This window comes from Pseudomonas sp. P4_B4, assembly GCF_056402255.1.
In genome coordinates this window covers 113,664-159,436 of record NZ_JBFUHS010000021.1, presented here as the reverse complement: position 1 = coordinate 159,436, position 45,773 = coordinate 113,664, and the positions used below count along the sequence as shown (strand labels likewise).

General features: G+C 62.0%; 41 protein-coding genes and 1 tRNA gene (1 of these 42 only partly in view). 17 read left to right on the top strand and 25 right to left on the bottom strand.

Features of this window, described 5'->3' with window-relative positions; all coding sequences use genetic code 11:
- The 3 genes from AC1DVE_RS21280 to AC1DVE_RS21270 form a co-directional block, all read right to left on the bottom strand.
- Window positions 1-899 (bottom strand): type VI secretion system Vgr family protein (locus AC1DVE_RS21280; protein ID WP_477784166.1); only part of this gene is annotated, 899 nt, incomplete at its 3' end.
- A gap of 233 nt (window positions 900-1,132) precedes the next feature.
- Window positions 1,133-1,957: a response regulator transcription factor gene (locus AC1DVE_RS21275; RefSeq protein ID WP_223456018.1), complete on the bottom strand. Its 825-nt coding sequence runs from the start codon at window positions 1,955-1,957 to the stop codon at window positions 1,133-1,135.
- A 171-nt stretch (window positions 1,958-2,128) separates the two neighbouring features.
- A complete protein-coding gene (locus AC1DVE_RS21270; protein ID WP_223456017.1) occupies window positions 2,129-3,349 on the bottom strand; it encodes an MFS transporter in 1,221 nt (406 codons plus the stop codon).
- Between the two features lie 134 nt (window positions 3,350-3,483).
- On the opposite strand from AC1DVE_RS21270, the gene AC1DVE_RS21265 reads away from it, so the two are divergent.
- Window positions 3,484-4,257 (top strand): AraC family transcriptional regulator, encoded by a 774-nt coding sequence (locus AC1DVE_RS21265; protein ID WP_223456016.1) that lies wholly within the window; start codon window positions 3,484-3,486, stop codon window positions 4,255-4,257.
- Between the two features lie 130 nt (window positions 4,258-4,387).
- Window positions 4,388-5,011 (top strand): NIPSNAP family protein, encoded by a 624-nt coding sequence (locus tag AC1DVE_RS21260; protein ID WP_223533866.1) that lies wholly within the window; start codon window positions 4,388-4,390, stop codon window positions 5,009-5,011.
- A gap of 24 nt (window positions 5,012-5,035) precedes the next feature.
- Here the strand turns inward: AC1DVE_RS21260 and AC1DVE_RS21255 are convergent, their stop codons facing one another.
- From AC1DVE_RS21255 to AC1DVE_RS21235, 5 genes are all read right to left on the bottom strand, one after another.
- On the bottom strand, window positions 5,036-6,322 hold the full coding sequence (locus AC1DVE_RS21255; RefSeq protein WP_223456014.1) for an NAD(P)/FAD-dependent oxidoreductase: 1,287 nt from the start codon (window positions 6,320-6,322) through the stop codon (window positions 5,036-5,038).
- A gap of 3 nt (window positions 6,323-6,325) precedes the next feature.
- A complete protein-coding gene (locus AC1DVE_RS21250; RefSeq protein WP_223533865.1) occupies window positions 6,326-7,903 on the bottom strand; it encodes an aldehyde dehydrogenase (NADP(+)) in 1,578 nt (525 codons plus the stop codon).
- A gap of 107 nt (window positions 7,904-8,010) precedes the next feature.
- The gene (locus AC1DVE_RS21245) at window positions 8,011-8,958 is read right to left on the bottom strand and encodes a dihydrodipicolinate synthase family protein (RefSeq protein ID WP_223456012.1); all 948 of its coding nucleotides are present in this window, start codon (window positions 8,956-8,958) and stop codon (window positions 8,011-8,013) included.
- Window positions 8,959-9,015: 57 nt separating this feature from the next.
- Window positions 9,016-9,942, bottom strand: a complete 927-nt coding sequence (locus AC1DVE_RS21240) for a 4-hydroxyproline epimerase (protein ID WP_223456011.1) — start codon at window positions 9,940-9,942, stop codon at window positions 9,016-9,018.
- 45 nt (window positions 9,943-9,987) lie between these two features.
- Window positions 9,988-11,634 carry an APC family permease gene (locus tag AC1DVE_RS21235; RefSeq protein WP_223456010.1) on the bottom strand — a complete coding sequence of 549 codons (1,647 nt, stop codon included), beginning with the start codon at window positions 11,632-11,634 and terminating at the stop codon, window positions 9,988-9,990.
- 187 nt (window positions 11,635-11,821) lie between these two features.
- On the opposite strand from AC1DVE_RS21235, the gene AC1DVE_RS21230 reads away from it, so the two are divergent.
- The 3 genes from AC1DVE_RS21230 to AC1DVE_RS21220 all read left to right on the top strand — a co-directional run bounded on the left by AC1DVE_RS21230 (window position 11,822) and on the right by AC1DVE_RS21220 (window position 15,338).
- Window positions 11,822-12,616 carry an AraC family transcriptional regulator gene (locus tag AC1DVE_RS21230; protein ID WP_223456009.1) on the top strand — a complete coding sequence of 265 codons (795 nt, stop codon included), beginning with the start codon at window positions 11,822-11,824 and terminating at the stop codon, window positions 12,614-12,616.
- Window positions 12,617-12,692: 76 nt separating this feature from the next.
- The gene (locus tag AC1DVE_RS21225) at window positions 12,693-13,073 is read left to right on the top strand and encodes a RidA family protein (protein WP_223456008.1); all 381 of its coding nucleotides are present in this window, start codon (window positions 12,693-12,695) and stop codon (window positions 13,071-13,073) included.
- Window positions 13,074-13,349: 276 nt separating this feature from the next.
- The gene (locus AC1DVE_RS21220; protein WP_223535996.1) at window positions 13,350-15,338 is read left to right on the top strand and encodes a peptidase U32 family protein; all 1,989 of its coding nucleotides are present in this window, start codon (window positions 13,350-13,352) and stop codon (window positions 15,336-15,338) included.
- A 105-nt stretch (window positions 15,339-15,443) separates the two neighbouring features.
- On the opposite strand, the gene AC1DVE_RS21215 is transcribed toward AC1DVE_RS21220, so the two are convergent.
- Window positions 15,444-15,872: a hypothetical protein gene (locus tag AC1DVE_RS21215; RefSeq protein ID WP_223456020.1), complete on the bottom strand. Its 429-nt coding sequence runs from the start codon at window positions 15,870-15,872 to the stop codon at window positions 15,444-15,446.
- Window positions 15,873-16,193: 321 nt separating this feature from the next.
- On the opposite strand from AC1DVE_RS21215, the gene AC1DVE_RS21210 reads away from it, so the two are divergent.
- Window positions 16,194-16,268 (top strand) — tRNA-Gln (locus tag AC1DVE_RS21210).
- A gap of 91 nt (window positions 16,269-16,359) precedes the next feature.
- Here AC1DVE_RS21210 and AC1DVE_RS21205 read toward each other — a convergent pair.
- Window positions 16,360-17,022, bottom strand: coding sequence for a glutathione S-transferase family protein (locus AC1DVE_RS21205; protein WP_223456006.1), 663 nt, complete (start codon window positions 17,020-17,022; stop codon window positions 16,360-16,362).
- Between the two features lie 157 nt (window positions 17,023-17,179).
- On the opposite strand from AC1DVE_RS21205, the gene AC1DVE_RS21200 reads away from it, so the two are divergent.
- Together AC1DVE_RS21200 and AC1DVE_RS21195 are read left to right on the top strand one after the other, a co-directional pair.
- A complete protein-coding gene (locus tag AC1DVE_RS21200; RefSeq protein ID WP_223456005.1) occupies window positions 17,180-18,112 on the top strand; it encodes a GlxA family transcriptional regulator in 933 nt (310 codons plus the stop codon).
- Window positions 18,113-18,213: 101 nt separating this feature from the next.
- Complete coding sequence (locus AC1DVE_RS21195) at window positions 18,214-19,188, top strand: nitrilase-related carbon-nitrogen hydrolase (RefSeq protein ID WP_223456004.1); 975 nt, start codon at window positions 18,214-18,216, stop codon at window positions 19,186-19,188.
- 68 nt (window positions 19,189-19,256) lie between these two features.
- Here AC1DVE_RS21195 and AC1DVE_RS21190 read toward each other — a convergent pair whose 3' ends face one another.
- Window positions 19,257-19,763 carry an HvfX family Cu-binding RiPP maturation protein gene (locus tag AC1DVE_RS21190; protein ID WP_223456003.1) on the bottom strand — a complete coding sequence of 169 codons (507 nt, stop codon included), beginning with the start codon at window positions 19,761-19,763 and terminating at the stop codon, window positions 19,257-19,259.
- Between the two features lie 365 nt (window positions 19,764-20,128).
- Between AC1DVE_RS21190 and AC1DVE_RS21185 the strand changes: the two genes are divergently transcribed.
- The gene (locus tag AC1DVE_RS21185; protein ID WP_223456002.1) at window positions 20,129-21,631 is read left to right on the top strand and encodes an aldehyde dehydrogenase family protein; all 1,503 of its coding nucleotides are present in this window, start codon (window positions 20,129-20,131) and stop codon (window positions 21,629-21,631) included.
- 114 nt (window positions 21,632-21,745) lie between these two features.
- On the opposite strand, the gene AC1DVE_RS21180 is transcribed toward AC1DVE_RS21185, so the two are convergent.
- The 3 genes from AC1DVE_RS21180 to AC1DVE_RS21170 form a co-directional block, all read right to left on the bottom strand.
- Window positions 21,746-22,075 carry a hypothetical protein gene (locus tag AC1DVE_RS21180; protein WP_032829393.1) on the bottom strand — a complete coding sequence of 110 codons (330 nt, stop codon included), beginning with the start codon at window positions 22,073-22,075 and terminating at the stop codon, window positions 21,746-21,748.
- 523 nt (window positions 22,076-22,598) lie between these two features.
- Window positions 22,599-23,102: a GNAT family N-acetyltransferase gene (locus AC1DVE_RS21175; protein WP_223456001.1), complete on the bottom strand. Its 504-nt coding sequence runs from the start codon at window positions 23,100-23,102 to the stop codon at window positions 22,599-22,601.
- 105 nt (window positions 23,103-23,207) lie between these two features.
- On the bottom strand, window positions 23,208-25,154 hold the full coding sequence (locus AC1DVE_RS21170) for a DNA topoisomerase III (RefSeq protein WP_263287412.1): 1,947 nt from the start codon (window positions 25,152-25,154) through the stop codon (window positions 23,208-23,210).
- A 349-nt stretch (window positions 25,155-25,503) separates the two neighbouring features.
- On the opposite strand from AC1DVE_RS21170, the gene AC1DVE_RS21165 reads away from it, so the two are divergent.
- On the top strand, window positions 25,504-25,872 hold the full coding sequence (locus AC1DVE_RS21165) for a DUF427 domain-containing protein (RefSeq protein ID WP_008046975.1): 369 nt from the start codon (window positions 25,504-25,506) through the stop codon (window positions 25,870-25,872).
- Window positions 25,873-25,925: 53 nt separating this feature from the next.
- On the opposite strand, the gene AC1DVE_RS21160 is transcribed toward AC1DVE_RS21165, so the two are convergent.
- Window positions 25,926-27,548: an MFS transporter gene (locus tag AC1DVE_RS21160; RefSeq protein WP_223455999.1), complete on the bottom strand. Its 1,623-nt coding sequence runs from the start codon at window positions 27,546-27,548 to the stop codon at window positions 25,926-25,928.
- A 140-nt stretch (window positions 27,549-27,688) separates the two neighbouring features.
- Window positions 27,689-29,350, bottom strand: coding sequence for a GMC family oxidoreductase (locus AC1DVE_RS21155; RefSeq protein WP_223455998.1), 1,662 nt, complete (start codon window positions 29,348-29,350; stop codon window positions 27,689-27,691).
- A gap of 132 nt (window positions 29,351-29,482) precedes the next feature.
- Here AC1DVE_RS21155 and AC1DVE_RS21150 point away from each other — a divergent pair, with 132 nt between their 5' ends.
- Window positions 29,483-30,385: a LysR family transcriptional regulator gene (locus AC1DVE_RS21150; protein WP_223455997.1), complete on the top strand. Its 903-nt coding sequence runs from the start codon at window positions 29,483-29,485 to the stop codon at window positions 30,383-30,385.
- A gap of 133 nt (window positions 30,386-30,518) precedes the next feature.
- Here AC1DVE_RS21150 and AC1DVE_RS21145 read toward each other — a convergent pair whose 3' ends face one another.
- Together AC1DVE_RS21145 and AC1DVE_RS21140 are read right to left on the bottom strand one after the other, a co-directional pair.
- A complete protein-coding gene (locus tag AC1DVE_RS21145) occupies window positions 30,519-31,616 on the bottom strand; it encodes a DNA alkylation repair protein (RefSeq protein ID WP_223535987.1) in 1,098 nt (365 codons plus the stop codon).
- A 75-nt stretch (window positions 31,617-31,691) separates the two neighbouring features.
- Window positions 31,692-33,500: a monovalent cation:proton antiporter-2 (CPA2) family protein gene (locus AC1DVE_RS21140; RefSeq protein ID WP_477784165.1), complete on the bottom strand. Its 1,809-nt coding sequence runs from the start codon at window positions 33,498-33,500 to the stop codon at window positions 31,692-31,694.
- Between the two features lie 158 nt (window positions 33,501-33,658).
- Here AC1DVE_RS21140 and AC1DVE_RS21135 point away from each other — a divergent pair, with 158 nt between their 5' ends.
- Window positions 33,659-34,573, top strand: a complete 915-nt coding sequence (locus tag AC1DVE_RS21135; protein ID WP_477784164.1) for a LysR family transcriptional regulator — start codon at window positions 33,659-33,661, stop codon at window positions 34,571-34,573.
- Here the strand turns inward: AC1DVE_RS21135 and AC1DVE_RS21130 are convergent.
- The 3 genes from AC1DVE_RS21130 to AC1DVE_RS21120 form a co-directional block, all read right to left on the bottom strand.
- Window positions 34,563-35,339: a substrate-binding domain-containing protein gene (locus tag AC1DVE_RS21130; protein ID WP_223456019.1), complete on the bottom strand. Its 777-nt coding sequence runs from the start codon at window positions 35,337-35,339 to the stop codon at window positions 34,563-34,565. The genes AC1DVE_RS21135 and AC1DVE_RS21130 overlap by 11 nt on opposite strands.
- Window positions 35,340-35,365: 26 nt before the next feature.
- Window positions 35,366-36,658 (bottom strand): MFS transporter, encoded by a 1,293-nt coding sequence (gene tcuC, locus AC1DVE_RS21125; RefSeq protein WP_223455994.1) that lies wholly within the window; start codon window positions 36,656-36,658, stop codon window positions 35,366-35,368.
- Window positions 36,659-36,849: 191 nt separating this feature from the next.
- A complete protein-coding gene (locus AC1DVE_RS21120) occupies window positions 36,850-37,923 on the bottom strand; it encodes a sensor domain-containing diguanylate cyclase (RefSeq protein WP_223533807.1) in 1,074 nt (357 codons plus the stop codon).
- 172 nt (window positions 37,924-38,095) lie between these two features.
- On the opposite strand from AC1DVE_RS21120, the gene AC1DVE_RS21115 reads away from it, so the two are divergent.
- Window positions 38,096-38,434 carry an FKBP-type peptidyl-prolyl cis-trans isomerase gene (locus tag AC1DVE_RS21115; protein WP_223533808.1) on the top strand — a complete coding sequence of 113 codons (339 nt, stop codon included), beginning with the start codon at window positions 38,096-38,098 and terminating at the stop codon, window positions 38,432-38,434.
- Between the two features lie 3 nt (window positions 38,435-38,437).
- Here the strand turns inward: AC1DVE_RS21115 and AC1DVE_RS21110 are convergent, their stop codons facing one another.
- Window positions 38,438-39,469, bottom strand: a complete 1,032-nt coding sequence (locus tag AC1DVE_RS21110; protein ID WP_477784168.1) for a D-cysteine desulfhydrase family protein — start codon at window positions 39,467-39,469, stop codon at window positions 38,438-38,440.
- Between the two features lie 186 nt (window positions 39,470-39,655).
- On the opposite strand from AC1DVE_RS21110, the gene AC1DVE_RS21105 reads away from it, so the two are divergent.
- The 3 genes from AC1DVE_RS21105 (at window position 39,656) to dmeF (ending at window position 41,483) form a co-directional block, all read left to right on the top strand.
- The gene (locus AC1DVE_RS21105; protein ID WP_223533809.1) at window positions 39,656-40,147 is read left to right on the top strand and encodes an MEKHLA domain-containing protein; all 492 of its coding nucleotides are present in this window, start codon (window positions 39,656-39,658) and stop codon (window positions 40,145-40,147) included.
- 114 nt (window positions 40,148-40,261) lie between these two features.
- Complete coding sequence (locus AC1DVE_RS21100; protein WP_046037323.1) at window positions 40,262-40,537, top strand: metal/formaldehyde-sensitive transcriptional repressor; 276 nt, start codon at window positions 40,262-40,264, stop codon at window positions 40,535-40,537.
- A 13-nt stretch (window positions 40,538-40,550) separates the two neighbouring features.
- The gene (gene dmeF, locus AC1DVE_RS21095) at window positions 40,551-41,483 is read left to right on the top strand and encodes a CDF family Co(II)/Ni(II) efflux transporter DmeF (protein WP_223455989.1); all 933 of its coding nucleotides are present in this window, start codon (window positions 40,551-40,553) and stop codon (window positions 41,481-41,483) included.
- Window positions 41,484-41,494: 11 nt separating this feature from the next.
- Here the strand turns inward: dmeF and AC1DVE_RS21090 are convergent, their stop codons facing one another.
- On the bottom strand, window positions 41,495-42,604 hold the full coding sequence (locus AC1DVE_RS21090) for a cytochrome P450 (protein WP_223533810.1): 1,110 nt from the start codon (window positions 42,602-42,604) through the stop codon (window positions 41,495-41,497).
- Window positions 42,605-42,682: 78 nt separating this feature from the next.
- Here AC1DVE_RS21090 and AC1DVE_RS21085 point away from each other — a divergent pair, with 78 nt between their 5' ends.
- On the top strand, window positions 42,683-43,444 hold the full coding sequence (locus AC1DVE_RS21085; RefSeq protein WP_223533811.1) for an ArsR/SmtB family transcription factor: 762 nt from the start codon (window positions 42,683-42,685) through the stop codon (window positions 43,442-43,444).
- A gap of 165 nt (window positions 43,445-43,609) precedes the next feature.
- Here the strand turns inward: AC1DVE_RS21085 and AC1DVE_RS21080 are convergent, their stop codons facing one another.
- Complete coding sequence (locus AC1DVE_RS21080) at window positions 43,610-44,629, bottom strand: branched-chain amino acid aminotransferase (RefSeq protein WP_046037319.1); 1,020 nt, start codon at window positions 44,627-44,629, stop codon at window positions 43,610-43,612.
- Between the two features lie 327 nt (window positions 44,630-44,956).
- Window positions 44,957-45,773, bottom strand: partial view of a dihydrolipoyl dehydrogenase gene (lpdA, locus tag AC1DVE_RS21075; protein WP_223455985.1) — the 3' portion only. Its footprint extends 566 nt past the window's final position; 817 of the gene's 1,383 nt are visible here — the last part of the coding sequence; its start codon lies beyond the right edge, outside the window; it ends in the stop codon at window positions 44,957-44,959.

The window sequence follows — 45,773 nt, the reverse complement described above, 5'->3', positions numbered from 1 at the left end:
CGGTAGGGTTCGGCGTAGTGGTAGGCGTCGCCGTAGGTGTTGTCGGCGACGCCGCGGGTCGTGGCCACGCCGTGGGTGGTGGGCTCGCCGAGGGTCTGGTCGACTTCGCCGTCGAGGAAGGCGCGGCTGTCGTCGGGGTGATAGGCGCGTACGCTGACCTGCTGTTCCACCACCCGGTGGCGGGTTTGCAGATCCCAGACGCTGTCCTGCCCGCTGTTGCTGAAGCCCGACGGCGAGCGCAGCGGCAGTTCGACGTCGAACTGGTAGCAGCGCTGGTCGTCGCAGAACTCGACGACGTCGAAGGCGAGCTCTTCGTGCTGGATGCAGCGGTACCAGATGCCGACCTCGGCCAGGATCCGGCTGATGAAAGCCAGGTCGCTTTCCTGGTACTGCATGACCTGCTCGCGCTGCGGGTACTCGCGCTTGAGGTTGAAGCGAAAGTGCCCGGTGTCGAGACTATGGCGGTCGCGCAGAATGCTTTTGACGATGTCTGGCACGGACTGGTGCTGATAGATCCGCGTTTGCTGGCCGCGATCGAGCAGGGCCAGGCGCGGTTGCAGGGTGACTTCGTAGCGGGCTTCGTCGATTGAGCCGGACAGGCGTTGGCAGGCGGTGATGCGGCCGTACAGCGTGCGCAGCGGCATTATCGGCCTGGGTACTTCCCAGTCGAACACGGGCACGTTGGACGGTGCGTCGTACAGGCTGAACTCGGCGTACTGGCCGATGAATTTTTCCGCGCCGATGTCGAGGTCGCTGGCGGTGAATTCGATGCGGTAAAGGTACGGTTGGCTCAGGTACTCATGGCCCTCGAAGGTGAGGACGTCGAGGTGGGTGTCGAGCTGGTCGATCTTGAGAGTGTGGCGGTTGTGGTCGATGAAGGTGCGCGATACGTTGGACAAAGTCAGACCTCCCTGGCCTATCGAAGCGGATGGGGGGGCTTTCGTTAGCCCCCTCGTTCAAGCGCTCGACAGCTTTCAGGAAGGCAAAAAAGGTTGATATAGGATGTTTCTGGTGGTGACGTAGGAAGCGTCTTGGTGTCGATCCGCCTGGTCTGTGGGACATTTCGCAGCCTCAACTTGCGCAAATTACCAAGGGTTGAAGTTGGAGATTGCAGGGTGCCAGGTGGATCGTTTCACGCCTGTAGCTTGAGGCCGGGCACCTGCAACGGATCCTCCGTCAACTCCCGAATAAACAACCCCAGCAACTCCGACTGGCTGCCAATCCCCAGCTTGGCGTATATGTTCTTGCGGTGAATCTTCACCGTGCCGGGGCTGATGTTCAGCTGTTCGGCCACCGAGGCGCTGGAGTGGCCGCGCAGCAACAGTTGCACGATTTCCTGCTCGCGCCCGGTGAGGATGTGCGCGCCGAAGTGGTCGAAGGCTTCGCGGATCTTGAAGTCCAGGTCCTGCGCCGGTCGCGGCTCCTGAGCCTGACGCAAGCGCCAGGCCTCATTGATGACCTGCTCGACCACCGCTTGCGCGCACTCGACCAGTTGCATTTCATCCCGGCTGAACGCACAGCTGGCGCTCGATCGCATCAACGACAACACCGCCGTGGCGCCACCGCCGAGGTCGACGAAAAACGCCACTTCCTCGGCGAGGCCGGTCTGCTGGTAATAGGTCAGGAAGTATTCGCCAAGGTAGAAATGGTCGGGGGCGAATTGGCGCAAACGCCACAGCCCCGGTGCCTGCCCGCGTGTACACGCCAGGTAGAACGGGTCGAGCAGGTAAGGGGCGCACTGATAGTCGTCGACATACACCGCACGCTTGTCCGCCGAGAAGGTATCGAACAACGCCAATGGCCGGTGATTGCCTTCGTAGACAAACAATACGAAATGATCGACCGGGCAGATTTGCCGGATCCAGTGGCTCAACCCCGACAGTCGCGCATGCCCGGCAGGCAGGTCGAGCAGGTGGGCGACTCCGGTGGTCCAGAGTTTCAGTTCCTTGGGGCGCATGGCGGCTACAGGCAGAAGAGGATGGCCTTTGGATGCACAAAGTACGCCATTGCGGGTTTGCCCATGTGGAGCAGGCGGGGTGGCGGTGCGTCGCCAACAAGACGCACCGCAACAGGGCCGGGTGTTACCGAGTGCTACAAGGTTGGTAGCAAAAGTGATCGGCTGAATCCTTCAGCGAGCACTCCGGGTCGAAGGCAGCAGGATCGTCAGAATCCCCAGCAGTGGCAGGTACGAACACAACCTGTACACGTACTCGATGCCTTGGATATCCGCCAGGTGCCCCAGCAGCGCGGCACCGATCCCGCCGAATCCGAACATCAGGCCGAAGAACACCCCGGCGATCATGCCGACGTTGCCGGGCACCAGTTCCTGGGCGAAGACCACGATGGCGGAGAACGCCGAGGCGAGGATGAAGCCGATGATCATGCTCAACACGCCCGTCCAGAACAGGTCGACGTAGGGCAGGGCGAGGGTGAAGGGCGCGGCGCCGAGAATGGAAAACCAGATCACCCGCTTGCGGCCGATCCGGTCGCCGATCGGGCCGCCAAAGAATGTGCCCGCTGCGACGGCACCGAGGAACAGGAACAGGTACAGCTGCGAACTGGCCACCGACAGGTCGAATTTCTCGATCAGGTAGAAGGTGAAGTAGCTGGTGAAGCTGGCCATGTAGAAGTATTTGGAAAACACCAGCAGCGCCAGCACCACCAGGGCGAAGGTCACCCGCCGTTTCGACAGGCCGTGGGTAGCCTTGCTGCCTTGCTTGAGCTTGAACAGGTTCAGGTGATTGCGGTACCAGCGGCTCAGGCCGTACTGCACGAGGATGGCAAACACCGCGAACAGGCCGAACCAGGCGACGTTGCCCTGGCCATAGGGAATGATGATCGCGGCGGCCAGCAAGGGGCCGAAGGCGCTGCCGGCATTGCCACCGACCTGAAAGGTCGACTGCGCCAGGCCGTAGCGACCGCCCGAAGCCAGGCGCGCCACCCGCGAGGTCTCCGGGTGGAAGGTCGACGAACCGACGCCCACCAGCGCCGAGGCCACGAGAATCGCCGGGAAGCTGCCGACCATCGACAGCATCAGAATACCGATCAGGGTGCAGACCATGCCGGCCGGCAACAGCCAGGGCTTGGGATGCCGGTCGGTGTAGAAACCGATCCACGGTTGCAGCAGTGAGGCCGTGAGCTGGAAGGTCAGGGTGATCAGGCCGACCTGGGTGAAGCTCAGGCCATAACTGGCCTTGAGCATCGGGTAGATCGACGGCAGCACGGCCTGGATCAGGTCGTTGATCAGGTGCGCCAGCGCGCAGGCGCCGATGACGCGCATGACCAGGGGGCTGGCCTGGCTGGCCACCGAAGCGGTGGATGAGGGTGAACTGAGGGTGGTGGTCGACATGGGCGATCTTCCGGATAAATAACGCGAATTGCGAAAGCAAGGCGCAGCCAATTTCAGGGTTCGGCGTTATCCTAGGGGCCTCAAAGGCGCCCGTCTCGCGCAACTCGGGTATGGACCATCGAAAAAAGGGCGTCATGATCAAACCATTGCAGGCATTTCTTGCGGAAATCGACCAGGGCGGCTGGAGCGTACGCAGCAGTGCGACCGACTACCCGGAAAACTGGTTCATCGCGCCGCACTCCCATGAAAAGCATCAACTGATCTATGCCATCGAAGGCGTGATGGTGGTGCACACCGCCATCAGCCAATGGACGGTGCCGCCGAGCCGTGGCATCTGGATGCCCAGTGGTGAGGTGCACTCGATTCGCTGTGTGGGGGCGATCAAGATGCGCAGCGTTTTCGTGCGCCCTGACCCGAGCCTGGATCTGCCCGCTGAAACCCGGGCGGTGAGTGTTTCCGCGTTGTTGAGCGAGCTGATCAAGGTCTCGGTCGATTTCGACTTTTCCGGAGGTCCGGACTCACGGGAAGCCCGGGTGCTGCAGCTGATCCTGGACGAACTGACGATCCTGCCGACCTTGCCGTTGAACCTGCCGCAGCCCGCCGATCAACGTATCAACCTGATCTGCAGCGCGTTGCAGCGTGATCCCGGGGATGGCTCGACCTTGTCGGACTGGAGCGCCCGCTTGAGCCTCGACGCCAAAACCATCCAGCGCAGGTTCCGCAAGGAAACCGGCATGACCTTCGGCCAATGGCGCCAGCAAGCGCGACTGCTGCTGGCGCTGGAACGAATAGCCGTCGGGGAGAAGATCATCGACATCGCCGGGGAGCTGGGATACGACAGCCCGAGCGCGTTCACGACCATGTTCAAGAAGCAGTTCGGCAAGACGCCGAGTGATTTTTTCAAGTGATGGCCCAGCGTAAAGAAACTACCTAGAACACTGCGGCAAATGCCGTTGCCGATGGGGTTCGTCTCAATATCCCGCCTGCGGGGGCTGCCTTAGGCTGTGTGCTTTTGGCAAACCGGTGGGCGGAGTCGTTATGCGTTTATTTGAACTGATCACTTTCACTGTGCGGGTGCGCACGGTGGCCGATGCGCTGGCACGCATCGAGAATGAGTTGGCGAAGCCGGAAGTCGGCGGGGTGTTGATGGACTGCTGGGCCTCGGAGTTCGGCCAGTTGAACCAGATTGCCGTGCTGCGTGGCTACGCCGACGAACACCTGAGGCAAGCGGAGCGCGAGCGTTTCCTGCTGGAGGGCGCGGCGTTTGGCGTCAACGAATTCATCACCGATCTGCGCATCGAAAACTACACGCTGTTTCCTTTCCTCGAACCCTTGAGTGCGGGCCAGCACGGTCCGTTCTATGAGCTGCGCGTCTACGACCTGATCAGCAGCGGGTTGCAGCCCACCCTCGACGGCTGGAGCAAAGCCATCGAAGCGCGAACCACCGAACAGTATTCGCCGGTGTACGCGGCGTTCTACGCAACCGATGGCGTGCTGCCGCGCTATCTGCACATCTGGCCGTGGACCACGTTGGAGCAGCGCCTGCAGGTGCGCACCCAGGCGGTCGCCGACGGCGTCTGGCCGCCGGAAAACTCCGGCCCGCAACTGCGCGACATGCGCTCGACGATCTACCTGCCCGCGAAGTTCTCGCCCTTGCAATGACCCGGGCTCGGCTCGACCGGGGCCTCAGAAACGATCCAGCCTGTACGGCGCGGTCGCCGGCAGGCCGTGAGGCTGGGTGCCGGTCAGAGGCGAGGCCATCTGCGCGATCATTTCCGCTGTGACCGCCGCCTGGGTCAATCCCAGATGCTGATGGCCGAAGGCGAGCAGCACCTTGCCGTCGCACACCCGGTCGATAATCGGCAGGGAGTCGGGCAGGGACGGGCGGAAACCCATCCACGGTGTGGCGGCTTCGGTACTCAGTTCGCGTTTGAACAGGCCTTTGCTCAGGCGGTGCAACTGCCAGGCACGCTCCATGGTCGGTGGGCATTCGAGTCCGGCGAATTCGACGGTGCCGGCCAGGCGCAGCCCGTCTGCCATCGGCGTCATGATGAACTTGCGCTCCAGCGAGGTGACGGCAAACGGCAAGCGCTCGTGTTCGTGGGGCAGCATCAGGTGATAGCCGCGCTCGGTGTCCAGCGGCACCTTCTTGCCGGTCAGCGCGGCGGTGAGCCTGGCGGAGTGCGCGCCACAGGCAATCAGCACTTGTCGACTGCTGACGCGGCCTTGATCGGTGAGCAACGACACGCCGTTTTCATTCAATTGTCCGCCCTCGACTCGTTGCTTGAGGAACTGCACGCCGCTGCTTTTGGCCGCGTGCACCAGTTCACCAACCACCCGGAAAGGATCGAGAAAATGCCCGGTGCGCGGGAAGAACAACCCGCCCTGGATCTGCTCGCTGAGTTGCGGCGCCGCGTCGCGTACCGCCTTGGCCTGCCAGAAATCCACCGGCACTTGTTGCTGGCGCATGCGCGCCTGTAGCGCTTCGATGGCCTGTTGCGAGTCGGCGCGTTCGAACACCAGCAACGAGCCGTCTTCCTTGAGCAACCCGGGGCGGTCGATGGTCTCCAGCAAGCGGTGCCAGGCACCCAGGCTGCCTTCATTGAGCGCGCGGATGCCGGCCACGGTGCGCTGGAACGGCGCCGGGCGCAGGTTAAACAACAGGCGCATGAACCAGGGCAGGGCCCGGGGCATGTATTTCCAGTCCAGGCGCAGCGGGCCCATCGGGTCCATGAGCATGGCGGGCAGGCGTTTGAGGATCGACAGGTCGGCGATGGGGAACACCTGCTCGGTGGCCAGGTGCCCGGCATTGCCGAACGAGGCGCCACGGCCGGGCTCCTGCTGATCGATGACCACCACCCGCCGCCCCTGGCGCGCCAGGCGCAGGGCGCAGGCGACACCGATGATCCCGGCGCCGATCACGGCAACGTCCGCCACTGCGTTGGGGTTGTTGAAAAGGGAGTCGTTGGACATGGCCTAGGCTTCTCTCTGGCCGTCGAACAGGCGGCGCAACTGCAACGGGTTGCCGTGCTTGAGCGCGGCCGGCAACAAGGCGTCCGGGAAGTCCTGATAGCAGACCGGGCGCAGGAACCGCAGGATGGCGGCGGTGCCGACCGAGGTGGTGCGCGCATCGGACGTCGCCGGGAACGGGCCACCATGAACCATGGCGTCGCACACCTCGACCCCGGTCGGCCAGCCATTGACCAGCAGGCGCCCGGCCTTGCGCTCCAGGGTTGGCAGCAAGGCCCTGGCGCTCTCCACGTCGACATCGTCCAGGTGCAGGGTGGCGGTCAACTGGCCTTCCAGGTGTTCAATGACCTGGCGGATTTCCTCGTCGCTGGCACATTGCACGATCAGCGACGCGGCGCCGAACATTTCTGCCTGCAACGCCGGGTCGGCGAGAAACTCACTGGCCCGGGTGACGAACAGGTGAGCCTGGCACTGGTTCGGGGCTTCGCCCTGCAGGCCGACGGCCACAGTGTCAGCGTGGGCATGCTCGGCCAGCGCACCGACACCGGCCTCGTAGGCCTTGAAAATGCCGGGGGTGAGCATGGTCTGCGCCGGGCTGCGCTGTAGCAGTTGCGCAGCCGTTTGGATGAAGTGCTCAAGGGCTGGGCCTTGGCGGGCAATCACCAGACCCGGGTTGGTGCAGAATTGGCCGGCGCCCTGGGTGAGGGACGCGACGAAGCCTTGCGCCAGGGCTACGGCTCGCGATTGCAACGCTGCCGGGAACAGCAAGACCGGGTTGATCGAGCTCATTTCCGCGTACACCGGAATCGGCTCTGGCCGCGCCTGGGCCGCGTTGCACAAGGCGATGCCGCCGCTGCGCGAGCCGGTGAAACCCACGGCCTTGATGCGCGGGTCGGTGACCAGGGCGATGCCCACTTCGCGGCCGGAGCCGTACAACAGCGAAAACACGCCTTCGTGCAGCCCGCACAGTTTGACCGCGCGGGCCACGGCTCGGCCTACCAGTTCACTGGTGCCCGGGTGTGCGCCATGGGCCTTGACGATCACCGGGCAACCGGCGGCCAGCGCCGACGCGGTGTCACCGCCGGCGACGGAGAAGGCCAGGGGAAAATTGCTGGCGCCAAACACCGCCACCGGGCCGAGCGGCACCTGACGCTGACGCAGGTCCGGGCGGGGCAGGGGCTGGCGTTCCGGTTGCGCGGAGTCGACCCGTACATCCAGCCATTCGCCTGCACGTACGGTGCGGGCAAAGGTGCGCAGTTGCTGGCAAGTGCGGCCCCGTTCACCCTGGATACGCGGGCGCGGCAGGCCGGTCTCGGCCACGGCGCGGTCGATCAACTCATCGCCGAGGGCTTCGATTTCGCTGGTGATGGTTTCGAGGAATTCGGCGCGGGCCTCCAGGGACGTTGCGCGGTAGCTGTCCAGGGCAAGCCAGGCCAGGGCGCAGGCCTGTTCGACGTGTTCGCCGCTGCCACCGTGATAGGCCGGTTCAAGGGGGAGATCAGTGGCGGGATCGATGCCGCGAATCGCTTCGCGGTTACCGGCGATGGCCTGCTGGCCGATCAACATATTGCCTGTCAGAGTCATGGTCGTTCCTGAAAAAAAGAGGGGAGGCGTTTGTGAAAAAAACGCCGTACCGCCGCGGGCGAAAATAAAGGCGGCGCGCATTGGCACGCCGCTGTACCGGCTGATTGTCAGGCGAAGTTCTGCTCGGCCGACCACTGCTCGTACCACTGGCGGAACAGCGTGTACTGGTTCTCGGCGTAACGACGCTGGGCATCGCTGAGCACATCGGTCTCGTTGAAGTGCAAGGTGTATTCCTTGTCGCCATTGAGCACCATCAGGTGCTTGTAGTAGAGCACCAGGTCGCAGCCCTCATCGAAGGACGACAGCACCGCCAGCGCGGATTCCAGTTCCCGGGCCTGACGACGCGCCTTGGCATCGCCCTTGGCCGCTTGTTTGCTCAAGGCCACCAGGCGCAACACTTCACGCGGCAGTGCGTTGCCGATGCCGGTGATGGCGCCGGTGGCGTTGCAGTTGACGAAACCGTGGACCACCTGGGTGTCGACACCGACCATCAGGGTCACGTCATCGTCCTTGGAGGTGATGTGTTCGGCGGCGTAGCGCAGGTCGGCGGCACCGCCGAACTCCTTGAAGCCGATGAGGTTCGGGTACTCGCGGCGCAGTTCGAAGAACAGGTCGGCGCGGGTGGCGAAGCCGTAGTAAGGGCTGTTGTAGATCACCGCCGGCAGGCCTGGAGCGGCCTGGAGGATCGCGGCGAAGTGGGCTTTTTGTGCGGTGGCCGAAGCGCCGCGAGACAGTACGCGAGGGATGACCATCAAGCCATGGGCGCCGACTTTGGCCGCGTGTGCCGCATGGGACACCGCTTCGCGGCTGTTGACGGCACCGGTGCCGACGATGGTCGGAACGCCGGCGGCCACCAGGCGCGCCACGCCTTCCTGACGCTCGGCTTCGGTCAGCAGCGGCCAGTCACCCATGGAACCGCAATACACCACCGCGCTCATGCCAATGTCGATCAGCTCGCGACCCTTGGCCACCAGTGCGTCGAAGTCCGGCTTGCGCTCGGCGGTGCATGGGGTCATCAGTGCAGGGATGCAGCCAGTGAAAATGTTGTCGCTCATTTTGTTGTCACTCCTTGAAGCGTTCATTCAGATCGGGTTAGGGAAAAGGCGTGGGTCTCAGATGCCCCACGCAAAGGTGTCCTGTTCGTCGATCAGCAAGGTGCTGTCGGCGGTCATGTAGGCACGGCCGGTGATGAAAGGGATGATGCGTTCGCCTTCCCATTCATAGCGGCCGACGAATTGGCTGGCGGTGATGCTGGCCTGGACCCAGCGTTCACCGGCGGCCAGTTTTCCGTCGGCTGCCAGGCACGCCAGTTTCGCGCTGGTGCCGGTCCCGCAGGGCGAGCGGTCGTAGGCCTTGCCGGGGCACATGACGAAGTTGCGGCTGTCGGCCAGCTCGTCGTCGGCAAACAGTTCGATGTGGTCGATCAGCGCGCCGTCCTCGCCGTGGATACCCTGGGCCTCCAGGGCCTTGAGCATTGCCCAGGTGTACTCGGTGAGGAATTCGACGTTGTCCATCTGCAACGCCTGGGCGTGATCGGACACCAGGAAAAACCAGTTGCCGCCCCAGGCGATGTCGCCGTACACGCGGCCATGTCCCGGCACTTCGACCGGCACCTGCTGGCGGTAGCGGTAGGCGGGCACGTTGCGCAGGGTGACGTTGCCGTCCTCATGCAGCGTGGCGCTGACCGGGCCGACCGGCGTATCGATCTTGTGCTCGCCGGGCTGGATGTGCCCCAGGTAATGCAGCGAGTTGACCAGGCCGATGGTGCCGTGGCCGCACATGCCGAGGTAGCCGGCGTTGTTGAAGAAGATCACGCCGCAGGTGGCATCCGGCGACACCGGTTCGCAGTACAGCGCACCCACCAGCACATCGTTGCCACGGGGCTCCAGCAGGCAGGCGCGACGCCATTGGTCATGCTGCTCGCGCAGGACATCGCGCTTCTCGGCCATGGTCCGGCCGGACAACTGGGGCAGGCCCGACATCACCAGGCGAGTCGGTTCGCCGCCGGTGTGGGAATCAATGACATGTACTTTTTTCATAAACCTTTCCATTGGAAGAACTCAGAGGTTTTGCTGGCCTGAATCTCAGCGTGAAGTCTGGACAGAGGCACCAATCGGGCGCTGGCCTGTGGCCGTGCCGCTGTAAACGGGATCGGCTTCGTCTTCACCGTCCTCGTCTTCCAGGCGAACCAGATGCGCCGGCACGCCGGTGGCTGCGCCCCAGTAGTAGATGCCCATCGCGCAGGCCGCCACGACCAGGGTGTCGAAAGGATGGGTGAGTACGCCCATGCCGCCGAAGCTGCCGAGCCAGGACAGCACGATGGTCACGGCATAGAAGCCGATCAGCCATGCCGAAGAGCGCACTTGCTGGGCCAGGCTCAGGTGTTGGGTCGGCACGAAACGTCCGCACAGCAGGTACACCACGAACATCAGGATCTGCAGGCCGAGCAGCCAGGACACGGTGCTCCAGCCGGACCAGTAGACGATCAGCGCGGCGATGATGAACGACACCGGGCCCAGGACACCCATGCGCTTGACCTTGAACGGGCGCGGCATGTCCGGCGCATTGCGACGCAGTGCGGCCACCGACACCGGGGCCACGGCGTAGCTCAGTACCAGCGCGGCGGAGACCACGTTGATCAGGGCTTCCCACGAAGGGAAGGGCAGGGTCCAGAACACCGACAGGGCAAAGGTCAGCCATAGCGCCGGACGCGGGATGCCGGACTTTTCATCGATACGGGTGAAAACCTTGAAGAAGGTGCCGGTCTGCGCCCAGCCGTAGATCACCCGCGGGGTCGCGTTCATGTAGATGTTGCCGCAACCGCTGGGGGAGATCACCGCGTCGGCCACCACCAGATAAGCCAACCAGCCCACACCCAACGCCAGGGCGATGTCGCGGTATGGCAGGGCCAGTTCCTTGGCGACGCCAGCCCAACCGTTGGCGAGCATTTCGGTGGGCACGCCGCCGAGGAACGCCACTTGCAACAACACATAGATGGCGGTGGAGAGCAGTACGGAGAGGATCAGTGCAATCGGGATGGTGCGTTGCGGATTCTTCACTTCGCTGGCCACCGAGATGATCGGCGTCAGCCCCAGGTAGGCGAAGATGATGCCGCCGGCGGACACCGCCATCTCGACACCGGACAGCCCGAACGGCATGAAGCCCTGGGACTGGAAATTCTCCGGTTTGAAGAAGGTGAACAGCACGCCGATCACTAGCAACGGCACGATGAACTTGAACATGCTGATCAGGTTGTTGGCCTTGGCGAACGTTTTCACGCTGTAGTAGTTGAGCATGAAGAACAGGCACAACAGGCCGAACTGAAGCAGCCAGCCAAGCGCCGTTGGATTGCTGGAACCGGCCTGGGTCAATGCGGGAAACCACGCAGCGGCATACTGGCGCGCGGCGACCACCTCGATGGCCACCAGGCTGGAAAACGCAATCAGCGTGATGAAGCCCATCAGGTAACCCAGCAGCGGGCCGTGGGAGTAAACCGGGTAGCGAATCACACCGCCGGCACGGGGCAGCGCAGCGCCAAGCTCACAGTAGACGATGCCCAGCAGCAGCACCGCAAAACCGCCCAGCAGCCAGGAAAAGATCCCCGCCGGCCCCGCGATGGCGGACACGTGACTGGCTGCGAACAACCAGCCGGAGCCGAAGATGGCCCCCAGTCCGATAAACGTAAGGTCTATCAACGAAAGTTGTTTTTTGAACTTGCCTTGGCCTGACATGGCATCGCCTTCTTGTGAGTTATTGGATAGGCAGGTGTGCACTTCAAGACGCCCCGGTCGGTTTTGCCGAGGAGGGCGGTGGCCATAGAGTGAACTCGGCGGCGTGCTCGCGATTGATGTTTTGCTTGGGTGTCGATGACGAAATCAGCACAATGGGCAGATGCCGATCATTGGGAGATACAGGTAGATGACTCAGGATGCGTTTGCGCTGTTGTGCCAGGGCGACGACTCGAACCGCCCCGAATCCATCGAGCAATTGCTGGCAGGCGTTGCGCTGTTATTGCCCATGCTGGATGTCATTCCGAATGCGGCGATCTTCATCAAGGATGTGCAGGCGCGCTATGTCATGGCCAACCGCACGCTGGTGCAGCGCTGTGGTTTGAAGCAGCTGAAACCGCTGCTGGGGAAAACCAGCGCCGAGGTATTTCCAGAGCAATTGGGGCCCGGATATACCGAGCAGGACCGGCGTGTGCTGGAGCAAGGTCTGGTGCTGGAAGACCAGCTGGAACTGCATCTGTACGGCAGCCGCGAACCTGGCTGGTGCCTGACCCATAAGCGACCCTTGTATAATCGCCGCAATGAAATCATCGGCTTGGTGGGCATCTCGGTCGACCTGCAATCGGCCAGTGACACGCACCCGGCGTACCAGCGCCTGGCGGCGGTGGACGAGCACATTCGCGCGCATTTCAACCAGCGCGTCACCCTGGGCGAGTTGACGCGCATCGCCGGCATTTCCGTGGCGCAACTGGAACGCTACTGCAAGCGCGTGTTCCATCTGACGCCACGGCAAATGATCCAGAAGGTGCGCCTGGAGCACGCGCATCGACTGCTCCACACCGACCTGCCGATCACCGAGGTCGCCCTGCAATGCGGCTATACCGACCACAGTGCGTTCACCCGGCAGTTCAAGGCATTGACCGGTTTCACCCCGCGCCAGTACCGCCAGGCCACCGGTCACGAGCAGCCGTCCGGGCTGGATTAGCGACGGGCCGTCAATGGCCCTGTAAACTGGCCGCGCAAAAGGCGCCAGCCTCATCACTTCAAGCAAGAGAGTCCTCATGGCAAACCACGACCTGACCTTTACCCCCGATCCCGATGCGGATTCGATTTCCTCCGACGTCGTCGGTTTCGGCGGTGTGCTGGTCTCCACCCAGATCCCCTCCCGCGCCGACGGCAGCCTGGAACTGGGCGACATCACCCTGCAAAGCGAATGCACCCTGCAAGCGCTGAAGGTCGCGCTGGAGCGTGCTGGCAGTTCCATGGACCGCGTGATGCACCTGACCATCTACCTCACCGACATGGCCGACCGCGCCGCGTTCAACGAAGTCTACAAGCGCTACTTCGCCAAGCCATGGCCGGTGCGCGCCGCTGTCGGGGTTGCCGCGTTGGCGGTTGAAGGCATGCGCGTGGAAGTGACTGCGATGGCCGCCAAGGCCTGATCTCAGCGACACACAAAACCCTGTGGGAGCGGGCTTGCTCGCGAAGACGGCGTGTCAGCTTGCACAAGTGTTGACTGACCCAGCGCTTTCGCGAGCAAGCCCGCTCCCACAGTTGAATGTTGTTGTGCACAAATTCTGCGTACGACGTAAAGCTCCCACAGTGATTCAGGCACGCCAGGCCTGCCCGAAACGCCACCCGGCAGCATACGGGTGCCGGTCAGGCGTTTCGCCGCTACAATGCACGCCTCGACCGTGACAAGCCTGACTAAAAAAATTATGTCTTTGCCCAAACATCACCTGGAATTGCTCAGCCCTGCCCGCGATGTCGCCATCGCCCGCGAGGCCATCCTGCATGGCGCCGATGCCATCTACATCGGTGGCCCGAGCTTCGGCGCCCGCCACAATGCCTGCAACGAAGTGAGCGATATCGCCCAATTGGTGGAGTTCGCCCGTCGCTACCACGCCCGGGTGTTCACCACCATCAATACCATCCTGCACGACAACGAACTGGAACCGGCCCGCAAGCTGATCCACCAGTTGTACGACGCCGGCGTCGATGCGCTGATCGTCCAGGACTTGGGGGTGATGGAACTGGACATTCCGCCGATCGAACTGCACGCCAGTACCCAGACTGACATCCGCACCCTGGAGCGGGCGAAGTTCCTCGATCAGGCCGGTTTCTCACAACTGGTGCTGGCCCGCGAGCTGAATCTCCAGGAGATCCGCGCCATCGCCGACGAAACCGACGCGGCCATCGAGTTCTTTATCCATGGTGCGTTGTGCGTGGCGTTTTCCGGTCAGTGCAACATTTCCCACGCGCAAACCGGGCGCAGCGCCAACCGTGGCGACTGCTCCCAGGCCTGCCGTCTGCCGTACACCCTCAAGGACGAAAAGGGTGGAGTGATCGCTTACGAAAAGCACCTACTGTCGATGAAGGACAACAACCAGAGCGCCAACATCCGCGCCCTGGTCGAGGCCGGTGTGCGTTCGTTCAAGATCGAGGGCCGCTACAAGGACATGGGCTATGTGAAAAACATCACCGCCTATTACCGCCAGCGCCTCGATGCTGTGCTCGAAGACCGCCCGGACCTGGCCCGTGCCTCCAGCGGCCGCACCGCGCACTTCTTCCTGCCTGACCCGGAAAAAACCTTCCACCGTGGCAGCACCGATTACTTCGTCACTGACCGCAAGATTGATATCGGCGCCTTTGACTCGCCGACCTTCACCGGTCTGCCGGTGGGTGTGGTCGAGAAAGTCGCCAAGCGTGACATGCAGGTCGTGACGCACGAGCCGCTGTCCAACGGCGACGGCCTCAACGTGCTGGTCAAGCGTGAAGTGGTGGGTTTCCGCGCCAACATCGCCGAACCCAAAGGCGAGTTCGAGGAGGATGGGGAGAAGCGCTATCGCTATCGCGTCGAGCCCAACGAGATGCCGGAGGGCATGTACAAGCTGCGCCCCAACCATCCGCTGAATCGCAATCTCGATCACAACTGGCAACAGGCGCTGCAAAAGACCTCCGCCGAGCGTCGAATCGCCCTGAACTGGGTCGCTCGCCTGCGTGAAGAGCAGCTGGAACTGATCGCTACCAGTGAAGAGGGCATCAGCGCCAGCGTCACCCTGGCTGGCCCGTTCGGCGCCGCCAACAAGCCGGAACAGGCGTTGGAGCAATTGCAGGATCTGCTCGGCCAACTGGGTACCACGCAGTACCACGCTATCGACATCAAGCTGGACGCGCCGCAGGCGTACTTCATCCCCAACTCGCAGCTCAAGGCCTTGCGCCGTGAAGTGATTGAAGCCTTGACCGAAGCGCGGATCGCCGCCCACCCGCGTGGCAGCCGCAAGGCCGAAACCACGCCGCCGCCGGTGTACCCGGATTCGCACCTGTCGTTCCTGGCCAACGTCTACAACCAGAAGGCCCGGGACTTCTATCACCGCCACGGCGTCAAGCTGATCGACGCGGCCTACGAGGCCCACGAGGAAACCGGCGAGGTGCCGGTGATGATCACCAAGCACTGCCTGCGTTTCTCCTTCAACCTGTGCCCGAAACAGGCCAAGGGCGTGACTGGCGTGCGCACCAAGGTTGCGCCGATGCAGCTGATCCACGGCGATGAAGTGCTGACGTTGAAGTTCGACTGCAAGCCTTGCGAGATGCACATCATCGGCAAGATGAAAGGCCACATCCTCAACCTGCCGCAACCGGGCAGCGTGGTCGGTCACATCAGCCCCGAAGACCTGCTCAAGACCATCCCGCGCGCGCCGCACTGAGTGACCGGTGAGTGCGTCGCAACGGCGCGCTCACCTGTTCCTGCTTGAAACCTGCTTTTGCTGAAGTCCAGGCGCTGGCGACAAACCTGGAGCTGGCGGTCGACACTATCCACAGGTGTCGGCGACAGCCTTTTCAGCGCGTTTGAATTCCTGTTTGACGTCGGTGGGGATGCGTTGCTTTTTCAGTTCCTGACCGAGGAAGGGTTGTTCGCCTCGGGACTGGACCTCAGCGTTCTCGGCCGTTATCTGCGCCTCGATGGCAGCGGCGTGCTTGTCGATGACGGCATCGACCTCGGCTTCATTCTTGGCGGTATCGAGTGCCAGGACCAACTGACCAGCCTCGGCTTTTTCGGCTTCGGCATAGGCTTCAACCGTCAACCCGGAGGCCAGGGCTCGCGCCTGGGTTTCCAGGCCATTGAGGTGCTCCCGGGCGGTCTTGCAGACCGCTTCCTGTCGCTGGTCCTGGATGTGTTCCCAGGTGTTCAACCCATAAATCGCGGCCCCGAGTACCAGAAGGGTTGCAGCGGCCCCCATTAATTTGGCTTTCACTTTTGGCGCCCTCAAATGGCAAGGGAAGGGTGTTGCGTAAACGATTCCCGATTCAATTCGAGTTAGGAAAAGCGTAGCAGAGCTGTTCGGGGTGAAAGTGCGCCGATAGCACCCCGAGATTCGGCTCGACACTAAGCGTCTGTTTTAATGAACAATTTTTTTTGTTTGGGCTTCCCATATGAGGAAAATGTTGGTAAATTTGCGCCCACTCTTGCAGCGGCCCTCAGGGAGCCAGTCGCGAGAGCAGGCAACAGGTCTTGTTGCCACTCAAGAAAGCGAGTGCCAGGCACTCATCGCAACAGATACAGGGGCGTCGCCAAGCGGTAAGGCAGCAGGTTTTGATCCTGCCATGCGTTGGTTCGAATCCAGCCGCCCCTGCCATTTTTTATTCCCACATAATCAGATAACACTCGACCGACGGTTATTATTCGTCGATTCGTTGTTTTTTTGCCTCCCGTTCGCCCATCTACCGCTACCGAAAGCGCTCCGGGATAGCCTCGGCAAACGGATACAAGGAAAAATACGGTCTTGCCTCGTCGATCACCCGCTTGACCGAGGGCCTTTGGATCAACCTGTCGAAATAAGCACTCAAGTGGCGATGATCGTCAGGAAAGGGTACGAGGGTGCTGGCGTAGAACAGCGCCGGAGCAGCGGCGCAATCGGCCATGCTGAAGGCGGGGCTGGCTGCCCAGGTGTTTGCGGCCAACTGGCGTTCAAGCATGCCGTACGCCGTCATCAGCGCAGCACGTTCGCGGGTCAGGTCGCCGTTTGCGGCATAGATTCGGTCAGCGACGATCTTCTGCATCGGCACCTGGACATGCAGGTCGAAAAAACGGTCCCACAGGCGCACCTCCAACGCGGCTTGCCAATCATCCGGAATCAGGCGTGCCAGGCCGGGATGAAGCCGGTCCAGGTACTCAATGATCACGCTCGACTCGGGTACGTCCCGTTGGCGGTCGTGATCGCGGATCACCGGGAATTTGCAGAGTGGCCAAAGTGCTTGTAGCTCGGCCCGGTCAGCCTCGTTGCCCAGGTCGATGATCCTTTTTTCAAACTCGATTTCCAGTTCATACAGAGCGATCAGCGCTTTGTGGCAGAACGACGAGAGCGGATGGAAATAAAGAGTCAGTGACATCCTTCAATTCCTCGGTGGGATGGAAACCAGTTGATTATCCGTCGCCATCCGCCAATGCGCGAGGTGCTCCAGCCTGATGTCCGGCGCCTGCTGTTCGGGTTAGAGTACAAGTCTCTGGCCTGAACTTCAGGCATGCCACGTTTAGGGTCATATCGCCATGCACCAGATCGGACTCATTGTTTACCCCGGTTTCCAGGTTTTGGGCCTGGCCATGTGTGCCGCCTTCGAGTTGGCCAACAGTGCCGGTGACGAGCCGTTGTACCGCATTGCCTTGCTGTCCGAGCCGGGTGGCCTGGTGCAAACGTCCGCCGGTTTTGCTGTGCAGACCGAAGCGTTCGACCAGCGCGCGTTCGATACGCTGCTGGTCCTGGGCGACAACCTGATCCGCCCGACCACGCCGGGCATGCTGGAGTTTCTGCGCCGCGCCAGTCTCGGCACCCGGCGTCTGGGCTCGATTTGCACGGGGGCGATAGCCCTGGCGGAGGCGGGCTTGCTCGACGGGCGGCGGGCGACAACCCACTGGGCGCATGTGCCGGCCTTTCGCAAGGCGTACCCGAACGTGAAGGTCGAGGAAGACCGGATCTTCATCAACGACGGCCACCTGTGGACCGCGGCGGGTATGAGCGCTTGCGTCGATCTGGCGCTGGCCCTGGTGGAGAGCGATCTGGGCGTCGACATTGCACGCAAGGTAGCGCGGCAATTGGTGGTGTACCACCGGCGTTCGGGCGGGCAGTCGCAGTTTTCGGTGATGCTGGAACTGGCCCCCAAAACCGACCGGATACAGGCCGCGCTGAACTACGCCAAGCAGAATCTCAAGTCGGCGCTGTCGGTCGAGGAGCTGGCCAGCGCGGCCAATCTCAGCCCTCGGCAATTCAGCCGGGTGTTTCATGCCGAAACCGGCCAGTCTCCGGCCAAGGCCATCGAAAACCTGCGGGTCGAGTCGGCCCGGTTGATGATGGAAACCGGACGACACTCCATCGATGTGGTGGCGACGGACACCGGCTTTGGGGACCGGGAACGTATGCGCCGCGCTTTTATTCGGGCGTTCGGGCAGCCGCCGCAGGTGATCCAGCGTGCCAGTCGGGGCTGAATCATGATGTCCTGAAAGGTGGTGTATACGACATTCAGGTCTTTATATTATCGGCGTAATCTTGATCTCGTTGAAACTTTTCCCTCAATGAGATCACCGCCATGACCCTCGTCAAAGCCGCCGCCGTACAAATCAGCCCTGTTCTTTACAGCCGTGAAGGCACCGTCGACAAAGTGGTGCAGAAGATTCTCGAACTCGGCGAACAGGGTGTGCAATTCGCCGTGTTCCCGGAAACCGTCGTGCCGTACTACCCGTACTTTTCCTACGTGCAGTCACCGTTCGAAATGGCCGCCGAACACCTCAAGCTGCTGGACCAGGCGGTCACGGTGCCTTCGGCCGCCACCGATGCCATCGGCGCTGCGGCCAGGCAATCCGGGATGGTCGTGTCCATCGGCGTCAACGAACGCGATGGCGGCACGCTGTACAACACGCAGTTGCTGTTCGATGCCGACGGCTCGCTGATCCAGCGTCGCCGCAAGATTTCCCCGACCTACCACGAGCGCATGATCTGGGGCATGGGCGACGGCTCCGGTCTGCGTGCCGTCGACAGCGCGGTAGGGCGCATCGGGCAACTGGCCTGCTGGGAGCATTTCAACCCGCTGGCCCGTTATGCCTTGATGGCCGATGGCGAACAGATCCATGCGGCGATGTACCCGGGGTCGTTTGCAGGTCCGTTGTTCGCCTCGCAAATGGAAGTCAGCATTCGCCAGCATGCCCTGGAGGCCGCGTGCTTTGTGGTCAACTCCACGGCGTGGCTGTACCCCGAACAGCAGGCGCAGATCATGGCCGACACCGGTTGTGCTATCGGCCCGATCTCGGGTGGCTGTTACACGGCGATCGTCGGCCCGGACGGTGTGGTGCTGGGTTCGTTGCAGGAAGGTGAGGGCGAGGTGATTGTTGATCTCGACATGAGCCAGATCGACAAGCGCAAACGCATGATGGATTCCCGCGGCCACTACAGCCGCCCGGAATTGCTGAGCCTGTTGATTGACCGCACCCCTCAAACCCATGTGCATGAACGCAGCGCGCATCCGAAGCTGGCCGAGCAGACCGGGCTGGAAGAAGTGATGGGTTAGTTCCGGACAAACAAAAAGGGGACTTCATGGAAGTCCCCTTTTTGTTTGTCCGCGTTGCAGCTTTCGTTTCAGCGACGCCAGATGAAACGCGCCAGCAGCGCATCGATGCTGAGCTTGCCGGCACCCGACAGCAGCAGCGGCGTAAGCGCAACAAGGTAGATCAAAGGCAGCTTGAAGTTGCCGTAACCCTTGTTGCTGATGGCATAGCCTTGGGCAAGTTCGCTGAGGCTGTGCCAGTCGGCGGGCCAATGCACGGCGGCAGTTGCGACGAGGGTCACCACCATCAGGCTCAGCGCCGAAAAACGTGTGCCCAGGCCCACCAGCAAGGTCAAGGCGAAGATCAGTTCGGCCCACATCGACAGTTCCCAGTTCAGCGTCGCTGGAAGGTGGTCGAACGGAAACGGGAAGCGCGCCTGGATATCGGTGAACCAGTTCTGGCCGTTGAATTTTTCCAGGCCGGACTCGAGGAACTCCCAGGCGAGAAACACCCGCAGCGCCAGGGGGGCAACCCAGTCGCCGGCACGGTCGAGGTTCAGGTACAGGCCTTTGACGGCCGAAGAAATGGAGGTGCTCATGGACGTTGCTCTCTTTCAGGTCAGGGCGGCGGGGCAACGGCATGCCCCGTGAGTTGAGCGCTTTGATTGGCGTGGCCAATCGACAGGTGTATTTCATCAACGGGGTGTATCTGCGGTGTGTCGTTGCGGCGGGGTTTTGCGTGCGGGGTGTGTCTGGGGCGGGGCTGTATACATTGAGATACGTAACCGGTCACCACATATCCCTTACCCCTGTGGGAGCGAGCCTGCTCCGGGCGGCGATCCGACGATGGCGGAGTGTCGGGCGGCAGCTATGTTGGATGTGCCGGCCTCTTCGAGAGCAGGCTCGCTCCCACAGGGAAATTGCTATACATTTTCCGGCCGCCCACTGCATGGTGAACCGCTTCATGTCCCTCGCGCTCGAACGTCTAGTCGCTGGCACGCCAATCCCTTTCGCCGGTAATCGTGTCACTGTCGTCAGCCCCGAACTGGCGCAACGCTTCCAGCCCGGTGACCACCTGCTGGTGGAGCAGGTCAGCGGCGAGTTGCTACTGATCCCCGTGGCGGACCAGCAAGCGGCCAACGTCGCGATCGAGCGCGCCCAGGCGGCATTCACCGCGCTGTCGGCGGTGTCTGACCAGGCGATCAGCGCCTTCTTCGACCTGTTTGCTCAACGCCTGGAAACCCCGGAATGCTGGGCCTTGATCGAAGCCGCCAACCTGGCTGACATCGAACGGGCCAAGGCGCGCGGTCGCTCGACCACCCGGTTGCTGGCCGATGAGCGCATGCGTCGTGACATGATCGCCGGCCTGCGCGCCTGGCGTGATGCCGCGGCCAGTCGTGGCAAGGTGATCAGTTGCGTCGAGCACGATGGCTGGAAAGTCGAGCAAGTGGTCTCGCCGCTGGGCATCGTCGCGTTCGTCTTCGAAGGTCGGCCGAATGTGTTTGCTGACGCGGCCGGTGTATTGCGCACCGGCAACACCGCCGTGCTGCGCATCGGCAGTGATGCGTTGGGCACGGCCCAGGCGATCGTCACCCATGCACTGAACCCTGCGCTGAGCGACGCCGGCTTGCCGGCCGGTGCCGTGTCGCTGGTGGAAAGTGTCAACCACGCCGCCGGTTGGGCGATGTTCGCCGACCGGCGCCTGTCATTGGCGGTGGCCCGTGGTTCGGGTCGCGCCGTCAGCCAGTTGGGCAGCATTGCGCAGCAGGCCGGCACGGCGGTCAGCCTGCACGGCACCGGTGGCGCGTGGCTGATCGCCAATGCCGATGCCGACGCCAAGCGTTTTGCCGCCGTGGTGCGCAACTCCCTGGACCGCAAGGTCTGCAACACCCTGAACGTCTGCCTGATTCACCGCGACCGCGCCGCTGAACTGGTGCCGCTGTTCCTCGACGCACTCAAGCAGGCCGGCACCGCACGGGGCCAGGGTTGCAAGCTGCACATCGTCGAAGGCAGCGAGTCGCATCTGCCACAAGATTGGCTGGCGGCAACGGTCGAGGTGTACCGCGCCGAAGGCTATCAGACCGAGGCGCAGGCCGAGCCGTTGCCCGAAGATCAATTGGGCCGTGAATGGGAGTGGGAAGAAACCCCGGAAGTCAGCCTGAAAATCGTCGACGACCTGGACAGTGCCATTGCCTTGTTCAATCGCTACAGCCCGCAATTCACGGTGTCGTTGATCAGTGAGAGTGCCGAGGCCCAGGAGCGATTCTACAACGCGGTCAACGCGCCTTTTGTCGGCAATGGCATCACCCGTTGGGTCGACGGCCAGTACGCGTTGAACAAGCCGGAACTGGGACTTTCGAACTGGGAGAGCGGTCGCCTGTTTGCTCGCAGTGCGATTCTCTCCGGTGATGGTGTGTTCACTATTCGTAGCCGCATGACCCAGGTCGATCTGGGCGTCAAACGCTGAACCCTGTGGGAGCAAGCCCGCTCCCACATTTGGTTTTCGTTCCAGCATAAAAAAGGCCTGCTCCTTATCGGGAGCAGGCCTTGTTTATCAATAAGTCAGTAATGACTCATTCAATCAGTAGAACCGGTCAATCACCCGAACTTCGTTCTGATTCTGCATCGAGGCCCAGGCCTGCTTCAGGGTTTGCAGAACATTACCGATGAAGTCCTTGTCGGCGGCGGCTTTCTTGCCGACATAGCCCTGGCCGCGACGGTACATCTTCAGTCGGGCCAGCAGGTTCTGGTTGTTCTGGTCGAACTCTGCTTCATGGGCGTGCGGCGACAGGCAGTCGATGTGAACCTGGCCACACTTGCTGATCCAGAGAATATGGTTGTCGTGGCTGTCTTTCTTTGCAGCGAAGATACGAGCCAGTTCATCGATAGTTGGTTGATTGTTCAGATTCATCATAAAGCCCCTTGACCAATTGGTGATCTTTCAAAGTTGATTCGCTAATACAGGTAGCCCATCGGTTAGTTGATCCCTGGCACCGAAACCAGGACGTCAGCGTTCGACCGCCTTATCGGGCGGGGTCCTGCGTCTGTTGCATGTAGTCGTGTTGAATAACTGCTACGCAATAGCGTCACAACGAAGAGAAGCGGCGAAAACCTTAAGGCCACTGCCGACGTTTTCAGGGTCGGCCACAAGCTTCATGAGGATTGCTCGCCAAGACTTCTCGCCCTTGTACTGGACGTTCAGGCCAGGTCAGCTTCTTCAATCTGCCTTGTGGGCAGCGTGTATCCGGGAAAAACAGCTCGGCGGTCAGACGAGCTTGCTCAAACGTGTTGCCTGTACTCCCGATCGGGGAGACGTCTGCATCATGCAAGGGCAAATCGGAGGCGTCAACGGTTTTGTAGTGAATATTTTCAGTCACTACATATTGTCGGACAAAGCTGTTGGGAATTAGCGGGCGGAGTCGAAGGTGTGTCGGTCAGGACGACAAAGGCGGACACTCAAAGCGGTAAAAAGTGCAGGGATGACCGTCTACCAGCTGCTGATGCAAGGTGAACCCGTCAACGTTGAGCCCCGGCATCACGGCGGCCCAGAACAGGCGTGCCGGCTGATTCGCCTCGATGTGGAAAATCTGCCATTGACCGGGGAATTGACTCAAGAGGGTGGATACGACAAATCGCGCGACACCCTGGCCACGGAAGCGTCGACTGACAAACAGATAGCCGATGTTGTAGTCGGCACCGGGTAGATGGACCTGGTTATCCACGGTCACGAAGCCGGCCAGTTCACCGTCGACCTTGATCAGGAATGGCCGGGTGGCTGGGTTTCGCCAGTAGTCGGGCATGGGCAGGATGTTGAACAAACCGTATTCGCCCAGTTTCAGCGGCAACCATTCGCTGAAGTCGTAGGTGTAGAACTGCATCAGGTTCTCGATGGTTTCCAGTTCATCGCGTTGGGCGGCGTGCAGTTCAATCGAAGACATTCGAAGTGGCTCCTGATCGGCCAAGGGACACCATTGATTATGGCCGGCGTCGCACGATCTGTGGCGAGGGAGCTTGCTCCCTCGCCACAGGGTTCGGTGTCAGGTTTACGTGTTGCTTGCGGGTTTTGCCCTGCGCTTGGTGCCGTTCGCAGCTTTGCGCGGGGTGCCTTTACGTTTTTTCTTCCATGGGGCTGCGGCGGAGCCGCCGGGCGGTGGACCGCTGATGGTCAGGCTCAGCCCGGCACAGCGACTGACCTGTTTGCTCATCCACGCCGCCTGTTTGGTGACGAACTCTTCCAGGCTCATTTCCCCGCTTTGCACCATGTCCAGGGCCTGTTCCCAGATCGCCGTGGTGCCCGGATCGGCGATGGCCCGTGGTACGGCGTCGATCAGGCTGAACGCGGCCGGCGTGGCGGCCAGGGCCTTGCCGTTCTTGACCAGATAACCACGGTCGAGCAGGCCCTGGATGATCGACGCACGGGTCGCTTCGGTGCCGATGCCGGTGGTGTCCTTGAGTTTTTGCTTGAGCAGCGGGTCTTCCACCAGTTTGGCCACATTCTTCATGGCCTTGATCAGGTCGCCTTCCGTGAACGGCTTTGGCGGTTGCGTCCACAGGTCCTTGAGTTGCACGCCGGCCACTGCGCAATCGATGCCTTCGGCCAGGTTGGGCAGAGTCTGCGGTGCCGGGGCTTCGCGCCCCTTGGCCGGAGCCAGCGCTTCGGGCAGGGCGCGTTTCCAGCCCGGCTCGATGATCTGCTTGCCGACAGCCCGCAAGGCCTCGCCGGCGCAGTCGAAGTCGGCCTGGGTGCGGTCGTATTCGTGATTGGGCAGGAACTGCGCCAGGTATCGGGCGCGGATCAGGGTGTAGACCGCACGCTGTTTGCCCGCCAGGCGCTCGAGGTTCTTTGCCGCAGCCGTGGGGATGATGCCGTGGTGAGCGCTGACCTTGGCATCGTTCCAGGCCCGTGAGCGCCGTTGCGGATCAAGGTGGTCGTGCAAGGCGTTCAACGCCGGATCGGCCTGGCGCAACGCCGCCAGAATGGCTGGTGCCTCACTGTGCTGACTGAGGGGCAAGTAGCCGCAATCACTGCGCGGATAGGTGATGACTTTGTAGGTTTCGTACAGCGCCTGGGCGATGTCGAGGGTTTCCTGGGCACCGAGACCGAGCTTCTTCGAGCAGACCTCCTGCAGGGTGCCCAGGTCGAACGGCAGCGGGGCCACCTCGCGCATCCGTTCGGTGCGCAACTTGATCACCCGCGCACTGGCCGCGCCGCTCATGGCGGCCGCCGCCTGTTGCGCCAGCGCCTGGTTCAGGCAGCGATCCTGATCGTCGCAAACGTCCGATGCCGCGCGCCATTGCGCAGTGAACGCGGTGCCGTTGTGCAGCAGTTGCACGTCGATGGCCCAATAGGGGACGGGCACAAAGTCGGCAATGCTGCGATCGCGATCCACCACCAGGCGCAAGGTCGGCGTTTGCACCCGGCCGACCGGTAACACGCCTTGATAGCCAGACTGGCGCCCCAGCAGGGTGAACAGCCGACTCATGTTCATGCCGATCAGCCAGTCGGCCCGGGAACGCCCCAGGGCCGAGTGATAGAGGCTGAAGGTCTCGTGCCCCGGTTTGAGGGCCGCAAGGGCCTTGCGGATGGACGCATCGTCCAGCGCCGACAACCAGAGGCGGCGGATCGGCCCGCGATAGCGGCAATGCTCCACCAGTTCCCGGGCGATCATCTCGCCCTCGCGGTCGGCGTCCGTGGCGATGATCAGTTCGGACGCTTCACCGAGCAGGCGCTTGACCGCCTTGTACTGGCTGGCGGTGCGCGGCTTGACGGTCATTTTCCATTTTTCGGGAATGATCGGCAGGTCGGCCAGCACCCAGCGCTTGTAGCGCGCGTCGTAGGCATCCGGCGGTGCGGTTTCCAGCAGGTGGCCGATGCACCAGGTCACCGTGACGTCCGTTCCCAGCCAGCAGCCATCGCCCCGGCGCCGGGCGCCGAGGACTGCCGCAATGTCTTTGGCCTGGGAAGGTTTTTCACAGAGGTACAGCCGCATAACCACCATCGTCGATCAATTTGCCAGAGGTGCACAGAATGGCGCTTGATGGGCGATGGAGCAATCTTTATCTGTATGGATGTACAGCTTGGTGTGTCGCGCCGAAGGCCTGCGCCGGCTGACACCGGCCTGGCTCCGTTCGGCTGCGAAGCAGTCGCGAGGGTGAAACTTGGGTTATACCTGATAAACCGTGGTCTCAGGTTTTGGGGCTGCTGCGCAGCCCATCGCGGGCAAGCCACGCTCCCACGTTGTGCTGTGGTGTTGTCGAGAAACTGCGGGCTTGCCCGCGATGAACGTTGACGCGGTATTCCGATTTGCAGGTCCATCACTGTCATGAGGAACGCATTCCATGAAAAGCTCCGGTCCTAGCCCTGTCATCACCATCGCCGAGCAGCCTGGCTGTCTGCTGGTGAGATTTCACGGCATTCAAGTGGCGGCCTCGGCACGCGCCCTGGTGTTGCTGGAGGCCAATTACCCGCCGGTGTACTACGTGCCGCGAGAGGACATCGACGAGAAATATTTCGCCCGCACCGACCACACCAGCTATTGCCCGTACAAGGGCGATGCCAGTTATTTCAGCTTGCAGGTGCCGGGGCATGAAAGTGCCAACGCGGTGTGGAGTTACGAAGACCCCAAGGTATCGGTGGAGCAAATCCGCGGATACCTGGCGTTCTACCCGGATCAAGTGAAGTTCGAGTTGCTTGATGCCGAAGTTTGATTAGGGTTGATCGCCGCGACGAGGGAGCCGCTCCCTCGTCGCGAGCAATGACCTCAGTTCCTGTCGAGATCCACGTTGCGCGTCTCACGCAGACAAATCATCCCCACCACCAGGCTCACCCCGGTGATCACCACCGGGTACCACAGCCCGTAGAAGATGTCCCCGGTGTACACCACCAACGCGAACGACACGGTCGGCAGGAAACCGCCGAACCAGCCGTTGCCGATGTGGTAGGGCAGGGACATCGAGGTGTAGCGGATGCGGGTCGGGAACAGTTCGACCATCAACGCCGCCAGCGGGCCGTAGCACATCGCGGAGATGATGATCAGCGCGACGATCAGCGCCACGATCATCGGTTTGTTGATCTGCTGCATGTCAGCCTGTTGCGGGTAACCGGCGAGGGTCACGGCACCGCGCAGGGCGGCTTCGTCGAAACCATCGATCTTCACGTCACCGACGCTGACCTGCACGCCGCTGCCGGCCGGGGCCGCTGCGCTCTGGTATGGCAGACCCTGCTTGACCAGGAAGGTCTTGACCTTGTCGCACGGGCTGTCGAATTTCGCCTTGCCCACCGGGTCGAACTGGAAGGTGCAGGTGGCCGGGTCGGCCATCACGGTGATCGGTGCCTGGCGACTGGCCTGGTCGATGGCCGGGTTGGCGTAGTGGGCCAGGGTCTTGAAGATCGGGAAGTACAGCGCGGTGGCCAGCAGCAGGCCGATCATCAGCACCGGTTTACGCCCGACCTTGTCCGACAGCCAGCCAAAGAAAATGAAGAAAGGCGCGCCAATGGTCACGCTGACAATCAGCAAGCCGTTGGCCACCGCCGGGTCCATTTTCAGGAACTGGGTGAGGAAGAACAGCACATAGAATTGCGCGGCATAGAAGGTCACCGCTTGCCCGGCATTGATGCTGAACAGGGCGATCAACACCACCTTGAGGTTTTCCCATTTGCCGAAGGAGTCGCGAATCGGCTGTTTGCACAGCTTGCCTTCTTCTTTCATTTTCACGAAGGCTGGCGACTCGTGCAGGCTCATACGAATCCAGGTCGAGATGCCCAGCAGCACGATGGAAAACAGGAACGGAATACGCCAGCCCCAGACTTCGAACTGGTCACCGGTGAAGTAGCGGCAGCCCAGCACCACCAGCAGCGACAGCAGCAGGCCCAGAGTCGCGGTGGACTGAATCCAGCTGGTGTGGAAGCCCCGCTTGCCGACGGGCGCGTGCTCGGCGACATAGGTCGCGGCGCCGCCGTATTCACCGCCCAGGGCCAGGCCCTGGAGCATGCGCAGCATCACCAGGATGATCGGCGCGGCGATGCCGATGCTGGCGTAGGTCGGCAGCAACCCGACGCAGAACGTCGCCAGGCCCATGAGGATGATGGTGGCGAGGAAGGTGTACTTGCGCCCGATCATGTCCCCCAACCGCCCGAACACCAGCGCGCCGAACGGCCGGACGATGAAGCCGGCGGCGAAGGCCATCAGGGCAAAGATAAACGCCGTGGTGTCGTTGACCCCGGCGAAGAACTGCTTGCTGATCACCGCCGCGAGGGCGCCATAGAGGAAAAAGTCGTACCACTCGAAGACCGTCCCGAGGGACGAGGCGAAGATGACTTTCTGGGTTTCCTGGCTGGTGCCCGCGCTGCGCACGGCTTCCAGGGTTTGAACGTTCTCTGACATACCGGTATCCCTCACAGTGATTGTTTTTGTTGTTCCACTGGTGTTGCGTGTTCCTTGCAGGGGTGATGCTCGATGTCCGTGAATCTGATGCGGTCCTTGTGGGAGCGGGCTTGCTCGCGAAAACGTCGTGTCATTCAACATCAATGTGAATGATCCACCGCCTTCGCGAGCAAGCCCGCTCCCACAGGTGATGTGTTTACAGAAGGGTTGAGGATCATCTGCGCAGCCTTCTCGGCAATCATCAGCGTCGGCGAGCAGGTGTTGCCCGAGGTGATGCGCGGCATGATCGAGGCATCGGCAATGCGCAGGCCGGGGATGCCATGGACCTTGAGTTGCGCATCGACCACGGCGTCGGCGTCATTGCCCATGCGGCAGGTGCCCACCGGATGGAAAATCGTGGTGCCGATCCGCGCGGCGGCTTCGTGCAGTTGTTCTTCGTTTTGCAGGCTGTCGCCGGGCAGGTATTCCACCGGATTGAAGGCGCGCAGGGCCGGGGCGGCGACGATGCGCCGGGTCAGGCGAATGGCGTCGGCGGCGACCCGCAGGTCCTCCGGATGGCTCAGGTAATTGGGTTGGATCAGCGGGGCTTCCTGCGGATCGGCGGAGCGGATTTCCACCCGGCCACGGCTTTGCGGACGCAGATCGCAGACCGACGCGGTGAACGCCGGGAACGCATGCAGCGGTTCGCCAAAGCGCTCCAGCGACAGTGGCTGCACGTGGTATTCGAGATTGGCGGAAGTCTGCTCCGGCCCCGATCGGGCAAAAGCGCCCAACTGGCTCGGCGCCATGGACAGCGGGCCGCTGCGGTCATACAGGTAGCGCAGGCCCATGCCCATCTTGCCCCACAGGCTGCCGGCAATCTGGTTCAGGGTGCGGGCATTTTCCAGCTTGTAGATCAGCCGCAGTTGCAGGTGATCCTGCAGGTTGCCACCGACGCCGGGTAGTTCATGGACGACGCCAATGCCCAGCCGCTCCAGCAGTGGACGCGGGCCGATGCCGGAGCGTTGCAGGATGCTGGGCGAACCGACGGAGCCGGCACACAGGACGATCTCCTTGCGCGCCTTGAAGTTTTTCGCCTGGCCTTGCCAGCGGGCGCTGACCGCCGATGCACGGCCATTGTCCAGCAACACGCGGTCGACTTCGACACCGGTCAGCACGGTGAGATTGGGACGCTGGCGAATGGGTTTGAGAAAGGCCTTGGACGCGTTCCAGCGGATTCCGGCCTTCTGATTGACCTGGAAATAGCCGCAACCTTCGTTGTCGCCCTGGTTGAAGTCATCGATGCTGGCGATGCCGCTTTGTTCGGCGGCACTGCGGAACGCATCGAGAATCGGCCATGACAGGCGCTGGCGTTCGACTCGCCATTCGCCCGCGGCGCCGTGAAATTCGGCGGCGCCGGCAAAGTGGTTTTCACTCTGCTTGAACAGCGGCAACACGTCTTGCCAGCTCCAGCCAGGGTTGCCGTCGGCGGCCCAGCGGTCGTAGTCGCCGGCCTGGCCGCGCATGTAGATCATGCCGTTGATCGAGGAACAGCCGCCCAGTACCTTGCCGCGCGGGTAGCTCAGGGCGCGGCCTTGCAGGCCCGGTTGCGCTTCGGTCTTGAAGCACCAGTCGGTGCGCGGGTTGCCGATGCAGAACAGGTAGCCCACGGGGATGTGAATCCACGCATAGTTGTCGCGGCCACCGGCCTCGAGCAGCAACACGCGATGTTGCGCATTGGCCGACAAACGATTGGCCAGCAGACATCCGGCCGGCCCGGCCCCGACCACGATGTAATCGTATTCATCAAGGGAAGTCTGCATCCCTGACCTCGCGTTGTTGTTCTTGTTGTCTGTCATCCTAGTTGTTAGCTTTCGTCAAAAGAATGTTAGTTTTTGCGCAGCCGCTGTGCGTTTTTAAACAGCATCCCGAACGGCAAAGAACAAGGACGCTTCATGTTCGACTGGAATGACCTGCGGTTTTTTCTTGAATTGCAGCGCAGCGGGCGTTTGCTCACGGCTGCCCGGCGCTTGAACACCACCCATGCCACCGTGGCGCGGCACATCGAGGCCATCGAAAAAAGTCTCGGTACGGCGTTGTTCGTCCAGCATGCCCAGGGGTATGAGATGACCCCGGCAGGCGAGGCGTTGCTTAAACACGCCGAGGCGATGGAGAACGTGGCGCTGCTGGCCCAGGAGGAAATCACCCAGTCCACCGCGCCGCTGGGCAAGATCCGCGTCGGGGTGACGGAAGGCCTGGGCATCATGTTCCTCGCCAGTCGCATGAACGGCTTGTTCGAGCGCTATCCGGGGCTGGAGGTGGAACTGGTGGCGGTGCCGCGTTTTGTCAGCATCCTCAACCGCGAGGCGGAAATCAGCATCCACCTCGAACGCCCGGCCGCCGACATGCTGGTCACCCGCAAACTCACCGATTATCGTCTGGCGCTCTATGCCAGCCAGGACTACCTCGACCGTTCACCGCCGTTGCGCAGTCGCGAGGACCTCGGGCGTCATGCGTGGATCGGCTACGTCGACGACCTGCTGTTCAGTCAGGAACTGATGTTCCTCAACAGCTTCTGCCGCAACCCGCGGGTGGTGTTTCACAGTACCAGCGTGATCGCCCAACAGCAGGCGGCGCGCTCAGGCCTGGGGATTGCCGTGCTGCCGTGCTACATGGCCAGTGCCGATCCCGGTCTGGTGCCGTTGCTGCCGGACGAAAGCATCCAGCGCAGCTACTGGATCAGCACCCGCCGGGAGTTGCACAAGTCGGTGCGGTTGCGGGTGTTGTGGGATTATGTGGTTGAGTTGTGTGAGCGGGAGCAGGGGTTGTTGCAGGGGGCAGTTTCCCTCGGTGCCTGAGCTGACGCCATCGCGGGCAAGCCCGCTCCCACAGGTTTTTGTGCTGTTCACACCAACTGTGTAGCACAGCAGATCCCTGTGGGAGCGGGCTTGCCCGCGATGGCGGCGGTCCATCCAGAATTGATCCTACGGCTTAACCAACAATCTCGAACGCCGTACTGGCCAGCCTTTCACCATTGACCATGATATGCACCGCATGGCGCCCCGCATAATGCCGGCGGGTGGTGAGTTCCTTGATCTGCTGGCCACGGCTGACGGCTTCGACGGCGTTACCGGGCAGCGTCAGTGCCTTGAGCTTGAACACCTTCGCCGAGGTGCTGCCGTTGGCCTTGACGTAATCGATGGCGTAGTCGATCACCAGGCGCTGACTGCTTTCTACCGTGGATCTGACGGCGAACGACAGGGTGATCTTTTCTCCCAGGCCAATCACCGGCGGTTCGACTTTCACATCAAGGATCTCGACCTCAGGCTTGCCGCCCGCACCGATGATCGCCAGTGCCCGCTGGTTGCCCTGTTTGATCAGGCTGCGCAGGGCGTGTCTGGCAATCCATACGGTGTGCCGGTTGTCCAGCGACCAGCCTTCAATCAGATCCAGCACCCAGTCGGGATGATCCTTGGTGATGTCGTTGAGGTGGTTGGCCACGGACTTGCGCACATACAGGCTGGTGTCGGCCTTGAGGTTGTCGAGGATGTTCGCGGCCAGTGTCGGATCGGCCTGGATGGGCTCCAGCCGGAATGACCAGGGCAGGCGCGGCCGGCATCCTTCGCTGGCCAGGCGGCGCACATGCTCGTTGTCATCCAGCGACCAGGCGTGCATCAGCTTGAGCGAGCGCTCGAGGTCACTGCGCAGGAAGTGACGGATTGCGAACTCCGAAGAGCCAAAGGCGGTGAAGTACTTCAGCGCGTCCATCGACTGATCGAACGCATGGGCGCCGTAACTGGCGACGTAGTGCGGCAGGCACATGCTGACGAAGCCGCTGTTCAGGCGCGGGGCGAGGGCGCGCAGCACTTCCAGCGACCCCTCGTAGTCCAGGGGAAGCACGGCGTGCAGGCACTCACTGACCCGGGTCATGCGCTGCATGACGCTGAGGTCTGCCAGGCCGGCTTGGGCGAGCTTCAGGAAGCGCCTGGCCTCGAATGGCGGGTAGACCGCGGTCATTTCGCTGGCGATGTGCTGGAGGCGCTCGGTGTTGAAGATTTCCTTGAGGGCCGGAGATTGTTGGTCAGTCATGGTGTTTCCCTGGCAATTGTTGTTGATCCATCACACCGCGTTATCGTTCATCGCGAGCAGGCCCTCATATTCACCTCATTTGGTGCCCGCCTGCTCCTGCAGTTGATCCGACTCGAACAACCTGCCCAGTTCGACCCGCGCTTCCTGCGCCGTCTGCATCACTTTCACGGCGTCGTCATACACCGCATGCTGGGCTTCAAGCACCTCTTCGTCGTGCTGCTTGAAGCGTTTGATCCGCGCATCCGCCTGGGCCTGGGTCAATCCCAGGCCGATCAGGGTTTGCCGGCTCATTTCCAGGCTCGAATAAAAGGTTTCGCGCACGGCGTGAGCGCCGACGTCCATCAGCCGGTGCACATGCTGGCGGTTACGGGCACGGGCGATGATTTTCATGTGCGGGTAGAGCTTGCGCACCAGTTCGGCGGTCTTGATGTTGGTGTCCGGGTCGTCGGTGGCGATCACGAAATACTCGGCTTCCCCGACCTTCGCCGCGTTGAGGATTTCCGGGCGCATCGGGTCGCCGTAGAACACCGGTACGCCACCAAAGCTGCGGGACAGTTCGATGGTTTCCACCGAGGTGTCGAGGGCCACGAACTTGATGTTCTGTGCGCGCAGAATCCGCGCAACGATCTGGCCCATGCGGCCCATGCCGGCGATCACCACCCGTGGCGTGTCGGCGTCGATTTCGCGGAACTTCTCCGGTACTTCCACCGGTTGCACTTTCGGGCTGACCAGGCGTGCGCAAAGCAGCAGCAACAGTGGCGTCACGGCCATGGACAGGGTGATGGTCAGCACCAGCAAGTCATACAGCTCCGTGGCGAACAGCCCGTGGTCGCGACCAATCTTGAACACCACAAAGGCAAATTCACCACCGGCCGCCAACACGATGCCCAGGCGGATCGCACTGACCTTTTTCAAGCCCCCGGCCAGGCGCCCGACCAGGAGCAGCAGCGGCAGTTTGATCGCGATCAGCAGCAGGGTCAGGCCCAGCACCGCCATCGGCATGCTCAGCAACAGGCTCAGGTTCGCGCCCATGCCGACGCTGATGAAAAACAGCCCGAGCAACAGGCCCTTGAACGGTTCGATCTGGGCTTCCAGTTCATGGCGATACTCGGAGTCCGCCAGCAGCAGGCCGGCGAGGAAGGCGCCCAGGGCCATGGAAATTCCGACCAGCTCCATCAGCCATGCCGTGCCGATCACCACCAGCAACGCCGTGGCGGTGGACACCTCTGGCAGCGCGGTTTTGGTCACCACGCGAAACACCGGCCGCAGCAGATAACGCCCGCCGATCACCACCACGGCGATGCTGGCCAGCACTTGCAGGCCGTGGTTCAGGTTTTCGCTGGCGGTGGTGCTGTGATCGCCACCAGCAAGCAGCGGCACCATGGCGATCAAGGGGATCGCGGCGATGTCCTGAAACAACAGGATCGCGAACGCCAGCCGCCCGTGGGGGCTGGTCAGTTCCTTGCGCTCAGCCAGGCTTTGCAGGCCGAACGCCGTGGACGACAACGCCAGGCCCAGGCCCAGGACGATCGCGGTGTTCAACGGCTGGCCAAACAGCCAAAGCGCTACCACGCCAATCACCGTGCCAGTGAGCAGCACTTGCGCCAGGCCCACGCCGAACACTGACTTGCGCATCACCCACAAGCGTCGCGGCGACAGTTCCAGACCGATGATGAACAGCAGCAACACCACGCCGAGTTCGGAAATGTTCGCGACGCTTTGCGGATTGTCGATCAGGCCCAGCACCGACGGGCCGATGATCACCCCGGCAAACAGATAGCCCAGAACCGCCCCCAGATGCAGGCGCTTAGCCAAGGGAACGATGAGAACGGCCGCCATCAGAAACACGACAGCGGTTTGTAGCAGGTTGCCTTCATGGGGCATGAGAAAACTCCGGACTCGGTACAGCGGGGGTGACAAGAATAAAGGCTGAGCCCTTCGGCGTCAGCAAAACGCTCGGGCTCAGATGTTACAATTTGCATTAATTAGTTACATTTATAGAATTAGCTGATCAATCCAACTGTCCCTCTCGAGTAGTCTCCATGGCGATCAACTTCGACCTCAACGATCTGCAGGCCTTCCGTGCCGTGGTCGAGCAGGGCAGCTTTCGCAAGGCCGCCGATACGGTGCGCATTTCCCAGCCAGCCTTGAGCCGGCGCATTGAAAAACTCGAAGGCGCCCTCGGTGTGCGGCTGTTCGAGCGCACCACGCGCAAGGTCAGCCTGACCCAGGCCGGACGGGGTTTCATGCCCAGCGTCGAACGCCTGCTGGACGATCTGGACGTGGCATTGCTGGGCATCAGCGAAGTCGCTTCGACCCGGCTCGGCCATGTCACGGTCGCCTGTGTACCCTCGGCGGCTTACTACTTCATGCCGCGGGTGATCGCGCACTATCACCGGCAGTTTCCACGGATCAAGGTCAAGGTGCTCGACTCCAGTGCCCACGACGTGTTGAGTGCGGTGGTCAATGGCGAAGCGGATTTCGGCCTGAGCTTCATGGGCACGCTGGAAGCCGAAGTGGATTTCGAGCCTTTGGTGCAAGAAGGGTATGTAGTGGCGTGCCGGCGCGATCATCCGCTGGCGGGGCGAAGCAGTGTCACCTGGGACGAGTTCTATCAGCAGGATTACATCTCGCTGGATAAAACCTCGGGCAACCGTTTTCTGCTGGATCAGGCACTGACCGGCGTGGTGCCGCAGCGGCCGAGCATCTGCGAAACCCGTCACGTGACCACCATGATCGGGCTGGTGGAGGCCGGGTTGGGCGTGGCGGCGGTGCCGCTGATGGCGATGCCGGCGGCGGACCACCCGATCCTGACGCGGGTGCCGTTGACCGATCCGCAGGTGATGCGCAGCGTCGGTCTGATCAAGCGCCGGGGTCGAACCCTGACCCCGGCGGCATTGGAGCTGGAACGGCTGGTGGTGGAAATGAAAGTCCTGCAGCCGTCGGTCAGCGACTGACCGAGTCCAGCCCGGTCGCTTTCACGTCCGGTTGAGCCTGGGCCGAGGCCATGTATTGCAGCAAGGCTTTGGCTTCGGCCGGGTGCCGGGCACTTACCGGGATCCCGGCGGCAAACCGGGTGACCGACTGCACCGACTCCGGAATCTTCGCCACAAAACTGACCCCCGGCACCGGCAACAATTCGCTGACCTGCTGGAAGCCCAGTTGATAGTCGCCAGTGGCAACCACCGAGCCCACGGGGATCTTCGGCACCATGGTCGACTTGGGCTTGAGCTGGTCCTCGATCCCCAGGCGTTTGAACAGCTGCTGTTCGATGTACACGCCGCTGGCGCTGTCGGAGTAGGCCACTGATTTAGCGTCGAGCAGCGTCTTTTTCAGGCCCTCGACGTTGCTGATATCCGGTTTCGGCGCACCTTCGCGCACCACCAGGCCAATGCGCGAATCCGCCAGTTCGACACGGGAAGCCGGGTCGACCTTGCCCTGCTTGATCAAGTCGTCTAGTGCATAGCCGACCATGATCACCACGTCGGCTTGCTCACCGCGGGCCAGGCGATTGGGGATCGCTTCCGGGGCCTTGCCCATGGAGGGACCGAGCGCGGTGTCGAGGGTGTTGCCGGTGGAAGCGGCGAATTTCGGGCCGAGGATCTTGTAGGCCGCCGTGAAGCCGCCGGAGGTCATCACACGGATCTCTTCAGCCTGGGCAATGCCGCTCAAGCCCAGGCTGACCACCAATGCGAGGGCGGCAAGATTGAAGGTTTTTTTCATGGTCATGTTCTCGATAAAGGGCCGGTTCACGACGCCACCGGTTGCAGATGATTCGAGGCGCGGCGATAGAGCATGAGCGTCGCGCACAATGCGCACAGTGCTGCAAAGCTCATCCAATAACCCGGTGCCGCCTTGTCGCCGGTGTACTGGATCAGCAAGGTCGACATCGCCGGGGTGAACCCGCCGAACACGGCGGTGGCCAGGCTATAGGCGAGGGAGAAACCGGCCACCCGGACTTCCACGGGCATGATCTCCGTCAGCGCCGGGATCATCGCGCCGTTGTACAGGCCGTAGATGAACGACAGCCACAACAGCACCAGCAGCATGTGGATGAAGCTGGGCGCGTTCACCAGAAAGGTCAGCACCGGGTAGGTGGTGGCGATGGCCAGCAAGGCCATGGTGATCAACACCGGGCGTCGCCCGATGCGGTCCGAGAGTGCGCCGCCAATCGGCAGCCAGATGAAATTCGAAACGCCCACCAGCAATGTCACCAGCAGCGCGTCGGACGTACTCAGGTGCAGCACGGTTTTACCGAAGGTCGGCGCGTACACCGTGATCAGGTAGAACGCGGTGGTGGTCAGGGCTACCATCATCATCCCGGCGAACACGGTCAGCCAGTTTTGCCCCAGAGTGCGGAACACTTCACCCATGCTCGGGCGGTGTTTACGGGTGGCGAACTCTTCGGTTTCCTCCAGGTTGCGGCGCAGCAGGAAGATGAACGGCACGATCATGCAGCCGACGAAAAACGGAATCCGCCAACCCCAATCGGCAATCACGTTCGGTGCCATCCACTGGTTCAAGGCGTAACCCAGCGCGGCGGCGACGATGATCGCCACTTGCTGGCTGCCCGACTGCCAACTGGTGAAAAAGCCCTTGTGGCCGGGTGTGGCGATCTCGGCGAGATACACCGACACGCCGCCCAGTTCCGCACCAGCGGAAAAGCCCTGCAGCAGCCGCCCGATCAGCACCAGGGCCGGGGCGAACAGACCGATGGTTTCGTAACCGGGCACCAGCACAATCAGGATGGTGCCGCTGGCCATGATCGACAGGGTCACGATCAACCCTTTGCGTCGACCCACATCGTCGATATAGGCACCCAGCACCACGGCGCCCAATGGACGCATCAAAAAGCCTGCACCGAACACGGCGAAGGTCATCATCAGCGAGGCGAATTCGCTGCTGGCCGGAAAGAACACGGCAGCGATCTGCGTGGCATAGAAACCGAAAAGGAAGAAGTCGAACTGTTCGAGGAAGTTGCCCGAGGTGACCCGGAAAATAGCGCTGGCGCGAGAGCGTTCGCGCGGGATTGAGGCTGTCATCGATAAATACTCCACCGCTTTTATGACGTGCGCCGGCTGGACGCGGTGCACGGTTCTTATTGGGGCGGATAGTGGAGCAGGGGCATCGATATGTTAATTGCATTGTTGGCATGCATTGATGCGAGAAGTGGATCAATGCATCCGCGGACATGCTCGTGCAGTTACCGGTACAGGCACCCGTCGACGAAGCGCTATTCGCTATGCGCCCGCACCACGCTCTCGGTGCCCAGCCGATACTGATTGTTCCCGCTGCGCTTGGCCTCATACATCGCCAGGTCGGCAATGTGCAGCAGGCGGTCGATGCTCGGCGCATGATCGGGGAACACGGCGACGCCGAGGCTGGTGCCGATGTGGCGCTGGTCGTTGCCGATGGTGACGGGCGGGGAGAGTTCGACGAAGATTTTCTGGCAGATGCTGCGCGCTTCGTCTTGCAGGCTTTTGCCTTGGGGCAGGCCCTGGAGGATGACCACAAATTCGTCGCCGCCGATCCGGGCGACGGTGTCGGTGCCGCGCAGAATACGCTTGAGCCGCGTGGCGGTCGTGACCAGCACGCGGTCGCCGGCCGCATGACCATAGCGGTCGTTGATGGCCTTGAAACCATTGAGGTCGACAAACACCAACGCCACCCGCGTGGCACTGGTGCGCGCCTGTTCCAGGGCTTCGGACAGGCGCTCTTCGAGTACCAGGCGATTGGGCAGGCCGGTCAACGGGTCGTAATGGGCCAGGTGCTTGAGGTAGTTGGCCGAGGCCTTTTCTTCGGTGATGTCGCGTACCACGCCCATCATTTTGACCGTTTCGTCGTGGTCATTCTTGACCACGTTGCCGGTTTCGCGCAGCCAGCGGATCGTTCCGTCGGGCCAGACCACGCGGTATTCCTCGTCATGGTTTTCACCGGTTTCCAGGCAACGCAGTTCGCCAGCCCGAACCCTGGGCCGATCATCCGGATGCACGCAGGAGCAGAACAGGGCGTAAGAGGGCGTTACTTCGCCGATCTTGAAGCCGAACATGCCGAAAATGGCATCTGACCAATACAACCGGTCGGTGTCGACATCCCAGTCCCAGGTGCCGATGCGGGCAAAGTACTGGCTGCGTTTGAAGCGTTCGGCGTCGCCATCCTGGTGGATGCTCTGGCTTTCGGGCAGGTTGTTGATGATCGCGCGATATTCCGCCAGTTGCTTTTGCAGCGAACGTTCGCGCCAGACCAGCGCGACGATCAGGGTGAGCGTCGTTGAACCAAGGATGACGCTGGTCCAGAGCAGGATCATTCGGGGATGGCCATCAGGGCGGTGAGCCGTACGGGTAATTGATGATTATTTTAGTTCAGCAAACAGCTTTAAACGTCGCGCGGGAGGTGGCAATGGTTGCCAATCGAGGGCAAATCTGGGAAAACGGCGCCCATCAGGCCCTTGAGGGCGAGAGAGCATACGAGTGAAATCAATGAATGACGAGCTTCAGGTAATCGATCTACAGGTGGGTGACGGAAAAGCCGCTGTAAAGGGCGCGCTGATCACCACCCAGTACCATGGCTGGCTGGAGGATGGCACCGAATTCGATTCTTCCTACAGTCGTGGCAAACCCTTCCAGTGCGTGATCGGCACCGGGCGGGTCATCAAGGGCTGGGACCAGGGCATCATCGGCATGCAGGTCGGTGGCAAGCGCAAGTTGCTGGTGCCGGCGCACCTGGCCTATGGCGAACGCACCATGGGCAAGATCACGCCGAATTCGAACCTGATCTTCGAAATTGAATTGCTGGAAGTGCTGACACGGGATGATTGACCGTCAGGCCTGAAAGGTTTCCCGGTACGCGTACAGGCCGGGGGTGCCGCCGGTCATGACGAACAGCACGTTGTCCCCGGAGGCGAAGCGCCCTTGCTGCAAGTCGGCCAGCAAACCCGCAAAGGCTTTGCCGGAGTACACCGGGTCGACCAGCAGGCCTTCGGAACGGGCCATCAGGCGTACTGCGTCTTGCATGGCGACGGTTGGCAGACCGTAGCCGGCACCCAACTGGCTGCCGTCAATCGCAATCCCGGCAGCTTGCACCTCGGCGTTACTGCCCAGCAGCGCCAAAGTCTCGCGGGTCAATTGCAGGGTTCTCGTCGCTGATGAGTCCTGGTCGGACAATACCGAGAACGACTTGACCAGGGACGTACCCCGGCCCAGCAAATGGAAGCCCGCCGCGAGCCCGGCATGGGTACCGGCGCTGCCGTTGGGGACCACCACTTGATTGAACGTCAGATCCAGCTCCGCCTCTTGCCGGGCGATTTCCGCTGCACAGCGGGCATAGCCGAGGCTGCCCAAGGGTGTCGAGCCACCAGTCGGCAGCACCATGACCTTGCGTCCGGAATCCCGAAGCTGCGCCGCCCTGGCCTCGGCTTTGGCCAGTGAGTCGGTACCGCCGGGGAACACTTGCATCTGCGCGCCGAACAGTTGGTCGAGCAGCACGTTGCCATTGAGTTCGTAATCCACCTCGGCTTTGGCGACGGCCCGGGTCAGGAACAACTCGCAGGCGATGCCCAACCGGGCGCATACCGCGGCGGTCAGGCGCGCATGATTGGACTGGATGCCACCCACGGTAATGATCGTATCGACCCCGGCTTGCAGCGCCGCGCCGATATGGAATTCAAGCTTGCGCAGCTTGTTGCCGCCGGCGCCGATCAACATATGGTCGTCGCGTTTGAGAAACAGGCCGATACCCTGCTTGTCCAGGCCCAGCAGCTGTTCGAGTCGCGCAGCCCGCTGAATGGGCGTGGGACCTTGCAGCAGGTCTGCCCGCGCAAAAACACTCAGTGACTTGTCCAGTTGGGTCTGCATCAATCGAGCCTCGTTGTTCAGCATGGTAAAGGTGACTCTATGGAGAAACGCCTGCGGGATAAACGCACTGCCCGTCATGACTGTTTTAACCCGGTGTAACTAATCGGCCGGTCAGCAGGACTTTCCAGGCCGCTTTGGATAGGCTGGGCCGGGCTTGAAACCACGATTTGAAGAGGAGAAGGCGGGTTGCCAATCAACGAATACGCCACGGCCATAGAACTGCTGGACGAGTCTTATCGGCACTGGACCGGTGAACCCCTGCCAGCACCGAGGTCGCTGACCGGGCTTGAACGCCTGCACTGGCTGCACGCCCACGCACCCTACAGCTTGCTGGCCCACGGCACTGAAGACGACCCTCTGTTCTTCTATGCCAATGAGCGGGCGCTGGCCTGCTTCAAGTACCCGCGCCCGGAATTTCTGGGCATGCCGTCACGCTTCAGCGCCTCGCCACTGGACCGCGCAGTGCGCCAGACCCTGCTGGAGCAGGTCACGGCCCATGGCATTGCTCACGGCTACAGTGGCTATCGGGTGGATCGGCAGGGTAATGCCTTCATGATTCATGACGGCAAGGTGTGGACGCTCATCGATCAACACGGTGGGCGCGTGGGGCAGGCGGCGTTGTTCTGGCCGGATGCAGAGCGGGTCGGGCAGTTGGGGGTGTTGAGCCAAGACCTTTAGCGGACAGCTGGCTGGCGAATTTCGATGTCAGGCCGACCTGTCATCGGGTTGTGCCTTGCCAGGCTCCACTTTATCGGGGAACATATGCGCTATATAGGGGTAGGGGGTATAGGTATGTCGCACATTCACGAACACAAGGATGACTTGATCAAACGGGTGAGGCGGATAGCCGGGCAGGTGGAAGCGGTGGAGCGAGCGCTTGAGTCCGATGCCGATTGCGCCAAGACCCTGCATCTGGTCGCCGCCATCCGGGGCGCGGTCAATGGTCTGCTGGAGCAGTTCATCGATGCCCATGCCCGCGAGCACGTTGCCCATCCGGACCTGAGCGATGAAGAGCGCGCCCAGGGCGTGGAAGACTTGTTGCTGGCCATCCGTCGTTATGCCAAATAGAGGCCCGAATTCCATGACGCAGACACCCCAGGCTTCGCGTTTCGCCCACGACCATGTGTTTCTCGGCGCATCCCATGATGAAAACGCCCGACGCACCTTATGGGTGGTGGCGCTGACGTTCGTGATGATGATTGGCGAAATTGCTGCCGGCTACATCACCGGTTCCATGGCGCTGCTGGCCGATGGTTTTCACATGGCCACCCATGCCGGGGCCTTGGGCATCGCGGCGGCGGCCTATGGGTTCGCGCGGCGCAATGCCAATAACGCGCGTTACAGCTTCGGCACCGGCAAGGTCGGGGATCTCGCGGGTTTTGCCTCGGCCATGGTGCTGGGGCTGGTGGCGATCGGCATTGCCGGCGAGTCCGTTTATCGCCTGTTTCAGCCAACGACCGTGGCATTCACCGAAGCGACGGTGATTGCGGTGGTGGGGCTGGCGGTGAACATCGCCAGTGCCTTTTTGCTGGCGGGCGACCACGGTCATCATGGCCACGATCACGGACATAGCCATGATCACGGCCATCATCACCATCACGACAACAACCTGCGCTCGGCCTATGTCCATGTGTTGGCCGACGCCTTGACCTCGGTGCTGGCGATTGCCGCATTGTTGGCCGGGCGCTATCTGGGGTGGGTGTGGCTGGACCCTGTGATGGGCATCGTGGGCGCCATCGTGATTGCGAAATGGGCGGTTGGATTGATGCGTGACAGCGCTGCGGTGTTGCTCGATGTCACGGATGAGCACGTTGCCGATGAAATCCGTGAGCTGCTGGAGTCATCGGACGATGTGCGCATCAGCGATCTGCATGTCTGGCAGGTCGGCCCCCAGGCGCGGGCCGCGATTGTCAGCGTTGTAGCCGCAGCCAATGTCAGTGCCGACACCATTCGCGAACGCCTGGCGCCGGTCCATGAACTGTCTCACCTGACCGTCGAATACCGCATTGCTTGAACGGCTTTCGCTCAATCACTGAACAGCGCAATCCGTCCATTCGTGGATGGGCGGTATTGCCGTTTCAGTGGGTCCAGTGCCGGCCGCATCGCCAGAAACTGCTTGAGCGTGGCGCCTGCAATGTTCAACGCCAGGCGTTGCCCCGGACATTGATGGCGCCCCGCACCGAAGGTGAAGCTGCGCCGGTTCGGGCGGTCGAGCAGGAAGGTGTCGGGGTTGTCGTTGAGCTGCGGGTCGCGATTGGCCGAGGCCAGCAGCACCAGGATCACGTCGGTGGCGTTCAGCTTCACCCCGTCAATCTCGCAGGGGGCGGCGACGAAGCGGCGGGTGTTCTGTACCGGTGGGTCGAAGCGCTGCACTTCGGCCAGCAGGTCTTCGACAGGGGTTGATTCGCTGCGCAACGACGGATGTTGAGTCAATGCCAGCACGGCGTTGCCGATCAGCCCGGCAGTGGCCTCGAAGGTCTGGGAGAACAGGCCGATCAGGTTGGCGATCAGGGTTTGCGGCGCGCCGGATGCGAAACGTTGGCGGATGCCTGCCAGCAAAGGGCTGTGGTTGTGCGGATCGTCGAGCAATTCGATGAAGTAACCGCTCAAGTGTTCGGCGGAAGCGTGGGCGGCGGTCAATTGTGCCGCGTCACTCAAGGGCGACAGGCAGGCGACGAAATCCGCCGTCAACTCGCTGATGGCCCGGCCCTGGGCCGGGGTGAAGCCCAGCAACGCCGCCACCACGCACACAGGTCCGCGAAACATGGCGTTGTACAGGCCAGCGGCATCGGCGGTGATCAATCGGGCACTGACCAGGGCCTCGACTTCCCTCGCATCGATCAACTCCAGCCCCGGCTCAATCGCCGACCGTGGGCAACGCTGGCGTTCACCTTCATTCATGCGCATCAACTGACCGAACACCTGGCCGGCCAGGCCATCGGCAATCGCCTTGGGGACTGGCTCCTGCGCCGGTCGAACGTGGCAATCGGGATGCGCCAGCACGGCGGCCACCGCCCGGGCGCTGCTGGCCACCCACATGTTCAGCTCCGGATGAAAAGCCAGCCCACCTTCGGCACGCAGTTGTGCGTAGTAGGGATAGGGATCGGCATGGGTCGCAGCGATGATCGGGTCCATGGTCACAGCCTTTTGTTGTTGGAAAGAGTTGCTACTATCTCCAGTCCGAAAGGGCGTTGATTCGTCCGGGAGCGAAATATGAGCGCAGAGCATCACGACATCGGCGTCTCGCAGGTGGCGGCAGCCATCGCTGAGCCTGCGCGGACGAAAATCCTCTGTTCGCTGATGGACGGCCACGCCCGCACCAGCACCGAACTGGCGGCGGTGGCCGAAGTCAGTGCGTCGACCGCCAGTGCCCACCTGGCCAAACTCAAGGAACTGGCGCTGGTGCGGCTGCACGTCCAGGGACGTCACCGCTATTACAGCCTGGCGGACAAACGCGTGGCCCAGGCCCTGGAGGCACTGATGGTGATCGGCCAGAACACCGCGCCGAGCTTTCAGTCGCGTACCCCGGACCGCCTGCAATTTGCCCGCACCTGCTACGACCATATGGCGGGAACCCTGGCGGTGCTGTTGCATGACCGGATGCTTGAAGCAGGTTGGCTGGAGGAAACCGACGAACAGGCCTATCGCTTGAGCGACAGTGGTACGGCAATGTTTCAGGGGCTCGGGATCGAGGTGCAGGACTTGAGCACCTTGCGCCGTCGTTTTGCCTGCCCGTGCCTGGACTGGAGCATGCGCCGGCCACATCTGGGCGGGTCGCTGGGCGCGGCGTTGCTGCAAACGGCGCTCAAGCGCAAGTGGGTGACCCAGGATCTGGACAGTCGGGCGTTGGCATTGACGGCGTTGGGGCGCAAGGAGGTAGCGGGGCGGTTTGGGGTTGAGTTGCCGATTGAACGTGAGGGCAAAAGATCGCAACCGGCGGCAGTTCGAGGAGCATCGTCTCGCCCGGACCTGTAGGAGCCAGCTTGCTGGCGAAGGCGGCATTGAGTCTTGCGCTGGTTTTGAGGGCGCCTTCGCTGGCAAGCCAGCTCCTACAGGGGGAGCGGCAGTGGTTGAATTGCAACCATGAAAAAGCCCCCCATCGGTCACCCGATGGGGGGCTTTTGTGCGTCTGGCGTCAGGTCAAACCTTGACGATCCAGCCCGCTGGCGCTTCGATGTCGCCAGTTTGCACGCCGGTCAGCTCTTTGTAGAGCTTCTGGGTGATCGGGCCGACTTCGGTTTCGCTGTGGAACACGTGCAGGTGGTCGTTGTAGTTGATGCCGCCAATCGGCGTGATCACCGCAGCGGTACCGCAAGCACCGGCTTCCTTGAAGTCGGAGAGCTTGTCGATGAACACGTCGCCTTCGACCACGTCCAGTCCCAGGCGGGACCTGGCCAGCTCGATCAGCGACAGGCGGGTGATGCCCGGCAGTACCGATGGCGAGTTCGGGGTCACGAACTTGTTGTCGTGGGTGATCCCGAAGAAGTTGGCCGAACCGACTTCCTCGATCTTGGTATGGGTCAGCGGATCCAGGTAGATGCAGTCGGCGAAATGCGCCTTCTTGGCCTGGGAGCCCGGCATCAGGCTGGCGGCGTAGTTGCCACCGACCTTGGCGGCACCGGTGCCTTGTGGCGCGGCGCGGTCGTAGCTGGAGATCAGGAAGTTGTGCGGGGTCAGGCCGCCCTTGAAGTAGGCGCCAACCGGAATGCAGAAGATCGAGAAGATGAACTCGGGGGCGGTACGCACGCCGATGTTGTCACCCACGCCGATCACGAACGGACGCAGGTACAGCGCGCCGCCAGTGCCGTACGGCGGAATGAAACGCTCGTTGGCGCGGACCACTTCCTTGCAGGCTTCGATGAACTGCTCGGTTTCCACCTGCGGCATCAGCAGGCGGGCGCAGCTGCGCTGCATGCGCAGGGCGTTCTGGTCCGGGCGGAACAGGTTGATCGAGCCGTCCTTGCAACGATAGGCCTTCATCCCTTCGAAGCATTGCTGGCCATAGTGAAGGGCAGTGGAGCCTTCGCTGATGTGCAGCACGTTGTCTTCGGTCAGGGTGCCTTTGTCCCACTCGCCATTGCGAAAGTACGACAGATAGCGCTTGTCGGTCTTGATGTAGTCAAAACCCAGCTTGTCCCAATTGATGCTTTCGTTACCCATGACACCCTCTATCACTGAACAACCGCCGAAACGGTTCAAGGCTTCTGACGTTTTTTGGATGGGGACAACAATACTTCATTCTTGGGCTAAATCGCAGCCCAGACTATCGGGTGACGGACAGATTTCTTAGCCTGCTCATGAAAAAAGCCGCCGATCCCTCATTGTTCGAAATCCTGTGGCGAGGGAGCTTGCTCCCGTTCCAGTGCGCAGCACTGGTAAAACCAGGCATCGCGGTACTTCTGAAAGACCGCGGTGGTCCGGTTGGGACGGCTTCGCCGCCCAGCGGGAGCAAGCTCCCTCGCCACAATTGGCCTCCGGTCGATCTGCTTACAGATGCAACGCATGCCCCAACGCCCGCAACGCCGCTTCCTGCACGGCCTCACCCAACGTCGGATGCGCATGGATGGTGCCGCCGATGTCTTCCAGCCGCGCGCCCATCTCCAGGCTCTGGGCAAACGCCGTGGACAACTCCGACACGCCAACACCCACCGCCTGCCAGCCGACAATCACATGATTGTCCCGACGGGCGACCACCCGCACGAAGCCGCTTTTCGACTCCAGGGTCATCGCCCGGCCATTGGCGGCGAACGGGAAGCTCGACACGATGCAGTCCCAACCTGCGGCGTTGGCCTCGTCCGGGGTCTTGCCGACCACCACCAGTTCCGGGTCGGTGAAGCACACGGCGGCGATGGCGGTCGGGTTGAACTCGCGGCTCTTGCCGCTGATCAGCTCGGCAACCATCTCGCCCTGGGCCATGGCTCGGTGGGCGAGCATCGGTTCGCCGCTCAGGTCTCCGATGGCATACACGTTGCGCATGCTGGTCTGGCAGCGGTGGTCGATCTTGATCGACGAACCGTTCATGTCCAGGTTCAGCGCTTCGAGGTTCCAGCCCTGGGTGTTCGGCTTGCGACCGACGGCCACCAGCACCTGATCGGTTTCCAGGTTCAGGGTCGCGCCGTTCGGGGCCAGTATTTGCAAGGTATTTTCTTTTAAATCAAAGCCTTGCACGCTGTTCTTCAAGTAAATCTTTATGCCGAGTTTTCTCAGTTCGTCGTGCACAGGCTGGGTCAGTTCGGCGTCGTAGGCCGGCAGGATGCGTTCCTGCGCTTCCACCACACTTACCTCGGCGCCGAGCTTGCGATAG

Excerpts from the sequence above, each read along its gene's own strand:
- AC1DVE_RS21240 (WP_223456011.1), bottom strand. The coding sequence starts at position 9,942 with ATGAAAAAAGTACATGTCATTGATTCCCACACCGGCGGCGAACCGACT.
- AC1DVE_RS21195 (WP_223456004.1), top strand. The coding sequence starts at position 18,214 with ATGACCCTCGTCAAAGCCGCCGCCGTACAAATCAGCCCTGTTCTTTAC.
- AC1DVE_RS21175 (WP_223456001.1), bottom strand. The coding sequence starts at position 23,102 with ATGTCTTCGATTGAACTGCACGCCGCCCAACGCGATGAACTGGAAACC.
- AC1DVE_RS21200 (WP_223456005.1), top strand. The coding sequence starts at position 17,180 with ATGCACCAGATCGGACTCATTGTTTACCCCGGTTTCCAGGTTTTGGGC.
- AC1DVE_RS21115 (WP_223533808.1), top strand. The coding sequence starts at position 38,096 with ATGAATGACGAGCTTCAGGTAATCGATCTACAGGTGGGTGACGGAAAA.
- AC1DVE_RS21135 (WP_477784164.1), top strand. The coding sequence starts at position 33,659 with ATGGCGATCAACTTCGACCTCAACGATCTGCAGGCCTTCCGTGCCGTG.
- AC1DVE_RS21205 (WP_223456006.1), bottom strand. The coding sequence starts at position 17,022 with ATGTCACTGACTCTTTATTTCCATCCGCTCTCGTCGTTCTGCCACAAA.
- AC1DVE_RS21110 (WP_477784168.1), bottom strand. The coding sequence starts at position 39,469 with ATGCAGACCCAACTGGACAAGTCACTGAGTGTTTTTGCGCGGGCAGAC.
- AC1DVE_RS21085 (WP_223533811.1), top strand. The coding sequence starts at position 42,683 with ATGAGCGCAGAGCATCACGACATCGGCGTCTCGCAGGTGGCGGCAGCC.
- AC1DVE_RS21220 (WP_223535996.1), top strand. The coding sequence starts at position 13,350 with ATGTCTTTGCCCAAACATCACCTGGAATTGCTCAGCCCTGCCCGCGAT.
- AC1DVE_RS21275 (WP_223456018.1), bottom strand. The coding sequence starts at position 1,957 with ATGCGCCCCAAGGAACTGAAACTCTGGACCACCGGAGTCGCCCACCTG.
- AC1DVE_RS21215 (WP_223456020.1), bottom strand. The coding sequence starts at position 15,872 with ATGGGGGCCGCTGCAACCCTTCTGGTACTCGGGGCCGCGATTTATGGG.
- AC1DVE_RS21090 (WP_223533810.1), bottom strand. The coding sequence starts at position 42,604 with ATGGACCCGATCATCGCTGCGACCCATGCCGATCCCTATCCCTACTAC.
- AC1DVE_RS21265 (WP_223456016.1), top strand. The coding sequence starts at position 3,484 with ATGATCAAACCATTGCAGGCATTTCTTGCGGAAATCGACCAGGGCGGC.
- AC1DVE_RS21190 (WP_223456003.1), bottom strand. The coding sequence starts at position 19,763 with ATGAGCACCTCCATTTCTTCGGCCGTCAAAGGCCTGTACCTGAACCTC.
- AC1DVE_RS21235 (WP_223456010.1), bottom strand. The coding sequence starts at position 11,634 with ATGTCAGGCCAAGGCAAGTTCAAAAAACAACTTTCGTTGATAGACCTT.
- AC1DVE_RS21155 (WP_223455998.1), bottom strand. The coding sequence starts at position 29,350 with ATGCAGACTTCCCTTGATGAATACGATTACATCGTGGTCGGGGCCGGG.
- AC1DVE_RS21230 (WP_223456009.1), top strand. The coding sequence starts at position 11,822 with ATGACTCAGGATGCGTTTGCGCTGTTGTGCCAGGGCGACGACTCGAAC.
- AC1DVE_RS21270 (WP_223456017.1), bottom strand. The coding sequence starts at position 3,349 with ATGTCGACCACCACCCTCAGTTCACCCTCATCCACCGCTTCGGTGGCC.
- AC1DVE_RS21160 (WP_223455999.1), bottom strand. The coding sequence starts at position 27,548 with ATGTCAGAGAACGTTCAAACCCTGGAAGCCGTGCGCAGCGCGGGCACC.
- AC1DVE_RS21080 (WP_046037319.1), bottom strand. The coding sequence starts at position 44,629 with ATGGGTAACGAAAGCATCAATTGGGACAAGCTGGGTTTTGACTACATC.
- AC1DVE_RS21165 (WP_008046975.1), top strand. The coding sequence starts at position 25,504 with ATGAAAAGCTCCGGTCCTAGCCCTGTCATCACCATCGCCGAGCAGCCT.
- AC1DVE_RS21130 (WP_223456019.1), bottom strand. The coding sequence starts at position 35,339 with ATGAAAAAAACCTTCAATCTTGCCGCCCTCGCATTGGTGGTCAGCCTG.
- AC1DVE_RS21260 (WP_223533866.1), top strand. The coding sequence starts at position 4,388 with ATGCGTTTATTTGAACTGATCACTTTCACTGTGCGGGTGCGCACGGTG.
- AC1DVE_RS21140 (WP_477784165.1), bottom strand. The coding sequence starts at position 33,500 with ATGCCCCATGAAGGCAACCTGCTACAAACCGCTGTCGTGTTTCTGATG.
- tcuC (WP_223455994.1), bottom strand. The coding sequence starts at position 36,658 with ATGACAGCCTCAATCCCGCGCGAACGCTCTCGCGCCAGCGCTATTTTC.
- AC1DVE_RS21185 (WP_223456002.1), top strand. The coding sequence starts at position 20,129 with ATGTCCCTCGCGCTCGAACGTCTAGTCGCTGGCACGCCAATCCCTTTC.
- AC1DVE_RS21180 (WP_032829393.1), bottom strand. The coding sequence starts at position 22,075 with ATGAATCTGAACAATCAACCAACTATCGATGAACTGGCTCGTATCTTC.
- AC1DVE_RS21150 (WP_223455997.1), top strand. The coding sequence starts at position 29,483 with ATGTTCGACTGGAATGACCTGCGGTTTTTTCTTGAATTGCAGCGCAGC.
- AC1DVE_RS21250 (WP_223533865.1), bottom strand. The coding sequence starts at position 7,903 with ATGACTCTGACAGGCAATATGTTGATCGGCCAGCAGGCCATCGCCGGT.
- AC1DVE_RS21145 (WP_223535987.1), bottom strand. The coding sequence starts at position 31,616 with ATGACTGACCAACAATCTCCGGCCCTCAAGGAAATCTTCAACACCGAG.
- dmeF (WP_223455989.1), top strand. The coding sequence starts at position 40,551 with ATGACGCAGACACCCCAGGCTTCGCGTTTCGCCCACGACCATGTGTTT.
- AC1DVE_RS21100 (WP_046037323.1), top strand. The coding sequence starts at position 40,262 with ATGTCGCACATTCACGAACACAAGGATGACTTGATCAAACGGGTGAGG.
- AC1DVE_RS21120 (WP_223533807.1), bottom strand. The coding sequence starts at position 37,923 with ATGATCCTGCTCTGGACCAGCGTCATCCTTGGTTCAACGACGCTCACC.
- AC1DVE_RS21255 (WP_223456014.1), bottom strand. The coding sequence starts at position 6,322 with ATGTCCAACGACTCCCTTTTCAACAACCCCAACGCAGTGGCGGACGTT.
- AC1DVE_RS21245 (WP_223456012.1), bottom strand. The coding sequence starts at position 8,958 with ATGAGCGACAACATTTTCACTGGCTGCATCCCTGCACTGATGACCCCA.
- AC1DVE_RS21170 (WP_263287412.1), bottom strand. The coding sequence starts at position 25,154 with ATGCGGCTGTACCTCTGTGAAAAACCTTCCCAGGCCAAAGACATTGCG.
- AC1DVE_RS21225 (WP_223456008.1), top strand. The coding sequence starts at position 12,693 with ATGGCAAACCACGACCTGACCTTTACCCCCGATCCCGATGCGGATTCG.